This is a genomic window from Isoptericola variabilis (assembly GCF_050311655.1).
Lineage (GTDB): Bacteria > Actinomycetota > Actinomycetes > Actinomycetales > Cellulomonadaceae > Isoptericola > Isoptericola variabilis.
This window is the reverse complement of sequence record NZ_JBNOZM010000009.1, coordinates 71,247-126,441: the sequence shown is the minus strand read 5'-3', so window position 1 is coordinate 126,441 and position 55,195 is coordinate 71,247. Positions and strand designations below refer to the sequence as shown.

Annotated in this window: 55 protein-coding genes and 1 tRNA gene (2 of these 56 only partly in view); 28 read left to right on the top strand and 28 right to left on the bottom strand. The window is 74.8% G+C overall.

What is annotated here, in order from left to right; genetic code table 11:
* The 9 genes from recC to ACQP60_RS18400 form a co-directional block, all read left to right on the top strand.
* A protein-coding gene (recC, locus tag ACQP60_RS18440) for an exodeoxyribonuclease V subunit gamma (RefSeq protein WP_429735589.1) crosses the window boundary here: on the top strand, positions 1–2,252 show its 3' portion. 1,192 nt of this gene lie to the left of the window's left edge; only the last 2,252 of its 3,444 coding nucleotides appear in the window; its start codon lies off the left edge, out of view; its stop codon occupies positions 2,250–2,252.
* On the top strand, positions 2,249–5,782 hold the full coding sequence (locus ACQP60_RS18435; protein ID WP_429735587.1) for a UvrD-helicase domain-containing protein: 3,534 nt from the start codon (positions 2,249–2,251) through the stop codon (positions 5,780–5,782). Before recC ends, ACQP60_RS18435 begins: the two co-directional genes overlap by 4 nt.
* Positions 5,779–7,743, top strand: coding sequence for an exodeoxyribonuclease V subunit alpha (recD, locus tag ACQP60_RS18430; RefSeq protein WP_429735585.1), 1,965 nt, complete (start codon positions 5,779–5,781; stop codon positions 7,741–7,743). The genes ACQP60_RS18435 and recD overlap by 4 nt, the downstream gene beginning before the upstream one ends.
* A 132-nt stretch (positions 7,744–7,875) precedes the next feature.
* On the top strand, positions 7,876–8,949 hold the full coding sequence (locus ACQP60_RS18425; protein WP_429735583.1) for an LLM class flavin-dependent oxidoreductase: 1,074 nt from the start codon (positions 7,876–7,878) through the stop codon (positions 8,947–8,949).
* Positions 8,950–9,010: 61 nt separating this feature from the next.
* Complete coding sequence (locus ACQP60_RS18420; protein ID WP_429735581.1) at positions 9,011–9,280, top strand: type II toxin-antitoxin system Phd/YefM family antitoxin; 270 nt, start codon at positions 9,011–9,013, stop codon at positions 9,278–9,280.
* Positions 9,277–9,666, top strand: coding sequence for a type II toxin-antitoxin system VapC family toxin (locus ACQP60_RS18415; RefSeq protein ID WP_429735579.1), 390 nt, complete (start codon positions 9,277–9,279; stop codon positions 9,664–9,666). Before ACQP60_RS18420 ends, ACQP60_RS18415 begins: the two co-directional genes overlap by 4 nt.
* A complete protein-coding gene (locus ACQP60_RS18410) occupies positions 9,663–10,457 on the top strand; it encodes an MBL fold metallo-hydrolase (RefSeq protein WP_429735577.1) in 795 nt (264 codons plus the stop codon). Before ACQP60_RS18415 ends, ACQP60_RS18410 begins: the two co-directional genes overlap by 4 nt.
* Before the next feature lie 43 nt (positions 10,458–10,500).
* Complete coding sequence (locus ACQP60_RS18405) at positions 10,501–11,406, top strand: LLM class flavin-dependent oxidoreductase (protein ID WP_429735575.1); 906 nt, start codon at positions 10,501–10,503, stop codon at positions 11,404–11,406.
* Positions 11,407–11,441: 35 nt separating this feature from the next.
* Complete coding sequence (locus ACQP60_RS18400; RefSeq protein ID WP_429735573.1) at positions 11,442–11,825, top strand: VOC family protein; 384 nt, start codon at positions 11,442–11,444, stop codon at positions 11,823–11,825.
* Between the two features lies 1 nt (position 11,826).
* On the opposite strand, the gene ACQP60_RS18395 is transcribed toward ACQP60_RS18400, so the two are convergent.
* The 3 genes from ACQP60_RS18395 to purS are packed head-to-tail and all read right to left on the bottom strand — an operon-like array spanning position 11,827 to position 13,354.
* Complete coding sequence (locus ACQP60_RS18395) at positions 11,827–12,351, bottom strand: GNAT family N-acetyltransferase (RefSeq protein ID WP_429735571.1); 525 nt, start codon at positions 12,349–12,351, stop codon at positions 11,827–11,829.
* Positions 12,348–13,067, bottom strand: a complete 720-nt coding sequence (gene purQ / locus ACQP60_RS18390; protein ID WP_429735569.1) for a phosphoribosylformylglycinamidine synthase subunit PurQ — start codon at positions 13,065–13,067, stop codon at positions 12,348–12,350. Before purQ ends, ACQP60_RS18395 begins: the two co-directional genes overlap by 4 nt.
* Positions 13,067–13,354, bottom strand: a complete 288-nt coding sequence (gene purS, locus ACQP60_RS18385; RefSeq protein ID WP_079575850.1) for a phosphoribosylformylglycinamidine synthase subunit PurS — start codon at positions 13,352–13,354, stop codon at positions 13,067–13,069. Before purS ends, purQ begins: the two co-directional genes overlap by 1 nt.
* 248 nt (positions 13,355–13,602) lie before the next feature.
* On the opposite strand from purS, the gene ACQP60_RS18380 reads away from it, so the two are divergent.
* Entirely contained in the window at positions 13,603–14,421 is an 819-nt protein-coding gene (locus ACQP60_RS18380; RefSeq protein ID WP_429735566.1) for a DUF4190 domain-containing protein, read from the top strand.
* A 58-nt stretch (positions 14,422–14,479) separates the two neighbouring features.
* Here the strand turns inward: ACQP60_RS18380 and ACQP60_RS18375 are convergent, their stop codons facing one another.
* Entirely contained in the window at positions 14,480–15,442 is a 963-nt protein-coding gene (locus ACQP60_RS18375) for a phosphoribosylaminoimidazolesuccinocarboxamide synthase (RefSeq protein WP_429735842.1), read from the bottom strand.
* Between the two features lie 27 nt (positions 15,443–15,469).
* Between ACQP60_RS18375 and ACQP60_RS18370 the strand changes: the two genes are divergently transcribed.
* Positions 15,470–15,628, top strand: coding sequence for a hypothetical protein (locus ACQP60_RS18370; RefSeq protein WP_429735564.1), 159 nt, complete (start codon positions 15,470–15,472; stop codon positions 15,626–15,628).
* 7 nt (positions 15,629–15,635) lie between these two features.
* Here ACQP60_RS18370 and purD read toward each other — a convergent pair whose 3' ends face one another.
* A complete protein-coding gene (gene purD, locus ACQP60_RS18365; protein ID WP_429735562.1) occupies positions 15,636–16,931 on the bottom strand; it encodes a phosphoribosylamine--glycine ligase in 1,296 nt (431 codons plus the stop codon).
* 60 nt (positions 16,932–16,991) lie between these two features.
* On the opposite strand from purD, the gene ACQP60_RS18360 reads away from it, so the two are divergent.
* On the top strand, positions 16,992–17,396 hold the full coding sequence (locus tag ACQP60_RS18360; protein WP_429735560.1) for a nuclear transport factor 2 family protein: 405 nt from the start codon (positions 16,992–16,994) through the stop codon (positions 17,394–17,396).
* On the opposite strand, the gene ACQP60_RS18355 is transcribed toward ACQP60_RS18360, so the two are convergent.
* From ACQP60_RS18355 to ACQP60_RS18345, 3 genes are all read right to left on the bottom strand, one after another.
* Entirely contained in the window at positions 17,360–18,082 is a 723-nt protein-coding gene (locus ACQP60_RS18355; protein ID WP_429735558.1) for a transporter substrate-binding domain-containing protein, read from the bottom strand. The two genes, ACQP60_RS18360 and ACQP60_RS18355, sit on opposite strands and share 37 nt — an antisense overlap.
* Entirely contained in the window at positions 18,079–19,374 is a 1,296-nt protein-coding gene (locus tag ACQP60_RS18350) for an adenylosuccinate synthase (RefSeq protein ID WP_429735556.1), read from the bottom strand. The genes ACQP60_RS18355 and ACQP60_RS18350 overlap by 4 nt, the downstream gene beginning before the upstream one ends.
* A gap of 122 nt (positions 19,375–19,496) precedes the next feature.
* Positions 19,497–19,859 (bottom strand): STAS domain-containing protein, encoded by a 363-nt coding sequence (locus ACQP60_RS18345; protein ID WP_429735554.1) that lies wholly within the window; start codon positions 19,857–19,859, stop codon positions 19,497–19,499.
* A gap of 86 nt (positions 19,860–19,945) precedes the next feature.
* Here ACQP60_RS18345 and ACQP60_RS18340 point away from each other — a divergent pair, with 86 nt between their 5' ends.
* A complete protein-coding gene (locus tag ACQP60_RS18340; RefSeq protein ID WP_429735552.1) occupies positions 19,946–20,395 on the top strand; it encodes a DUF3151 domain-containing protein in 450 nt (149 codons plus the stop codon).
* Between the two features lie 34 nt (positions 20,396–20,429).
* Here the strand turns inward: ACQP60_RS18340 and ACQP60_RS18335 are convergent, their stop codons facing one another.
* Positions 20,430–22,628, bottom strand: a complete 2,199-nt coding sequence (locus ACQP60_RS18335) for an ATP-binding SpoIIE family protein phosphatase (protein WP_429735550.1) — start codon at positions 22,626–22,628, stop codon at positions 20,430–20,432.
* A 180-nt stretch (positions 22,629–22,808) separates the two neighbouring features.
* On the opposite strand from ACQP60_RS18335, the gene ACQP60_RS18330 reads away from it, so the two are divergent.
* Positions 22,809–23,162, top strand: coding sequence for an STAS domain-containing protein (locus ACQP60_RS18330; protein ID WP_245807192.1), 354 nt, complete (start codon positions 22,809–22,811; stop codon positions 23,160–23,162).
* Between the two features lie 82 nt (positions 23,163–23,244).
* On the opposite strand, the gene fbaA is transcribed toward ACQP60_RS18330, so the two are convergent.
* The 3 genes from fbaA to ACQP60_RS18315 form a co-directional block, all read right to left on the bottom strand.
* Positions 23,245–24,264 carry a class II fructose-bisphosphate aldolase gene (gene fbaA / locus ACQP60_RS18325; RefSeq protein ID WP_429735547.1) on the bottom strand — a complete coding sequence of 340 codons (1,020 nt, stop codon included), beginning with the start codon at positions 24,262–24,264 and terminating at the stop codon, positions 23,245–23,247.
* Positions 24,265–24,374: 110 nt separating this feature from the next.
* Positions 24,375–25,079, bottom strand: a complete 705-nt coding sequence (locus ACQP60_RS18320) for a TrmH family RNA methyltransferase (protein ID WP_429735545.1) — start codon at positions 25,077–25,079, stop codon at positions 24,375–24,377.
* Complete coding sequence (locus ACQP60_RS18315) at positions 25,076–25,912, bottom strand: SDR family oxidoreductase (protein WP_429735543.1); 837 nt, start codon at positions 25,910–25,912, stop codon at positions 25,076–25,078. Before ACQP60_RS18315 ends, ACQP60_RS18320 begins: the two co-directional genes overlap by 4 nt.
* An 88-nt stretch (positions 25,913–26,000) precedes the next feature.
* On the opposite strand from ACQP60_RS18315, the gene ACQP60_RS18310 reads away from it, so the two are divergent.
* Together ACQP60_RS18310 and ACQP60_RS18305 are read left to right on the top strand one after the other, a co-directional pair.
* Positions 26,001–26,741 carry an HAD-IIA family hydrolase gene (locus tag ACQP60_RS18310; protein WP_429735840.1) on the top strand — a complete coding sequence of 247 codons (741 nt, stop codon included), beginning with the start codon at positions 26,001–26,003 and terminating at the stop codon, positions 26,739–26,741.
* Positions 26,738–26,983 (top strand): hypothetical protein, encoded by a 246-nt coding sequence (locus tag ACQP60_RS18305; protein ID WP_429735541.1) that lies wholly within the window; start codon positions 26,738–26,740, stop codon positions 26,981–26,983. The genes ACQP60_RS18310 and ACQP60_RS18305 overlap by 4 nt, the downstream gene beginning before the upstream one ends.
* Positions 26,984–26,987: 4 nt before the next feature.
* Here ACQP60_RS18305 and pyrE read toward each other — a convergent pair whose 3' ends face one another.
* The 3 genes from pyrE to ACQP60_RS18290 are packed head-to-tail and all read right to left on the bottom strand — an operon-like array spanning position 26,988 to position 29,699.
* Positions 26,988–27,572: an orotate phosphoribosyltransferase gene (pyrE, locus tag ACQP60_RS18300; protein WP_429735539.1), complete on the bottom strand. Its 585-nt coding sequence runs from the start codon at positions 27,570–27,572 to the stop codon at positions 26,988–26,990.
* Entirely contained in the window at positions 27,569–28,870 is a 1,302-nt protein-coding gene (locus tag ACQP60_RS18295) for a SpoIIE family protein phosphatase (protein WP_429735537.1), read from the bottom strand. The genes pyrE and ACQP60_RS18295 overlap by 4 nt, the downstream gene beginning before the upstream one ends.
* Positions 28,871–28,925: 55 nt before the next feature.
* Positions 28,926–29,699: an SDR family NAD(P)-dependent oxidoreductase gene (locus ACQP60_RS18290; protein ID WP_429735535.1), complete on the bottom strand. Its 774-nt coding sequence runs from the start codon at positions 29,697–29,699 to the stop codon at positions 28,926–28,928.
* A gap of 68 nt (positions 29,700–29,767) precedes the next feature.
* Between ACQP60_RS18290 and ACQP60_RS18285 the strand changes: the two genes are divergently transcribed.
* The 5 genes from ACQP60_RS18285 (at position 29,768) to ACQP60_RS18265 (ending at position 34,035) form a co-directional block, all read left to right on the top strand.
* A complete protein-coding gene (locus tag ACQP60_RS18285; protein ID WP_429735533.1) occupies positions 29,768–30,274 on the top strand; it encodes a VOC family protein in 507 nt (168 codons plus the stop codon).
* A gap of 32 nt (positions 30,275–30,306) precedes the next feature.
* The gene (locus tag ACQP60_RS18280; RefSeq protein ID WP_429735531.1) at positions 30,307–31,098 is read left to right on the top strand and encodes a MerR family transcriptional regulator; all 792 of its coding nucleotides are present in this window, start codon (positions 30,307–30,309) and stop codon (positions 31,096–31,098) included.
* A gap of 40 nt (positions 31,099–31,138) precedes the next feature.
* On the top strand, positions 31,139–32,029 hold the full coding sequence (locus tag ACQP60_RS18275; RefSeq protein ID WP_429735529.1) for an exodeoxyribonuclease III: 891 nt from the start codon (positions 31,139–31,141) through the stop codon (positions 32,027–32,029).
* A 23-nt stretch (positions 32,030–32,052) separates the two neighbouring features.
* Positions 32,053–32,757: a septum formation family protein gene (locus ACQP60_RS18270; protein WP_429735526.1), complete on the top strand. Its 705-nt coding sequence runs from the start codon at positions 32,053–32,055 to the stop codon at positions 32,755–32,757.
* Between the two features lie 453 nt (positions 32,758–33,210).
* Complete coding sequence (locus ACQP60_RS18265; RefSeq protein WP_429735524.1) at positions 33,211–34,035, top strand: C40 family peptidase; 825 nt, start codon at positions 33,211–33,213, stop codon at positions 34,033–34,035.
* Positions 34,036–34,105: 70 nt separating this feature from the next.
* Here ACQP60_RS18265 and clpB read toward each other — a convergent pair whose 3' ends face one another.
* The gene (gene clpB, locus ACQP60_RS18260; protein WP_429735522.1) at positions 34,106–36,724 is read right to left on the bottom strand and encodes an ATP-dependent chaperone ClpB; all 2,619 of its coding nucleotides are present in this window, start codon (positions 36,722–36,724) and stop codon (positions 34,106–34,108) included.
* Between the two features lie 147 nt (positions 36,725–36,871).
* On the opposite strand from clpB, the gene ACQP60_RS18255 reads away from it, so the two are divergent.
* The 4 genes from ACQP60_RS18255 (at position 36,872) to ACQP60_RS18240 (ending at position 41,257) form a co-directional block, all read left to right on the top strand.
* Entirely contained in the window at positions 36,872–37,945 is a 1,074-nt protein-coding gene (locus tag ACQP60_RS18255) for an LppM family (lipo)protein (RefSeq protein ID WP_429735520.1), read from the top strand.
* Positions 37,938–38,933, top strand: coding sequence for an alpha/beta hydrolase (locus ACQP60_RS18250; protein WP_429735518.1), 996 nt, complete (start codon positions 37,938–37,940; stop codon positions 38,931–38,933). Before ACQP60_RS18255 ends, ACQP60_RS18250 begins: the two co-directional genes overlap by 8 nt.
* A gap of 63 nt (positions 38,934–38,996) precedes the next feature.
* Positions 38,997–40,640: an AlkA N-terminal domain-containing protein gene (locus ACQP60_RS18245; RefSeq protein ID WP_429735516.1), complete on the top strand. Its 1,644-nt coding sequence runs from the start codon at positions 38,997–38,999 to the stop codon at positions 40,638–40,640.
* A gap of 74 nt (positions 40,641–40,714) precedes the next feature.
* The gene (locus tag ACQP60_RS18240) at positions 40,715–41,257 is read left to right on the top strand and encodes a methylated-DNA--[protein]-cysteine S-methyltransferase (RefSeq protein WP_429735514.1); all 543 of its coding nucleotides are present in this window, start codon (positions 40,715–40,717) and stop codon (positions 41,255–41,257) included.
* A 21-nt stretch (positions 41,258–41,278) separates the two neighbouring features.
* Here ACQP60_RS18240 and ACQP60_RS18235 read toward each other — a convergent pair whose 3' ends face one another.
* The 12 genes from ACQP60_RS18235 to dcd all read right to left on the bottom strand — a co-directional run bounded on the left by ACQP60_RS18235 (position 41,279) and on the right by dcd (position 53,760).
* The gene (locus tag ACQP60_RS18235) at positions 41,279–42,379 is read right to left on the bottom strand and encodes a cation diffusion facilitator family transporter (RefSeq protein WP_429735512.1); all 1,101 of its coding nucleotides are present in this window, start codon (positions 42,377–42,379) and stop codon (positions 41,279–41,281) included.
* 23 nt (positions 42,380–42,402) lie between these two features.
* A complete protein-coding gene (gene mnhG / locus ACQP60_RS18230; RefSeq protein WP_429735510.1) occupies positions 42,403–42,759 on the bottom strand; it encodes a monovalent cation/H(+) antiporter subunit G in 357 nt (118 codons plus the stop codon).
* Positions 42,756–43,157, bottom strand: coding sequence for an MrpF/PhaF family protein (locus tag ACQP60_RS18225; protein WP_429735508.1), 402 nt, complete (start codon positions 43,155–43,157; stop codon positions 42,756–42,758). The genes mnhG and ACQP60_RS18225 overlap by 4 nt, the downstream gene beginning before the upstream one ends.
* Positions 43,154–43,780: a Na+/H+ antiporter subunit E gene (locus tag ACQP60_RS18220; protein ID WP_429735506.1), complete on the bottom strand. Its 627-nt coding sequence runs from the start codon at positions 43,778–43,780 to the stop codon at positions 43,154–43,156. The genes ACQP60_RS18225 and ACQP60_RS18220 overlap by 4 nt, the downstream gene beginning before the upstream one ends.
* Positions 43,777–45,387 (bottom strand): Na+/H+ antiporter subunit D, encoded by a 1,611-nt coding sequence (locus tag ACQP60_RS18215; RefSeq protein WP_429735504.1) that lies wholly within the window; start codon positions 45,385–45,387, stop codon positions 43,777–43,779. Before ACQP60_RS18215 ends, ACQP60_RS18220 begins: the two co-directional genes overlap by 4 nt.
* Positions 45,387–45,917: a Na(+)/H(+) antiporter subunit C gene (locus ACQP60_RS18210; protein ID WP_429735502.1), complete on the bottom strand. Its 531-nt coding sequence runs from the start codon at positions 45,915–45,917 to the stop codon at positions 45,387–45,389. The genes ACQP60_RS18215 and ACQP60_RS18210 overlap by 1 nt, the downstream gene beginning before the upstream one ends.
* Positions 45,914–48,835: a Na+/H+ antiporter subunit A gene (locus tag ACQP60_RS18205; RefSeq protein WP_429735500.1), complete on the bottom strand. Its 2,922-nt coding sequence runs from the start codon at positions 48,833–48,835 to the stop codon at positions 45,914–45,916. The genes ACQP60_RS18210 and ACQP60_RS18205 overlap by 4 nt, the downstream gene beginning before the upstream one ends.
* Before the next feature lie 140 nt (positions 48,836–48,975).
* On the bottom strand, positions 48,976–49,791 hold the full coding sequence (locus ACQP60_RS18200) for an ABC transporter ATP-binding protein (protein ID WP_429735497.1): 816 nt from the start codon (positions 49,789–49,791) through the stop codon (positions 48,976–48,978).
* An 11-nt stretch (positions 49,792–49,802) separates the two neighbouring features.
* Positions 49,803–50,852, bottom strand: coding sequence for an ABC transporter substrate-binding protein (locus ACQP60_RS18195; protein ID WP_429735495.1), 1,050 nt, complete (start codon positions 50,850–50,852; stop codon positions 49,803–49,805).
* 57 nt (positions 50,853–50,909) lie between these two features.
* Positions 50,910–51,794 carry an ABC transporter permease gene (locus tag ACQP60_RS18190; protein WP_429735493.1) on the bottom strand — a complete coding sequence of 295 codons (885 nt, stop codon included), beginning with the start codon at positions 51,792–51,794 and terminating at the stop codon, positions 50,910–50,912.
* Between the two features lie 140 nt (positions 51,795–51,934).
* Positions 51,935–53,053 carry a hypothetical protein gene (locus ACQP60_RS18185; protein WP_429735491.1) on the bottom strand — a complete coding sequence of 373 codons (1,119 nt, stop codon included), beginning with the start codon at positions 53,051–53,053 and terminating at the stop codon, positions 51,935–51,937.
* Between the two features lie 131 nt (positions 53,054–53,184).
* On the bottom strand, positions 53,185–53,760 hold the full coding sequence (gene dcd, locus ACQP60_RS18180; protein WP_429735489.1) for a dCTP deaminase: 576 nt from the start codon (positions 53,758–53,760) through the stop codon (positions 53,185–53,187).
* Between the two features lie 585 nt (positions 53,761–54,345).
* Between dcd and ACQP60_RS18175 the strand changes: the two genes are divergently transcribed.
* The 3 genes from ACQP60_RS18175 to ACQP60_RS18165 all read left to right on the top strand — a co-directional run.
* A complete protein-coding gene (locus tag ACQP60_RS18175; RefSeq protein ID WP_429735487.1) occupies positions 54,346–54,549 on the top strand; it encodes a cold-shock protein in 204 nt (67 codons plus the stop codon).
* Positions 54,550–54,651: 102 nt separating this feature from the next.
* Positions 54,652–54,725 (top strand) — tRNA-Gly (locus ACQP60_RS18170).
* 158 nt (positions 54,726–54,883) lie between these two features.
* Positions 54,884–55,195, top strand: partial view of a nitroreductase family deazaflavin-dependent oxidoreductase gene (locus tag ACQP60_RS18165; RefSeq protein WP_429735485.1) — the 5' portion only. It continues 180 nt past the right edge of the window; the window shows 312 of its 492 coding nt (coding positions 1–312); the start codon lies at positions 54,884–54,886; the stop codon falls past the right edge of the window.

The window sequence follows — 55,195 nt, the reverse complement described above, 5'->3', positions numbered from 1 at the left end:
TCGCCCCGCTCGTGACGGCCACGTTCGGCGCCGCGCCCGACGGCGTCACCCAGGTGCACCCCGGCCAGCGGCTGCGGGTCAGCCTCGCCGACCGGGGCCCGGGCGTGATCAACCCGGTGCTCGGCGTGCTCGCCACCCTGCTGCGCCTCGCCGACGGCCGTGTCACGGCGTCGGAGGTGCTCGACCTCGCCACGACCGAGCCCGTGCGCCGCCGCTTCCGCCTCTCCGACGACGACCTGGACCGCTGGCGCGACTGGGCCGTCGAGGTGGGCGTGCGCTGGGGCGAGGACGGGTCGCGACGGGAGCGCTTCGGCATCGACCCGCGGGTGCGGCAGGGCACGTGGGACGCGGCGCTCGACCGCGTGCTGCTGGGCGTGGCGATGGCCGAGGAGGACTCGCGCTTCGTCGGCCCCGCGCTACCGCTGGACGACGTCGGCTCCACGGACGTGGACGTCGCGGGCCGGTTCTCGGAGCTCGTCTCGCGGCTGACGACCCTGCTCGCCGACCTCGACGGCACGCACCCGCTGGAGCACTGGCTCGACACCCTCGACCGGGCCGTCACGCTGCTCACCGACCCGGCGCCCGACGACGCGTGGCAGTCGCTGCAGGCGCGCCGCGTGCTCGGCGACGTACGGGCGGCCGGTGCGGGCCGTGCCACCGCGGGAGACGGGCTGCGGCTGGAGGACGTGCGCGCGCTGCTCGCCGACCGGCTGGCCGGTCGCCCCACGCGCGCCGGCTTCCGCACCGGCGCGCTCACCGTGTGCTCGCTGGAGCCGATGCGCGCCGTCCCGCACCGCGTGGTGTGCCTGCTGGGGATGGAGGACGGCGCGTTCCCCCGGTCCGCGACGCCGGACGGCGACGACCTCCTCGCGCGCGACCCCCTGCTGGGCGAGCGCGACCGGCGCAGCGAGGACCGCCAGATCTTCCTCGACGCTCTCACCGCCGCGCGCGAGCACCTGGTGGTGCTGCACTCGGGCGCCGACGAGCGCACCGGCGCCGCCCGGCCGCCTGCCGTGCCCGTCGCCGAGCTGCTGGACTCCCTCGACCGGGTGGGCGAGGCGCCCGGCGGCGGACCGGTGCGGCGCCAGGTCGTCGTGCGGCACCCGCTGCAGGTGGTGGGTGAGCGCAACTTCGAGGTCGGCGCGCTCGGCGCCCCGGGCCCGTTCAGCTTCGACACCGCGGCGTTCCGCGGCGCGGAGGCGGGGCGCGGCGACCGCGTCGAGCCCGGGCTGCTCGTGCCCGAGCCGCTCGTGCTCGACACCCCCGCCCCGGCGGAGGTGGACCTCGACGACCTCGTCGCGATGCTCGAGCACCCGGTCCGGTGGTTCCTGCGGACCACGCTCGACGTGCGCGTCGCGCAGGACGAGGACGAGGTCGACGACCGCCTGCCGCTGACGATGGCGCCGCTCGCCGCGTGGGGTGCGGGCGACCGCATCCTCACCGCCGTGCTCGGGGGCACGGACCCCGGGCGCGCCTTCCAGGCGGAATGGCGGCGGGGCCAGGCGCCGCCGCGCGAGCTGGGCCGTACCGCGCTGCGTGACGTCGTCGAGCGGGTGCAGCCGGTGGAGACGATGGCGCGGCAGGTCCGCGCCGACCACGCGGCGCGCGCCGTGGACGTCTCGGCCGCGCTGCCCTCCGGCGTCCTCGTCACCGGCACCGTGCCCGGCGTGCACGGCGGGCGCGTCGTGCGGGCGGAGTACTCGAAGCTCGGCCCGAAGCACCGGCTCCGCGCCTGGGTGCAGACCCTCGCGCTCGCGGCCTCTGGCGCTTCGACAGGCTCAGGACGGCGCGGCGACGACGGGCTGCCCACCGGGCAGCAGTGGCACGCGGGGACGGTCGGGCGGGCACCGGGCCGCGGCGCGAAGGCGGCGTGGAGCCTGATCCAGGCGCCCGACCCGGACGACGCCGCCCGCCTCCTCGACGACCTGGTCGCCCTGCGCACCGAGGCGGCCCGCGCTCCGCTCCCCCTGCCGCCCGACGCCTCGCACGCCTACGCGGTCAGCCGCGCGGGCGGCGCGGGCGACCCGGGCCAGGCCATGAGCGAGGCCCGGTTCACCTGGAACGGCGGCTTCGAGAAGTCCGACGTCTACCACCTGATGGTGTGGGGCGAGGGGACGTCGTTCGACGCGGTCGCCGGTGTGCCGGACGCCGACGACCGGCGACGGTTCCCCGACGAGCCGTCCCGGCTGGGCGCGCTCGCCCGGCGCGTCTGGGACCCGTTGCTGGCGCACGAGCAGAAGGGCACGTCATGACGGCGGGGATCGGCACCGACGCGACGGACGGGCTGGCGGGCGCCCTGGAGCGCCCGGTCTTCGACGTCTGCGGGCCGCTGCCGGAGGGCACCACCGTCCTCGAGGCCAGCGCCGGGACCGGCAAGACGTTCACCATCGCCGCGCTCGCCACCCGGTTCGTCGCCGAGGGCCGCGCCGAGCTGCGCGAGCTCATGCTCGTGACGTTCGGGCGGGCGGCCACGTCCGAGCTGCGCGACCGGGTGCGCGAACGGCTGGTGAGCGCCGAGCGCGCGCTGCGCGGCCCGGACCCCGCCGCCAGCGAGGACCCCGTGGTGGCGCTGCTCGCCGACGTCGACGACGCGGAGCTGGACCGTCGCCGCGCCCGCCTCGCGGCCGCGCTGTCGCAGCTCGACGCGGCCACCATCACGACCACGCACGGCTTCTGCCAGCAGATGCTCACGTCGCTGGGCATCGCGGCCGACGTCGACCCCGCGGCGACGTTCGTCGCCGACGTCGCCGACCTGGTGCGCGAGGTGTCCGACGACCTGTACGTGCGCCGGTTCTCCGACGAGGCGCACCCCGCGCTCACCCCGTCGATGGCCGCCGACCTCGGCCGGGCCGCCGTGAGCGACCACCAGGCCGTCGTCGAGCCCGCCGAGCCGGGCGGGGGCGCGCCATCTACTCCAGGGGCGCTGCGGCAGGCGGTCGCCCAGGAGACCCGCGACGAGACGCTGCGCCGCAAGCGCGCGCAGCACCTCCTGGACTACGACGACCTGCTGGTCATGCTGCGCGACGCGCTCGTCGACCCGGTGCACGGCCCCGTCGCCGCCGAGCGCGTGCGGTCCCGGTTCCGCGTCGTCATGGTCGACGAGTTCCAGGACACCGACCCCGTGCAGTGGGAGATCCTGCGCACCGCGTTCCACGGGCACCGCACCCTGGTGCTCATCGGCGATCCGAAGCAGGCGATCTACGCCTTCCGCGGCGCCGACGTCGTCGCCTACCTCGACGCGCAGCAGGACGCGACCGCCGTCGCCACGCTCGGCACCAGCTGGCGCAGCGACGAGCCGCTCCTGCGCGCCCTCGACACCCTGCTCGGCGGGGCGGCCCTGGGCGACGAGCGGATCGTCGTGCGACCGGTGGACGCCGCACACCGCGGCTCGCGGTTCGACGGCGGCACCCCCCTGCGGCTGCGGCAGGTCACGCGCGCGTCGCTCGGGATGTCGCCCGGCGAGACGCCGCCGGTCGGCCCGCCCCGCCAGCTCGTCGCCGCCGACGTCGCGGCCGACATCGCCGGCCGCCTCGGCCGCGACCGGTTGCTCGACGACAGGATCGAAGGCGGGGACGACGGCGGGGGGTGGCGGCCGCTCGAGCCGCGCGATGTCGCGGTGCTCACCCGCACGAACGCCCAGGCCGAGGCGGTGCGCTCCGAGCTGACGAAGCGCGGCGTGCCCGCCGTCGTCTCGGGGCTGTCGAGCGTGTTCGCGACGCCGTCGGCCCGCGACTGGCTCACCCTGCTCGCCGCGCTGGAGCAGCCGGGCGCCCACGGGCGTGCCGCCGCGCTGGCGCTCACGCCGTTCGTCGGCTGGGACGCGGAGCGGCTCGCGACCGCGGACGACGCCGCGCACGACGCCCTCGCCGACACGGTGCGGCGCTGGTCGCGGCTGCTGTGGTCGCGCGGCGTGGCCGCGCTGCAGGAGGCGGTGACCCGCGACGGCCTGGCGGAGCGGCTGATGCGCACCAGCACCGGCGAGCGCCACCTCACCGACCTGCGGCACGTGGGCGAGGTGCTGCACGCGGCGGCGGTGACCGAGGGTCTGGGCGCGTCGGCGCTCACGGCATGGCTGCGGCGGCGCATCCGCGAGGCCGCGCAGGACTACGACGAGGAGCGCAGCCGCCGCCTGGAGACTGACGCCGCGGCGGTGCAGGTCGTCACGGTGCACGCCAGCAAGGGCCTGGAGTTCGGCGTCGTGTACGTGCCGTTCGCGTGGGACCGGTTCGAGCCCCGCCAGCCCGACGTGCTGCGGTTCCACGCCGGCGACGGGCGCCGCATCCTGCACGTGGGCGGCCCCGGCTCGTTCGGGTACGACGCCGCGCTGGAACGGCACCGCCGCGAGGAGGGCGGCGAGGACCTGCGGCTGCTGTACGTGGCGCTGACCCGCGCCCGGCACCAGGTGGTGGCGCACTGGGCGCCGTCGAAGGCGAACACCGCGAAGGCGGGACTGACCCGCGTCGTGCTGGGCGACCGTACGCTCGGCGGCGAGCCCGCGCCGCACGCGCCCCAGGCGGCGATGCGCGACGACTCCGTCCGGGCGGCGCTCGGCACGCTCGCCCAGGATGGGGCCGGCACGATCTCCGTCGAGGAGGTGCCGCAGACGCCCTCCGCCGAGCGATGGCGGCCGCCCGCCGAGACGGAGCCCGCGCTGGACGTCGCTCACCTCGACCGGGTGCCCGACGCGACGTGGCGGCGCGCGTCGTACTCCGCGCTCACCGCCGCGGCCCCCCACGGCCGACCGGGCGCGGCGGCCGCGGCGGAGCCGGGCCGCACCGAGCCGGGTGGCGTCAGCTCCGAGCCGGAGGACGGCGGGATCCAGGACGAGCCCGCCGAGTCCGCGCCGACCGCGGTGCGGCCGGGCGGCGCCGTCGACCCCGGAGACGCGCCGGGGGCCGACCTGCCCTCGCCGATGTCGGGCCTGCCGGCCGGCACCGGCTTCGGCACCCTCGTCCACGAGGTGCTGGAGTACGCGGACACCGCCGCCCCCGACCTCGACGCCGAGCTGCTGGCGCGGTGCGCCGCCGCCGCGACCACGCGGGTGCCGGGCACCGACCCGGCCGAGCTGGCCACCGCGCTGGGCGTCGTCGCGCGCACCCCGCTCGGGCCGCTCGCGGGCGGGCGGGCGCTCGCGGACGTCGTCCCGCGCGACCGCCTCGCCGAGCTGGAGTTCGAGCTGCCGCTCGCCGGCGGCGACGGCGACCTCCCCGCGAGCGACGGTGCCACGGCCGACGGCTCCGCACGCGAGGGAGCCACCCTGGCCGGCATCGCCGCGTTGCTGACCCGCTACCTGGACGACGACGACGCGTTCGCCGCTTACCCAGCGGTGCTGGCCGAGCTGGCGGTCGCCGACCCCACGGCCCGCCCCCTGCGCGGCTACCTCACGGGCTCGATCGACGCGGTGCTGCGGGTGCCCGGGGACGACGGGACGCCGCGGTTCCTCGTCGTCGACTACAAGACGAACCGCCTCGGCGCGTTCGACGCCCCGCTCACGGCGCACGACTACCGGCCCGAGGCCACCGTCGACGCGATGCTGCACGCCCACTACCCGCTGCAGCTCGTGCTCTACCTCGTGGCGCTGCACCGCTACCTGGCGTGGCGCCTGCCGGGCTACGACCCGGAGGTGCATCTCGGCGGCGGGCTGTACCTGTTCGTGCGCGGCATGTGCGGCCCGGCCACGCCCACCGGGCCCGACGGCGCCCCGTACGGCGTGGTGTCGTGGGTGCCGCCGCGGGGCCTGGTGCCGGCGCTGTCCGCGCTGCTCGACGGAGGCGACGCATGACCGACACCACCACGCTGCCGGGCGGCCCGGCCGAGACCTCCGGCGACGTCCGCCTCGCCGCCGCGGCGCCCGGGCTGCTGCGGGAGTTCAACGCCGCCGGCCTCGTCGCCGCGACGGACGTGCACGTCGCGACCCGGCTCGGGCGACTCACGGGCGAGGACGACACGACGGTGATGCTCGCCGCCGCGCTCGCCGTCCGGGCGCTGCGCGGCGGGTCCGTCTGCGTGCGGCTCGACGACCCGGACGAGCTCGCAGCGCTCGCGCTGCCCGAGGACGCCGACCGGGGCGACGCCGTCGACGACCCCGGCGCGGCCGCTCCCCCGCCGTGGCCGGAGCACACGGCGTGGATCCGGGCGATCGAGGCCAGTCCCCTGGTGACCGTCGGCCCGGGCGGCCCAGAGGACCGGCCGGCCCGCTGGGTGGGCGGCCGCCTGTACCTCGACCGGTACTGGCGCGACGAGCTCACGGTGCGGCGGCTGGTCGACGCCCGGCTGCAGGCCCCTCCGCTCGTGCCGGCCGGCGCGGACCGGCTGGGGGCGACACTCGCGCGCCTGTTCCCCGAGGCCGGCGACGTGCGGCAGCGGCTCGCGGCAGCGCACGCCGCCGGCCGCCGGCTCACGGTGCTCACCGGCGGGCCCGGCACCGGCAAGACGACGACGGTCGCGCGGCTGCTGGCGGTGCTGCAGGACGTCGACGGACCTGCCCTGCGGGTCGCGCTCGCCGCGCCCACCGGCAAGGCGGCCGCCCGACTGCAGGAGGCGGTCCGCGACGTCGTCGGCGCCCTGCCGCCCGAGGACCGCGAGCGCACCGGCAGTCCCGAGGCCACGACCGTCCACCGCCTGCTCGGCTATCGCAGCGCCACCCGGTTCCGGCACCACGCCGGGCACCACCTGCCGCACGACGTCGTCGTGGTGGACGAGACGTCGATGGTGCCGCTGTCCCTCATGGCGCGGCTGCTGGAGGCGCTGCGCCCGGACGCCCGGCTGGTGCTCGTCGGCGACCCCGACCAGCTTGCGTCGGTCGAGGCCGGTGCCGTGCTGGGCGACCTCGTCGCGCGGCCACCGGTGGTCGAGCACCTCACCGAGCACGTCACCACCGTCTCGCCGGGGGGCGAGCCGGGCGGCGACACGACCCTGGCCAACGGCGTCGTGCGGCTCGTCACGGTGCACCGCCAGGGCGAGGACTCCGCGATCCTGCCGCTCGCGGCCGCCATCCGCGACGGCGACGCCGACGCCGTGCTCGACGTCCTGCGCGCCGGCGCGGGCGGCGTCGAGCTGGTCGAGGCGGACACCGAGCGCCTCGACGAGCACGCCGTGCAGGGGCTGCACGACGACGCGGTCGACGCCGGCCGGCGGCTCGTGGCGGCGGCGAGGGCGGGCGACGCGGCGGGCGCCCTCGAGGCGCTCAACGCTCACCGCGTCATGGTCGCCCACCGGCGCGGCCCGGTCGGCGTGGCCCGCTGGGCGGCGCAGGTCGAGGCCTGGGTGGAGGAGGCGACGGCCGACGGCAGCCGCCCCCCGACGGTACCGGGCACACCGTGGGTCGTGGGCCGCCCCCTGCTCGTCACGACCAACGACGCCGACGTGGGCCTCTACAACGGCGACACCGGCGTGCTCGTCGCCGCGGGCAGTCCTGGAGGCGGAGCCGAGGGCGACGTCGACGGCGCGGTGGTCGCGGCGTTCGGCGACCCGCGCGCCCCGCTGCGCGTGCGCACCCACCGGCTGCCGCCCGTCGAGACCGTGCACGCCATGACGGTGCACCGCGCGCAGGGCAGCCAGTTCCGTCGCGTCTCCCTGGTGCTGCCGCCGCCCACGTCGCCGCTGCTCACCCGCGAGCTGCTGTACACCGCGGTCACGCGCGCGCAGGAGTTCGTGCGCGTCGTCGGCACCGCCGACGCCGTCCGCGCGGCGGTCGCGCACCCCGTCCGCCGCGCGAGCGGGCTGCGCGACCCCCTCCCCTGACCCCGCCCGCCGTTGTGGGTGCGCTCGTGGGCCCTTGTCGTGCTGAGACAGGGCCACGATCACACCCACAACGCCGTCAGCGAACGGGTGCGTGCGGAATAGGCACGGCGTCGCCGAGGGTTGTCCCAGGCGATGAACGCCGACGCCCCCGCCCCCGCGCCCACCTCTCCCCGACTGTCCGTGCTGGACCTGGTCCCGGTCCGCACCGGCCAGTCCAGCCCGCAGGCGCTGGCCGCGTCGCTCGCGCTGGTGCGCCGCGCGGACGAGCTGGGCTTCGAGAGGTACTGGTTCGCCGAGCACCACAACATGCCCGCCGTGGCGGCGTCGACGCCGCCGGTCATGATCGCCGCGGCCGCAGCCGCCACGGAGCGCATCCGCGTCGGCTCGGGCGGCGTCATGCTGCCGAACCACGCGCCGCTCGTCGTGGCCGAGCAGTTCGCGGCCCTGGAGGCGCTGGCCCCGGGCCGCGTGGACCTCGGCATCGGCCGCGCGCCCGGCTCCGACCCGGTCGTCACGGCGCTGCTGCGGCAGTCGGGCCCGACGTCGGACGTCGAGCGCTTCCCGCAGCACGTGCGCGACATCCTCGCCCTCATGAGCCCGGACGGCGCCACGCTGCGCCTCGGCGACGGCAACCTCTACGACGTCCACGCCACCCCCGCCGCCGTCGGCGCCCCCACGGTGTGGCTCCTCGGCTCCAGCGACTACTCCGCCCGCCTCGCCGCGGAGCTGGGGCTGCCGTACGTGTTCGCGAACCACTTCTCGGGCGCGGGGATCGAGCAGGTGCTCGCGCTCTACCGCGACGGCTACCGGCCCAGCCCCGCCCACCCCGAGCCGCAGACGTTCCTCACCGCGAACGTCGTCGTCGCGCCCACCGCCGTCGAGGCGCACGAGCGCGCCCTGCCGCAGCTGCGGTCGATGGCCCGCCTCCGCACCGGCAAGCCGATGGGCCGCGCCGAGACGGTCGAGCAGGCCGCTGCCGAGCCGCTCGACCCCATGGCGGAGCAGATCATCGCCGACATGCGCGCCCGCTGGGTGGTCGGCGAGCCCCACCAGGCCGCCGCCCAGCTCCGCGACCTCGCCACCCGGCACGGCGTGGACGAGGTCATGGTCGTGCCCGTGGCCGGCTCCTACGAGTCCGAGCCGCTGGACGCCACGCCCGGCCGCGTCCAGACCTTGGAGCTTCTTGCGGGCAGCGTCGCTCGGTGACCGTTGCTGCCCCGGCAGCAGTGGACTAACCTGACTTAGTCCCATTGGTCCAGGAGGCGCGATGAAGACGGTCAACGTCCACGAGGCGAAGACCCACCTGTCCAAGATCCTCGCCGAGGTCGAGGCGGGCGAGGAGTTCACGATCGCCCGCGCGGGAAAGCCGGTCGCTCGAGTCGTGGGCGTCGAAGCGACGCCCAAGCCGCGGCGCGAGCTCGGAGCACTTCGCGGCCAGTTCACGATGCCCGACGACTTCGACCACTGGGCGCAGGACGAGATCATCGCGATGTTCGAGGGTTCGGAAGACGATCAGACGGGCTCGTCGCAGCGATGAGGTACCTCCTGGACACCAACATCCTCGTGTGGACGCTCGGATATCCGGAGCGGCTCCCGGACGCGGCAGCCGAGATTCTCGCCGACCCGGACGCCGAAATCTGGTTCAGCGCGGTCAACATCTGGGAGATCGGCATCAAGTCGGCACGTGGCCGGCCGGACTTCGATCTCAACGCGCATCTGGCACGGACGACGACGCTCCGACTGGGATTCCTCGAGCTGGCGGTGACGGGGGACCAGGCCGCAGCGGCGAGCGATCTACCACCCCTCCACAAGGACCCCTTCGATCGGCTCCTCGTCGCGCAGGCGATCACGACGGGCTCGACGTTGCTCACCAGCGATGCCCTGGTCGCCGCGTACCGGGGCCCCATCCGGCACGTCCGATGACCGCACCCCGTCCGTCCGTCGCCGTGGTGCGCGCGGACAACCCCGGCCCGATGACGCTGGACGGCACGCGCTCGTACGTGCTCCGCGCGTCGGGCTCGTCGTCGTGCGTGGTCGTGGACCCCGGCCCGGACGACGAGCGGCACCTCGCCACCCTGGCCGACGCTGGGCCGGTGGAGCTGGTGCTGGTCACGCACCGGCACGCGGACCACACGGCCGGGTCGGCCCGTCTGCACGCGCTCACCGGCGCCCCGGTGCGCGCCGCCGACCCGGTGCACTGCCACGGCGGCGAGCCGCTGCGCGGCGGCGAGACGATCGACGCGGCCGGCCTGCGGGTCGACGTCCTCGCGACGCCGGGGCACACCGCCGACTCGGTGTCGTTCGTCGTGACGGTGCCGGACGGCGCGGGGTCGGGCGAGACGGTCGTGCTCACGGGCGACACGGTGCTCGGGCAGGGCACCACGGTCATCGCCGAGCCGGACGGGTCGCTGCGCGACTACCTCGCCAGCCTCGATCTGCTGGAGCGCCTGGGAGACCGACACGTCGGCCTGCCCGGGCACGGCCCGGCGATCGACGACCTGGGCGTCGCCGTGCGCGCCTATCGGGCCCACCGCCTGGAGCGCCTGTCACAGGTCCGAGAGGCCCTGGCCGGGCTCGGCCGCTCCGCCGGCGACGCCTCGGCGGCCGACGCCGTCGTGGCGCACGTGTACGCCGACGTCGACCCGTCGGTGCGCCGCGCGGCGCGGCAGTCCGTCGTCGCGCAGCTCGCGTACCTGGCCGACGAGCCGGCCTGACCCGATGCGGGCGGGTGTCGGTGTCCCGCGGCACGATGGCGTGATGACGGTCACTCCTGCCCCTGAAGCCCGCCCCGCCGTCCGCCTCGGCGTCGCGTTCGTCCCGACGATGCCGCCCGAGTCGCTGCGGTCCCTCGCCACCGCGGTCGAAGCCGCCGGCCTCGACGACCTGTGGGTGTGGGAGGACTGCTTCAAGCAGAGCGGCGTCGCGTCGGCCGCGGCGGCGCTGGCGTGGACCGAGCGGGTCCGCGTCGGGATCGGCCTCATGCCCGCGCCGCTGCGCAGCACGGCGGTCACGGCCATGGAGGTCGCCACCGTCGCGCGCATGTTCCCAGGTCGGTTCGTACCCGCGGTCGGCCACGGCGTGCAGGCGTGGATGGACCAGGCCGGGGTGCGCGCCAAGTCGCCCCTCACGCTGCTGCGGGAGCACACCGAGGCGCTGCGCGCCCTGCTCGCCGGCGACGAGGTGACGACGTCGGGCCGCTACGTGACCCTCGACCGCGTCCGCCTCGACTGGCCCGCGCCGCGGGTTCCGCTGCTGCTCGGCGGCGTCGGGCCGCGCTCGCTCGCGCTGGCGGGCGAGCTGGGCGACGGGGTCATCCTCGCCAACGCGCTCACGCCCGACGACGTGCGCGCGGCCGCGGAGACGGCCGGCGCCGCCGCCCGGGACGCGGGCCGCCCGGTGCCGGGGGTGTACGCCACGCTCATCGCCGCGACGGGCGACGGCGCGCAGGCACGGCTCGACGCCGAGCTCCCGCTGTGGGGCGCGGAGGCCGGGCGCGGCATCGGCGCGGCCGGCGACGCCCGCGCCATCGCCGACGCCGTGCTCCGCCTCGCGGCCGCGGGGGCCTCGGCCGTCGCGGTGCAGCCCACGGCGGACGAGCCCGACCTCGCCGGCTTCGTCGAGCTGCTCGGCCGCGAGGTGCGGCCGCTGCTCGACCAGGCATGACCCACGCAGGGCAGGACCCACCCGAGGAGCACAGCATGGACTGGAAGATCGAGCTGATCCACGTGCCCGTGAGCGACGTGGACCGGGCGAAGGAGTTCTACGAACGCGTCGGCTTCCACCCCGACCACGACCAGCAGGTGAACGACGACCTGCGGTTCGTCCAGATGACGCCGCCGGGCTCGGCGTGCTCCATCGCGTTCGGCACGGGCCTGGGCGGCACGCTGCAGCCGGGGCAGCTGGACGCGATCCAGGTGGTGGTGCCCGACGCGGACGAGGCGCTGGCGCACCTGCGGAACGTGGGCGTCGAGGCCGACGGCGTGGACGACCGGCCCTGGGGGCGGTTCGTCACGTTCGCCGACCCGGACGGCAACTCCTGGACGCTGCAGCAGCTGCCCGCGTGGTCGGCGAACGCCGGCTGAGTCAGAGCCGCTTGCCGTAGCAGCGCTGCTGCTCGAACCCGGCGTGGTCGCCGAACGACTCGATCGGCTCGTAGCCGATGGCCTCGTACAGCGCGATCGCCTCGGGCTGCGCGGTGCCGGTCTCGAGCACGAACCGGCGGAAGCCGACCTGGCGTGCGGCGCGCTCCAGCTCGCCCATGAGCCGGCGGGCGACGCCGCGCCCGCGGACGTCGCCGTCCACGTACAGGCGCTTGACCTCGCCGGTCGCCGCCGGGTGCGCGGTGCCCCGCCCGCGCCGGTCGTCCGTCCCTGACACGTCGCGCACGGCGGCGGTGCCGACGGGCCGGCCGTCCAGCCGGGCGACGAGGGTGACGACGATCGACCGCGGGTCGATGGCCGGAGCCTCGTCGTCCCCGCCGTACCGCACCGCCATCTCGGCCTCCTGCGCGGCACGCAGGGCGGCGGCGTCGGGGTCGTCCCACGCCACGGCGTCGACCGTCAGACCCTCCGGCCCGACGGTCGACGGGAGGGTGGTGGTCGCGGTCATGCCGAGACGAGCGAGGCCAGCACCGACGTGAAGAAGCCGAGCCCGTCCGTGCCGGAGCGCGGGCCAGCCGCGCCGTCCGGGCCGAACCCGGCCTCGACGGCGTGCTCCGGGTGCGGCATGAGGCCGACCACGTTGCCGCGCGCGTTCGTGATCCCCGCGATGTCCCGGCGCGAGCCGTTCGGGTTCCAGCCCTGGTAGCGGAACACGACGCGCCCCTCGCCCTCGAGCTCGTCGAGGGTGCGGTCGTCGGCCACGAACTGGCCGTCCTGGTTCTTCAGCGGGATGGTGATGTGCTGACCGGGCCGGTACTGGTTGGTCCACGCCGTCGACGTGTTCTCGACCGACAGCACCTGCTCGCGGCACACGAAGTGCAGGTGGTCGTTCTTCACCATGGAGCCGGGCAACAGGTGGGCCTCGGTGAGCACCTGGAAGCCGTTGCAGATGCCGAGCACGGGCATGCCGCCCTTCGCGGCGTCCACCAGGGCGTCCATGGCGGGCGCGAAGCGCGAGATGGCGCCGGCGCGCAGGTAGTCGCCGTACGAGAAGCCGCCCGGCAGGACGACGGCGTCGACGCCCTGGAGGTCGCCGTCGGCGTGCCACAGCGACACCGGCTCCCCGCCCGCGAGCCGCACCGCGCGGGAGGCGTCCCGGTCGTCGAGGGTGCCGGGGAAGGTGACGACGCCGATCCGCGCCGAGGCGAGGGTGCCCGCGGTCATCAGGCCACGCCCTCGGCGGTGATCGTCCCGGCGGCGTCGGTCGCGGCGTCCGCGACGCGCACGACGTCCTCGATGACCGGGTTCGACAGCAGCGTCTCGGCGGCCTGCTGCGCGGCGGCGAGCACCTCGGGCGTGACGTCGCCGTCCACCTCGAGCTCGAACCGCTTGCCCTGGCGCACCCCGCTGAACTGGGTGAAGCCGAGGCGGGGCAGCGCCCCGACGACGGCCTTGCCCTGGGGGTCCAGGATCTCGGGCTTGGGCATGACCTCGACGACGACGCGTCCCACGGGTGCTCCTTGGATCGTGACCGGTAGCTGGCCGGGTGGTCCAGCGGCCGCGGCTCCGGGGTCCCGGCACGGACGGCGCCGCGGAGGCGCGCGCGTGGGGGCGGGAGCACGACGGCGGGATTCCGCGACGAGTCTACCGCCCGGCGCGCTAGCCTTCGGACGCCGCGGAGCGCGGCCGGACGACGGCGCCGACGGCGACGCCGCGTCATCCCCATCGCAACCGACCCATCGCACCGACCAGAGGAAGCATGTCCGCACCCACCTCCCCGCCCTCCGGCGGCAGCGTCCCCGACCCCTACTCGACCCCCGACGCCGGTGGCGCGACGGAACCGTACGCCCCGCACGCGCCGTACGGGCAGCCGGCACCGCAGGGCGCCACCCCGTACGCCGAGGCGGCGACGTCGCGGTACGGCGCCCAGCCGCCGTACGCGTACACCCCGCCCCGCAAGACCGACGGCGTGTCGATCGCGGCGCTCGTCACCGGGATCCTCGGCCTGGCGCTGGTCCCGCTGGGGCTCGGCATCGCCGGTGTCGTGCGGACGAAGGACCCGGCCCGAACCGGCCGCGGCCTCGCGATCGCGGGCATCGTCCTGGGCGCCCTGAGCACGATCGCCTGGGCGGTGGTCGTCGGGCTCGTGGTCATGGTGGCCACCAACGACGATGCCAGGTCCGCCTTCACCGAGAGCTTCCAGGAGGGGCTCGCGGAGGGCACGAGCTTCGGGTACGGCGAGGGCGACTGCTTCGACCTCCCCGCCGACGCCGTCGACCTGAGCGAGACCACCCCCGCGGACTGCGAGGGGTCGCACACCTCGGAGGTGATCGGCACCCACGACCTGGAGGGCGACACCTTCCCGGGTGACGAGGCGATCGAGGAGACCTTCGGCGAGCTGTGCCCCCGCACCTTCACGGTGTACGTCGGGTCCGACATCGAGTCCTCGAGCCTGACGATGTGGTACGTCGCGCCGAACGAGGCCACCTGGGCGCTCGGCGACCGCGAGCTGGTGTGCGTCGTCGAGAACGGCGACGGCACACCGCTCACCGGCAGCGTCGCGTTCTCCGGCATGTGACGCCGGTGCCGCTGCGCGTGGCGGGCGCCGCTCCTGTCGCCCCCGACCTGGCGCCCGCTCAGCGCAGCGGCGCCCCCGTCAGCCGCTCGTACGCCTCGAGGTACCGGTCGCGGGTGCGCTCGACGACGTCGGCGGGCAGCGCGGGCGGCGGCACGTCCGACGACCGGTCCCAGCCCGACGCCGGAGACGTCAGCCAGTCGCGCACGACCTGCTTGTCGAAGCTCGGCTGGGCGTGGCCCGGCTCCCACTCGTCGGCGGGCCAGAACCGCGACGAGTCGGGGGTGAGCACCTCGTCGCCCAGCAGCACGGAGCCGGTCGCCGGGTCGACGCCGAACTCCAGCTTGGTGTCGGCGAGGATCACGCCGCGCTCGCGCGCGATCTCCTCGGCACGGGCGTAGACCGCGAGCGTGAGGTCCCGCAGCCGCGCGGCGGCGTCGTCGCCGATCCGGCGCGCCACCTCCTCGAACGGCACGTTCTCGTCGTGCTCCCCCACCTCGGCCTTGGTGGCGGGGGTGAAGATCGGCTCCGGCAGGCGCGACCCGTCGACCAGGCCGGCCGGCAGCGGGATGCCGGTGACCTCGCCGGACGCGCGGTACTCGGCCAGGCCGGAGCCGGTGAGGTAGCCGCGGGCCACGCACTCGACGGGGAACATCTCGAGCCGGCGGCAGATCATCGCGCGGCCGGCGACGACGTCGGGCACGAGGCCGTCGCCGGGCTCGGCGCTCGCCTCCGTGGACACGACGTGGTTGTCCACCACGTCCGCGAGCTGCTCGAACCACCACAGGCTGAGCTGGGTGAGCACGACGCCCTTGTCGGGGATGCCGGGGGTGAGCACGTGGTCGTGCGCCGAGAGGCGGTCCGACGCGACCACGAGGACGACGTCGCCCAGCGGGTGCACGCCGCCCAGGGCCGGCAGGTCCGGCTCGTACAGGTCGCGCACCTTGCCGGAGTAGACGTGGCGCCACCCCGGCAGGTCGAGCGGTCCCCCGGCGAAGGCGTCGGGCTGGTCAGCGTCGCGCATGTCGGTCACGCCCCCTAGTGTTCCAGCATGTCGCCCGACGACGGCACCGCCGTCCCGCCCGTGGACCTCGCCCCCTTCCTCGCGGCCTTCCAGCGCGACATGGGCATCGACGACGTCGAGGGCGACGACGACGGCCTCGCCGGCGGCGGCACGTTCGGCTGGTTCCCGGGGGCGCCCGGGCGCTGACCGGCCGTCAGGGAACGGTGACCTCGCCGCGCTCGGCCTTCAGCGCGATGTCGCTGCGGTGGTGCGAGCCGTCGAGCGCGATCTTCTCGACCCCGGCGTACGACGCCGCCCGCGCGGCGGCGAGGTCCGCGCCCCGGCCGACGACGGACAGCACGCGCCCGCCGGCGGACACCAGCGCGCCGTCGACGACGGCGGTGCCGGCGTGCAGCACGTGCACGCCGTCCAGCGCCTCGGCGTCGTCGATCCCGGTGATCGGGTCGCCCTTGCGCGGGGACTCGGGGTAGCCCTGGGAGGCGACGACGACGTTCACCACCGCGTCCTTAGACCAGCGCAGCGGCTCGATGCCGTCGAGGCGGCCGGTGGCGGCGGCGAGCAGCACGCCGGACAGCGGGGTGCGCAGCCGGGCGAGCACGGCCTGGATCTCCGGGTCGCCGAAGCGGGCGTTGAACTCGACCACGCGGGTGCCGCGCGACGTCAGCGCCAGCCCCACGTAGAGGACGCCGGAGAACGGGGTGCCGCGGCGGGCCATCTCGTCCACGGTGGGCTGGGCGATGCGGTCCACCACCTCGGCCACCAGGCCGGAGGGCGCCCAGTCGAGCGGCGTGTAGGCGCCCATGCCGCCGGTGTTGGGGCCGGCGTCGTCGTCGCCCACGCGCTTGAAGTCCTGCGCCGGCACCATCGGTACGACCGTGGCGCCGTCGCACAGGCAGAACAGCGAGACCTCCGGGCCGTCGAGGTACTCCTCGACCACCACGGTGCCGTCGTCGCCGCGCGCGTCGAGCGCCTCACGGGCGTGCGCGAGGGCGGCGTCCCGGTCCGACGTCACGACGACACCCTTGCCGGCGGCGAGCCCGTCGTCCTTGACGACGTAGGGGGCGCCGAAGGCGTCGAGCGCGTCGGCGACCTGCTCCACGGTGGTGCACACGTGGGCCATCGCCGTGGGGACGGCCGCGGCGGCCATGACGTCCTTCGCGAACGCCTTCGACCCCTCGAGCCGCGCGGCCTCGGCCGACGGGCCGAAGACGGGGATGCCGGCCTCGCGGACCGCGTCGGCGACGCCCGCCACCAGGGGTGCCTCGGGCCCGACGACGACCAGGTCGACGCCGAGCGTCCGGGCGAGGGCGGCGACGGCCCGCCCGTCGTTCGCGTCCACCGGGTGCAGCGCGGCCTGCGCGGCCATGCCCGGGTTGCCGGGCGCGGCGTGCAGCTCGTGCGCGGGCGCCGCGCCGTCGGCGGACTCACCGGCGAGGGCGTGGACGATGGCGTGCTCGCGGGCACCGGTCCCGACGACGAGGATCTTCACGGGCGACCAGTGTAGGAGGCGCGCGCGACCGGCGTCGGTGGCGACCGCCATGCTGACGCCATGACCACCGCCGCTCAGCTCTTGCTCGCCCTGTCCGACCGGATCGACACGCAGGACTGGGACGGCCTGTCCGCCCTGCTCGCGCCGGACTTCCGGGCCCGCTACGTGCACACGGGCGAGGAGTTCGACAGGGAGTCGTTCGTCCGCCTCAACCGCGACTACCCGGGCTCGTGGCGGTTCGAGCACGAGGACGTCGTGGACGGCGGCGACCGCGGCGTCCTGCGCGCCCGCGTGAGCGACGCGACGGACGAGAGCGACGAGGTCTACCACGTGGCGTCGTTCGGCACCACGGGCGCCGACGGCCTGCTGCACGAGCTCGTCGAGGTGTGGGCCGACCAGGTGCCCGAGGTGCCTGAGCGCGGCCGGGGTCAGGCGTCCCCGGGCGACGGGACGGTCGCGTCCTGACCGGAGCGGGCGAGGGCCTCCGCGACGAAGCCGTCCGCGGTCAGCTCCGCGACGGCGTCGCGCAGCCAGGCCACGGCGACGGGGTCACGGTCGCGGCCGGTGGCGACGGCCTGCCGGATCTCGGTGAACCGCGGCTCGACGACGCGCAGCCCGGGGTGCTCGGCGACGTACCGGGTGAGCGGCTGGCGGATGCCGGCGGCCACGTCCAGCCCTTGGTCCTCGAAGACCGCGGTGCCCTCCACGCCGCGCACCACCTCCGCGTGCTGCAGGGTGCGCGTGAGGTACAGGTCGTACGCCGAGCCCCGCTTCACCCCGACCCGCACGCCCGGCCGGTCGACGTCGTCCGCGGTCCGCACCGGCGAGCCCTCCGGCACGGCGTACACGCCCTCGATGAGCACGTACGGGGCGGTGAACGCCACCTGCTCGGCGCGCTCCGGCTCGACGGCGAGGAAGCCGATGTCGGCCCGGCCGTCGGCGACCGCCGCGAACGAGTGCCGGGCGGCGTCGACGCACTCCAGCACGCCCTCGACGCCGAGCCGTCGGGCCAGCTCGCGGGCCAGGTCGACGGTCACCCCGGACGGGTCCTCGCGGGTGCCCTGCGCCAGCACCGGGTTGCCGAGGTTGATCACCGCGCGCAGCACGCCCGTGGGGGCGAGCGCGTCGACGACCTGGCCGGTCGCGGTCATGCCCGGGCGTGGATCAGGTCGTGCACCGGGATGATCTCGTCGCGGCGCGGGCCGACGCCCACCGCGGAGATGCGGCAGCCGGACAGCTCCTCCAGGCGCGCGAGGTACGCCTGCGCGTTCGCGGGCAGGTCCTCGATGGTGCGGGCGTGCGAGATGTCCTCCCACCAGCCCGGCATCTCCTCGTAGATGGGCTTCGCGTGGTGGAACGCCGACTGGTCGTCGGGCATCTCGTCGTAGCGGGTGCCGTCCACGTCGTAGGCCACGCAGACCGGCACCTTCTCCAGGCCGGTGAGCACGTCCAGCTTGGTCACCACGAGGTCCGTGAGGCCGTTGATGCGCGACGCGTAGCGCGCGATGACCGAGTCGTACCAGCCGCAGCGGCGCGCGCGGCCGGTCGTGACGCCGTACTCGCCGCCGGTCTTGAGCAGGTACTCGCCCATGTCGTCGAACAGCTCGGTGGGGAACGGGCCCTCGCCGACGCGCGTCGTGTACGCCTTGATGACGCCGATGACGGAGTCCACGCGGGTGGGCCCGATGCCCGAGCCTGTCACCGCGCCGCCGGCGGTCGCGCTCGACGACGTGACGAACGGGTACGTGCCGTGGTCGATGTCGAGCATGGTGGCCTGGCCGGCCTCGAACAGCACGTTCTTGCCCGCGTCGAGCGCCTGGTTGAGCACCAGCGGCGTGTTCGCGACCATCGGCTGCAGCCGCTCGGCGTGCGCGAGCAGCTCGTCGACCGTCTCGTCGATGTCGACGGCGCGGCGGTTGTAGACCTTCACCAGCAGGTGGTTCTTCTGGTCGAGGGAGCCCTCGACCTTCTCCCGCAGGATCTTGGGGTCGAACAGGTCGGCGATGCGGATGCCGACGCGGTTGATCTTGTCCGCGTACGCCGGGCCGATGCCCCGGCCCGTGGTGCCGATGCGGCGCTTGCCGAGGAAGCGCTCGGTGACCTTGTCGAGCGTGCGGTGGTAGCCGGCGATCACGTGCGCCTGGCTCGAGACCAGCAGGCGGGAGACGTCCACGCCCCGCGCGATGAGGTCGTCGAGCTCCTCGAACAGCACGTCGATGTCGACGACGACGCCGTTGCCGATGACGGGGACGACGCCGGGCGACAGGATGCCGGAGGGCAGCAGGTGCAGCGCGTACTTCTCGTCGCCGATGACGACGGTGTGACCCGCGTTGTTGCCGCCGTTGAACTTCACGACGTAGTCGACCCGGGACCCGAGCAGGTCCGTGGCCTTCCCCTTGCCCTCATCGCCCCACTGGGCACCGACGAGCACCACGGCTGGCATGAAATCTCCTCGCGTCGACGAGACCCGGCGTGTGCACCCGCGTCACCTGCGGAGGCGGGCCGTCCTGGGCCGGGCCGCGCCCGAGTTTACCCGCCCGTGACCTGCACGCCGGTCCGGCGCGCTCAGCCCGCGGGGTGGTGCGTCGCGGGGGTCGACGGCGCGGGCGCGGACTCGCAGCGGTGGTCGCGGTCGATGCGGAACAGGTCGAGGGCCCCGCACACCTCCAGCACGAACAGGTCGCGCTCGTCCGCGCCGCGCAGCACCGTGGCGCCGCCGCGCTTGCGCCCGGCGTCGGCGAGGGAGATGAGGAAGGCGGCCCCGGTCGAGTCCATGAACGTGACGCGGCACATGTCGATCACCAGCAGCTGCCGCCGCAGCCCGACCACCCGGGTGGCGATCTCCGGGAACTGGTCGCGCTCCGCGAGGTCGAGGTCACCGGCGATCACGAGCGTCGTCGTCGTCGAGGACGTCGCGATCTCGATCATGGAGCGAGCGTACCCGCGACCGGCCGCGCGCGACGCCCGAGGCGCCGATCTGTGGACCCGCCCGAGGAGCGCGCCAGAATGGGCCCATGACCTCCTCCGCGCGCGACCTGCTCGCCGGCCCGCCCCCGACCCGTCTGCCCGACGACCACCCCCAGGTGCGCGAGGGCCTCGACACCGGGGAGGACCCGGCCCGGCTGGCCGCCGACCACCCCGCGTCGTCCCTCGCCTGGGCGGTGCTGGCCGAGAGCACGCTCGACGCCGCGGGCGCCGAGCCGACCGCCGCCCGGTCCGTGACGGCGTACGCGTACGCGCGCACGGGCTACCACCGCGGCCTCGACGCGCTGCGGCGCGCGGGCTGGCGCGGGCAGGGCCCGATCCCCGCCGACCACGTGCCCAACCAGGGCTTCCTGCGCGCGCTGGCCGCGCTGGCCGAGGCGGCCGCGCAGATCGGCGAGACCGACGAGGCGGAGCGCTGCGCCCAGTTCCTGCGCGACTCCGGCACCTCCCCGGAGGAGGTCCGCGCGCTGCGCGACTGAGCCGAGACCGCCCTCCGGCACGCTGGAAGGGAGGTCAGCGGGGCGCGACGGCGTCCGCGTGCAGCTTGGCCCACACGAGCTTGCCGGAGCCGGCGGGCCGCCAGCCCCAGTCGGCGAGCCGCTCGACGATCTGCATGCCGAACCCGCCGACGCGGTTCGGGTGGCCGTCGGTCGTGACGGGCGGGGCGGGGTTGGAGTCCTCCACCTCGATCCGCAGCCCGTCGCCGGTGTCGAAGAGGCGCAGCGCGATGTTGCCCCAGCCGTGCAGCACGCCGTTCGCGACGAGCTCGGACACCACCAGCTCGGCCGACGCGGACTCCGGGAGCCCCCAGGCCTGGCAGGTGCGCAGCACGGCGTGCCGGGCCCGGCCGATGGACGCCGGCTCGCTGGGCAGCAGCCACCGCCGCGACCGCGGGCTGAGCGGTTGCACCTGCGCGTCGGCGACCGGGTCGGGCACGCGCACCACGACGAGCGCGACGTCGTCCTCGGGGGCGTCGGCGAGCCGGGAGAGCAGCTCCTCCCCCACCCCAGCGGCGTCGCGGGCGGTGATGCGGCCCGACGTCTCGACGAGGGCGTCGAGCCCGACCTTGAGCGACCGGTCGCGGCGCTCGATGAGACCGTCCGTGTAGAAGAGGAGCACGTCGCCGCGCCGCAGCTCGGCCTGCCCGGTGGTGCGCGGCTTCGACCCGAAGCCCACCAGGGAGCCGGCCCCGCCCGCGAGCTGGGTGACCTTGCCGTCGCGCAGCAGCAGCGGCGGCAGGTGGCCGGCGCGCGTGTACTGCACCGTCCAGGCGTCGCCGTCCTGCTGGTGTCTGAGGGTGGCGTAGACCATCGACGCCGACCGCGGGATCCGCATCCCCGTGACGAGCTGGTCCACCCGGTCCACGACGATCCCCGGCGTCGCGAGCTCGAACGCGTAGGACCGCACGACGGACCGCAGCTGGCCCATCGCGGCCGCGGCCTCGACGTCGTGCCCGACGACGTCGCCGACCACGAGCCCGACGGTGCCGTCGTTGATCTGCAGCACGTCGTACCAGTCGCCGCCCACCTGGGCGTGCTCGGCGTTCGGCGCGTAGTAGGTCCACACGTCCAGGCCGGAGACGTCGGCCTGCTCGGGCAGCATCGCGCGCTGCAACGCCTCGGCGAGGCGGTGCTCGCGCGCGTACAGGCGCGCGTTGTCGATGGCGGTGCCGGCCCGTCGCGCCACCACCTCGATCACGGTGTGCACGTGCTGCGGCTCGCCCGGCCCGGGCAAGGCCTCCTCGGTGACGGTCCCGTCGGCGGCCACGCCCACGCCGTGCCAGGTCGCGAGCAGCCCCAGCACGCGGCGACGGCCCGCGACGGCGTGCACGACGACGGCGCGGGGCAGCGCCCCCGTCTCCTCCACGACGCGGCGTAGCAGGTCGCGGCGCAGCCAGCCGGACGCGGAGTGCGCCGGGAAGCCCGCGCCGAGCCGGAGCATCACGGGCCCCTCGACGACGCCCTCGAGCAGGTCCTGCACCTCGTCCCGGACGGGCTCGCGGGCGTCGCCGTCCGCGGGCGGGTCCGGCCGTTCCCCGGGGGCGTCGCCGGCTAGCTCGGGGACGTAGCGCGCGTGCCGACGTCCCCGGCCGCTCGGCGGGGATGCGACGTCGACGCCGTCGGCGAAGACGAGCCCGTCGTCGTTGACGTAGAAGCCCGCCCAGGGCACGAGGGCCCGCAGCAGGTCGGCGATGTCGCGCAGCGCGTACGGGTACTCCAGGTCGCCCAGCAGCTCCGTGGTCTGCGCGATGAGGTCGAGGTCCGCGCGCTCGCGCCGCTCCACCTCGAGGGAGGCGAGCTGGTTGGCCTGCCGCTCGACGTGCGTCGACACGTCCGTGGCGGTGCCGAACCAGCGCTCCGCCGGGCCGCGCTCCCCCGGCACGGGCGACATCGTGATCTGCCACCAGGTGGCCCGGCCGTCCATGAGCCGGCCGCTCACCATGCGCGTGGTGGGCCGCCCGGCGCGCAGGTCGGCCTGGCTCCGCTCGCGCTCCGCATCGTCGTCGACGAGCTCCAGGAGCGGGTGCGTGCCCAGGACGGCGAGGTCGTTGACCCCGATCCCGGACTCGCGAGCGAACGCCTCGTTGATCCACAGGACGGGCATCCCGTCCTCCCAGGCCCCGGTGACGAACGCGGGGATGATGGCGGCCGCGATCGCCCCGTCGAGAAATCCGTCCGGAAGGGGCGGCACAGGACCGGATGATTCGGTCATAATGCCTCCACTGCCGAGATTCCCCGCCCTGGTTGGTGTTCTTGCTGGTCATTCAACCGTAGATTGGTGTCCGCCGAGACTCGAGGTGAACGCCCCGCGCGTGGAAGGAGCACCGTGCACGACGGATCGAACACGACCCCACGTGACCTGCGGCGTGCGGACGTGAAGGAGGCAGACGCGGTGCCTGAGCTGGGAGACCCCGCGAGCGTGCACGTCATCGTGGGCGCGTCCCGCGCCCGTGTCGTGCTGTCCGGCGAGATCGACGCCGACATCGGAGCCGAGCTGGGCGAGGCCATCTCCGACGCCGAGGGCTCCGGCCTCCCCGTCGAGATCGACGCCCATCACGTCACCTTCATGGACTCCTCGGGTGTGGCGTTCCTCGCACGCCTCGCGTCGCGCAGCCCGCACCGCGTCCGGGTGCTCCGTGCCCCGCCCACCGTCCGGTTTCTCCTCGAGGTCACGCGGATCGGCGAGCTGCTGGAGATCGTCGACGTCGACCCCGGCTTCGACCTCGAGACCCCCGCACCCCGCTAGCCCGGGCACCAGAACGTGCGACGAGGGGCGGCCCGCGATGATGCGGGCCGCCCCTCGTGCTATCTCGGCGAGAGCCGGGAGATCACATCTTGTGGCCGGCGGAGCGCAGCTGCTGCGCGGCCTCGACGATGCGGGCGGCCATGCCGGCCTCGGCCTGCTTGCCCCAGGCGCGCGGGTCGTACGCCTTCTTGTTGCCGACCTCGCCGTCCACCTTGAGGACGCCGTCGTAGTTGCGGAAGAAGTGGTCCGCGACGGGGCGCGAGAACGCGTACTGCGTGTCGGTGTCGATGTTCATCTTGATGACACCGTTGTCGACCGCCTCGGAGATCTCCTCGGCCGTGGAGCCCGAACCGCCGTGGAAGACGAGGTCGAACGGGTTCTCCTTGCCGATCTCCGCGCCGACGGCCTTCTGGATGTCCGCGAGGATCGACGGGCGCAGCTTCACGGCACCCGGCTTGTACACGCCGTGCACGTTGCCGAAGGTGAGGGCCGTCAGGTAGCGACCCTTCTCGCCGGCGCCGAGCGCGCGCACGGTGGCGAGGCCGTCCTCGGCCGTCGTGTAGAGCTTCTCGTTGATCTCGGCCTCGTGGCCGTCCTCCTCGCCGCCCACGACGCCGACCTCGATCTCGAGGATGGTGCGCGCGGCCTGCGAGAGCTCGAGCAGCTCGGCGGCGATGACGAGGTTCTCGTCCAGGGGGATGTCCGAGCCGTCGAACATGTGCGACTGGAAGGTCGGGTTCTTGCCCGCCTTCACCTGCTCCGCCTCGAGGGCGAGCAGCGGGCGCACCCAGGAGTCGAGGTTCTTCTTGACGCAGTGGTCGGTGTGGATCGCGATGTTCACCGAGTAGTTCTTCGCGACCTCGGTGGCGTAGGCCGCGAGGGCCAGCGAGCCGACGACGCGGTCCTTCACGGTGGAGCCCGACGCGTACTCCGCGCCGCCCACGGAGACCTGGATGATGCCGTCCGACTCGGCCTCGGCGAAGCCCTGGAGAGCGGCGGTCACGGTCTGCGACGAGGTGATGTTGACGGCGGGGTAGGCGAACTTGCCGGCCTTCGCCCGGTCGATCATCTCGGCGTAGACCTCGGGGGTTGCGATAGGCATCTGCGGTACTCCAATGACGGGGCGTACGAGGATGCAGCGGGATGCTTCGTCGCGACGGGCGCCGTGCGACCCGCATGCACCCGGATTTTCTCACGTCCGGGTCAGGAGAGTCACATGCCGTCGGCTCCGTGAGACGGGTGCCCCGACGGCGCGAGCCAGCGCGACGCCCAGGCGTGCACCGCGATCGCACCCGCGGCGCCCGCGTTCAGCGAGCGGGTGGAGCCGTGCTGGGTGATGTGCAGGACGTCGGAGCACACCGCCTGCGCGTCCGGCGTCAGGCCCGTGGACTCCTGGCCGAACAGCAGCACGCAGCGGGCGGGCAGGTCGGAGGCCTCCAGCGGCACCGACCCGGGCACGTTGTCGATGCCGATCACGGGCAGGCCCCCGCCGTCCGCCGACGCCGCCCACGCCGCGAGCGCCGCCGCGTCCGGGTGGTGGTGGGTGTGCAGGTAACGGTCGGTGACCATCGCGCCGCGCCGGTTCCACCGCCGTCGGCCGACGACGTGCACCCCGGCCGCGTTGAACGCGTTGGCCGTGCGCACCACCGAGCCGATGTTGAGGTCGTGCGCCCAGTTCTCGATGGCGACGTGCAGCTCCCGGCCGGCCGGGCGACGGGCGTCGAGGTCGGCGACGACGGCCTCCACGGCCCAGTACCGGTAGCGGTCGACGACGTTGCGCCGGTCGCCGTGCGCCAGCAGCTCGGGGTCGTAGCGGGGGTCCGGCGCGCCGTCGGGCAGCCGGGGCCACGCGTCCGGCCCGCCGGGCCACGGGCCGACGCCGACCTCCCGCTCCGGCTCTCGCTCGGACCCGCTCACCGCCCGGCCAGCCACTGGTCGTAGGTGATCGTGCCCGCCGCGGCGTCGGGCACGAGGTTGCGGCCGGCGCGGAAGAACTCCCCGAGCGGGCCGGGCAGCGGCACCCCCACCGGCAGCCGGCGGGAGCCGCGAGCCCGCCGCCAGGCGCCCGCCATCGCGCGCGCGTCGAGCACCTGCGGCCCGCCGACGGTGGCGGTCGGCGCGCCCGAGGGGCCGGCCGTCGGCGCGACCCCGAGCGGGTCGGCACCCTCGGCCCCGTCCACGAGGGCGCGGGCGACGTCGCGCAGGTCGATCGTCTGGAAGCGGCAGCCGCGCGGGTAGGGCAGCAGCCCGAGCCGCGACCAGGCCCCGAGGCGGCTGTCGCGGCCGAAGAAGAGGTCGAGGAACTCGTGGAACTGCGTGGCCCGCACGACCGTCGCCGGCGCCGGCCCGGCGGCGTAGACGCGCTCCTGCTCGGCGTGCGCCCGGTAGTACCCGTACCCGCTGCGGTCGACCGCGGCGATCGACAGGACGACGGCGCGCCCCACGCCCGCGCGGCCCGCGGCGTCCGCGACCCGGCGTGCCCCCGCGGTGAACACGGCCTGGGCGGCGGGCGTCATCCCGTTGCTGGTGTCGACCACGGCCTCCACGCCGTCGAGGGCCGCGGCGAGCGCGCCCGCGACCCGCGCGTCGTCGTCGTCGAGCAGGTCCGCCGCGTGGTGCGTCGCGCCGGGCTCGAGGCCCGTGGGACGCCGGCGCGAGACCACCCGCACCTCGTGGCCCCGCCGCGTCGCCTCCCGCACCACGGCGCGCCCCGCCTGACCGGTGCCGCCCACCACCGCGATCGTCGTCATGCGCCCATCCTGGCGCACGCGAGACGCCGCCCCGCCCACTAGGGTGAGCCGCGTGAGCGAACGACGGATCGAGTGCTGGCTGACCGACATGGACGGCGTCCTCGTGCACGAGGGCCAGGCCATCCCCGGGGCGCCGGAGTTCATCCGCGCCCTGCGCGACGCGGAGCGGCCGTTCCTCGTCCTGACGAACAACTCGATCTTCACGCCGCGCGACCTGCGCGCCCGCCTCGCGACGTCGGGCATCGACGTGCCGGAGGAGGCGATCTGGACGTCCGCGCTGGCGACGGGGCAGTTCCTCACCGACCAGATCCCCAACGGCTCCGCGTACGTGATCGGCGAGGCCGGCCTCACCACCGCCCTGTACGAGGCGGGCTACACCCTCACCGAGTCGAACCCGGACTACGTGGTGCTCGGCGAGACGCGCACCTACTCGTTCACCGCCATCACCAAGGCGATCCGCCTGGTGCGCGACGGCGCCCGCTTCATCGCCACCAACCCGGACACGACCGGGCCGTCCGCCGAGGGCCCGCTGCCGGCCACCGGTGCCGTCGCGGCGATGATCCAGGCCGCCACCGGCCGCTCGCCGTACTACGTGGGCAAGCCGAACCCGATGATGTTCCGCTCCGCGCTCAACCGCATCGACGCCCACTCCGAGGTGACGGCGATGATCGGCGACCGCATGGACACCGACGTCGTCGCCGGCATCGAGGCGGGGCTCGAGACCTTCCTCGTCATGACCGGCTCCACCAGCGCCGCCGAGGTGGACACCTACCCGTTCCGGCCGTCGCACGTCGTGGACTCCATCGCGGACCTGATCGGCCGGGTATGACGCGCCGGGAGCGGGTCCTCGTGTGGGCCGCGCTCGTCGTCGGCGCCGTGCTGGTGGTGCTCGGGGTCTACCAGGCCTCGACCTGGACCTGGTCCCTCGGCTGGTTCGCGTACGCCCCACTGTCGGACACGACGTTCCACCCGCAGATCCCGAACTGGTGGATGCCGCCCGCCATGATCGGCGTCGGGGCGCTGCTCGCCGGCCTCGGCGGCGGCTTCCTGCTGGGCCGCCGCCGCGACTGACCGCTCAGGCCAGGCCCAGGTCCGCCAGGTCGTAGAGGTAGTGGTAAGGCACGCCGAGGGCCTCGATCTTCTCGCCGGCGCCGGTGGCACGGTCGACGATCGTGGCGCAGCCGAGCACCTCGGCGCCCGCGGCGCGCAGCGCCTCGATGGCCGTGATGGGCGACCCCCCGGTCGTCGTCGTGTCCTCGAGGACGACGACCTTGCGGCCCGCGACCTCGGGGCCCTCGATCTGCCGCTGCATGCCGTGCGCCTTCGCGGCCTTGCGGACGACGAACGCGTCGAGGTCCTGCCCGCGCGACGCCGCGGCGTGCAGCAGGGCGTCCGCGATCGGGTCCGCCCCGAGGGTCAGGCCGCCGACGGCGTCCACCTCCGCCGTGCCGAGGCCGACCTCCTCCAGGTGGTCGAGCAGCACGTGGCCGACCAGCGGGGCCGCGCGGTGGTGCAGCGTGATGCGGCGCAGGTCGACGTAGTAGTCGGCCTCCTTGCCGGAGGAGAGCGTCACCTTGCCGTGCACGACGGCGAGCTCGGTGATGAGGTCCCGCAGCTGCTCGCGGGGCGTGGGGCCGAAGGCGGAGTCCGAGGAGGTCACGCGGTCATCGTACCGACGCCGTCCGCCCCGCCCACGGGCGCCGGGGTGACCTGGAGCGCGACCAGCGCCACGTCGTCGACGCCCCGGATCGGCGCGCTGCGCGCCAGCACGCAGTCGGCCAGCCGCTCGAGCCGCAGGTCCACGACCTGCTCCACGTCCTCGCGCAGGTGCTCCAGGGAGTCGGTCAGCAGCTCTCCCCGCCGCTCGACCAGGCCGTCCGTGAAGACGAGCAGAGCCGCGCCCGGCTCGAGCACGGTGGCCTGCTCCGGGCGCTCCCGCGGCAGGAGCAGGCCGAAGAGCCGGCCGGGGCGCTCGTCGAGGAGCTCGGCGCCGAGGTCGGCCCGCCGTACCACCGGCGGCAGGGACCCGGCGCGCGCCCAGGTGACGCGCCGCGACCCGTCGGGCTCGGGCAGGTCCACGACGGCCACCGTGACCGCGGCGAACGCCTCGAGCCGCAGCGCCGCGGCGGCACGCTCGGCCCGGTCGAGGACCGCGGCCGGTCCCGCGTCGTCCTCGACCGCCACGGTGCGCAGCACGCCCTTGAGGTGCGTCATGGCGGCCGCGGCGTCGACGTCGTGCCCCGCCACGTCGCCCACGACCAGCACGGCCCGGCCCGACTCCCGGAGCACGACGTCGTACCAGTCGCCGCCCACCCGGGTGATCCGGTTGGCCGGTTGGTAGCGGACGTCCAGGGTCAGGCCGGGCACGTCCGGCGGCGGGGTGAGCACCGACGTCTGGAGGGCCACCGCGGCCTCGCGCTCCGCCGCGGCGGCCGCCCGCATCCGCGCCACCGTGCTGTGCCACGACATGCGCTCCGGCGTGGCACCACCGTCGGCGCCCTCGACGTCGGCCGCGTCGACCTCCTCCACCCGGACCACGACGGCCCGGACCGCGGCGTCGCCCGCCCGCACGACCGGCAGCACGAGGAGCATCCAGTACCGCGGCCCCGTCTCGCCCGTGCGCGGGTCTGGCAGGTCCCACCGGGTCGGCTCGACGGCCTCGGGCATGCCCGTGCGCAGGCACCGGGCGATCGCGTCCATGGCGCGGGGCACGGGTGGCGGGCCGCCCGGCACCCGCGCGAGCGCGTCGGCCAGCGTGCGCCCGACGAGCGCATCCAGCGGCATGCCGAGGAGCTCGGTGTACGAACGGTTGGCGTCGAGCACGACGAGGTCGGGGTCCAGCACGATCTTCGGCACGGCCAGCGCGTCGAAGAGGTCGCGGTAGTCCAGCGCGGCGTCGCCGGGGACGGCGCTCCGACCGCCCCTGGTGTCCGTCGCCGGCGTCGTCCCCCGGATCACGTCTCCATCGTGGGACGGGCGGCGGGATCTCGCCCGGTCTCGGCGACGGCCGAGGTCAGCGGTACTTGCCGACGGCACGCACCGCCGCGCGCGGGGCCAGGCGCAGCAGCGCGGAGGCCGCCTTGTAGCGGACGGACGGCGTCGAGATGACGACCCCGCGGCGCACGTCCGCGAGCGCCTCGGCGACGACGGTCGGGGCGTCGAGCCAGCCGACGTCGGGCACGGAGCCCATGTCGATCCCCGCCCGGTCGTGGAACTCGGTGCGCACGAACCCGGGGCAGAGCACCGTGGCGGTGACGCCGGTGCCCTTGAGCTCGACGGACAGGCCCTCCGTGAACGACCGCACGTACGCCTTCGCCGCCGCGTAGGTGCCGCCGGCGGTGAGCGCCGCGACCGAGCCGACGTTGAGGATCGCCCCGCGCCCGCGGGCCGTCATCTGCCCGGCGGCCGCGTGCGAGAGGACGAGCACCGCCCGGACCATGACGTCCAGCGCCGACAGCTCGACGGCGAGCTCGCCGCGCACGAACGACTGCGCCGTCGCGAACCCGGCGTTGTTGACCAGCAGCCCCACCGGGCGCCGGTCGTCGCCCTCCTCGTCCCCGGTGACGGCGAGCCGGGCGGCGACCCGCTCCAGGTCCTCCGGCACGGACAGGTCCGCCGGCAGCACCTCCACCCGCACGCCGGCGGCCGCGCGCACCTGCGCGGCGACCTGCTCCAGGCGGTCGGCGTCGCGCGCGACGACGACCACGTCGTGTCGCGCGGTGGCGAGCTGCCAGACGAACTCCAGGCCGAGGCCGGCGGTGGCGCCGGTGACGAGCGCGGTACCCATGGGGGCAGCCTAGAGGGCGGACGGCGGCAGGTTGACCCTCACGCGACGTCAGGCCCCACGCTGGCCGCATGAGCGACATCTACCCCGCCTTCGAGATGAGCCCCGTGCCGCAGCCCGGCCCCGACGCGCGACCTCCGGAGCCGTTCCGCGGCATCTACGGGATGCCCATGTTCGTCACCGCCCCGACGGACGACCTCGGCGCCTCCACGGACTTCTGGGTGCGCGGCCTCGGCTTCTTCGACTTCTTCACCGCCCCCGGCACGATCACCCATCTGCGCCGGTGGGCGTTCCAGGACGTGCTCCTCGTGCCGGCCGCACCGGCCGTCGCACCCGGTCCGCTGAGCGTGAGCTTCTCCTGCGTGCTGAGCGAGATCGACGCCATCGCCGCCGCCTGCGAGGAGGTCTCCCCCGGTTCGACGACCGGTCCACGCCTGCAGCCGTGGGGCACCGTCGACCTGGAGGTCGTCACCCCCGAGCGCACGCGCGTCGTCATGACCGCCGCCCGGCCGTGGGACCCGGCCAGCGCGGAGGCGCAGACCGTGCGCGAGGAGCTGGGCTTCGGCGCCGAGGCGTGAGGGGGCCCGCGACGTCGCGCAGACTGGACGCCGTGACCTCCCGACCCGACCTCACCGTCGGCGCCGCCGCGCGGGCCGCGGGCGTCACGGTCCGCACGCTGCACCACTGGGACGCCGTCGGGCTGGTCCGCCCGTCGGCGCGCACGGCCGCGGGCTACCGGCTGTACACGGCGTCGGACCTCGCCCGTGCCCACCGCGTGGTGCTGTACCGCGAGCTCGGCGTGCCGCTCGACGAGATCGGCGCGCTGCTCGACTCCCCCGAGGGCGCGGACGCGTCCCTGCGCCGCCAGCGCGACCTCGTGCGCGAGCGGCTCCGCCGGCTCGAGCGCGCGGCCGAGGCCCTGGACCGGCTGGTCGAGGCGCGCGAGCGCGGCGTCCTGCTCACGCCCGAGGAGCAGGTCGCGCTGTTCGGCGACGGCTGGCAGCCGTCGTGGGCCGCCGGCGCCCGCGAGCGCTGGGGCGACACCGACCAGTGGGCGCAGTTCGCCGAGCGGGCGGCCGAGCGCACCCCCGAGGAGTGGCGGGACGTCGCCGCGGAGGCGGAGGCCGTGCTCGACGCGCTCGCCGACGCGCTGGGTCGCGGCGTCCGGCCCGGCAGCGCCGAGGCCGACGCCCTCGCGGAGCGGCACCGCGCCTCGCTCGGCGCGTACTTCGACGTCACGCACGCCATGCACGTCGTCATCGGGCGCATGTACGCCGCCGACCCCGAGTTCACCGCCAACCACGACGCGCGCCGCCCCGGCCTGACGACGTGGCTGCGGGACGTGATCGACGCGAACGCCCGCGCTCACGGCGTCGACCCCGACTCCGCGACGTGGGGATGACCCGCCCGATCCGTCGGCGACCGCCGGTAGCCTGGCGCCCGTGCGCCTCGCGACCTGGAACGTCAACTCCGTCCGTGCCCGCGTCGACCGGGTGATCGCCTTCCTGGAGCGCTCGGGCACCGACGTGCTCGCCATCCAGGAGACCAAGTGCCGCGACGAGCAGTTCCCGCACGCGGCGTTCGAGGCGGCCGGGTACCAGGTGGCGCACACCGGGCACTCGGCGTGGAACGGCGTCGCCATCGCGTCGCGGGTCGGGATCGACGACGTCGAGACGTCGTTCCCGGGCCAGCCGGGCTTCGCCAAGCCCGCGGCCCCCACGGCCGGCACACCCGACGACGCGCCCGCCGAGGCGCCCGACGCGACGCCCGACGAGGCACCGGCGACCCTGCTCGACGTGCCGCCGCCGGTCGAGGCGCGCGCGCTCGGCGCCACCTGCGGCGGCGTGCGCGTGTGGTCCTTGTACGTGCCGCACGGCCGCGCGGTCGGCGACCCGCACTACGCGTACAAGCTGGCGTGGCTGGGCACGCTGCGCGACGCCGCGGCCGGCTGGCTCGCCGACGACCCCCGGGCCCCCGTCGCACTCGTGGGCGACTGGAACGTCATCCCGCTCGACACCGACGTGTACGACCCGGCCGCGTTCGAGGGCCACACCCACGTGACCCCCGCCGAGCGGGAGGCGTTCACGGCGTTCGCGACCGCCGGGTACACCGAGGTGACGCGCGAGCACCTGCCCGCCGAGCACACCTACACGTACTGGGACTACCAGCAGCTCGCGTTCCCCCGGAACAGGGGCCTGCGCATCGACTTCGCCTACGCCTCCCCCGCCGTGCGCGAGCGCGTCACCAGCGTGGTCATCGACCGCGACGAGCGCAAGGGCAAGGGCGCCAGCGACCACGTCCCGGTGATCCTCGACCTCGCCGACCCGGCCTGACCCGGCCGGACACGGAGAGCGTCGTGACCCAGGACCCGGCCCAGAACCCCTCCGACGAGAGGGCCAGCGGAACAGCCCGCGCAGCGGACTCGCCGGCGGAGCCGGTCTTCGCCGCGCCGACGCCGGCGGGCGCACTGCCCGCGGACGGGCTCGCCGGCCTGGGCCTGCCGGGCACGGGCGACGACGACGCGACCCCGCCGCACGGCGCCGCGCAGGGCCCGCCGCAGGGAGGAGCCCCCGGCACCGTCCGGGCGCGCCGCGGCGCGGTCCGCGCGGCCGTGGCGGTGGCGGCGGTCGCGGTGGTCGGCGGCGCCGTCGCGATCGGGGTCGCGACGGCGCGCGACCGGGCGACCGCCCCCGTGCCCGCCGCGGTGACCGGGGCGCGCGAGGTGAACGCGGCGCAGCTCGTGCTCGGGTCGTGCCTGCGCGACCTGCCGCCCGGCGACGTCGGCCGGGTGACGGTCACGCCCTGCGGGGACGAGCACGGGGCCCAGGTCGTGGGGCGCACCGACTCTGCCGCCGGGGCCGTGTGGCCCGGTCACGACGCGCTGGTGCGCAAGGCGTCCGCCGACTGCGGTCCCGACCTGCTCGGTGCGGCGGGCCGCGAGGTGGAAGGCCTGACCTTCGTGGTTCTCACCCCGTCCGAGGACGGCTGGGCCGCGGGCGACCGCACGGGGCTGTGCGTCGCCGTCTCCGCGACGGCGGGGGCCGTCGACCTGCTGCGCTGAGCCTGCGACCGTGGTCGGACGGACGGGTCCGCCCCACGTCTCCGATATCCACCCACGGGTGGATTCTTACAGTGATCTTCGTCACATCCGGAATCACCGGCAGGCGTCCGGTTCGGTCCGGGTTTGACCGGACTCGTCCAGCACGGATGCCCGCCTGTCCTCCAGCCAGCGACACGCCGCGCCTGTTACCGGAACGTGACCTCGCGGGGTCCGCGGGGTTAGCGTCCCTCGACCGCACCTAGCAACGGGTGTCGGCCGACCGGGACGCAGCCGAGTGCTGCCGGCGTCACGGTGACCACGAATCTCACGGCAGCAGCGGGAGACCCACTTCCGGCCGGCCGCCCGGGCACACCGCCCGGACGCTCCCGGCCTTGGGGTTCAGCCACCTTGGTGGCGGGCCAACGATCTCGGCCTCACCCGACAGCTCATCTCGCAGGCTGGAGGTCACGCCCCATGTCCACGTCCCCTGCCTCCGCGCGCCCCGGCACCGCCGCCGCGGCCGCCCGCCGGCCCCGCCGGGCGATCATCGCCCTCGCCGTCGCCGGCGCCCTCACCGGCGGCGGCCTCATCGCCGCCGCACCCCACGCCTCCGCGGCCCCGGTCAGCGCCGCGGCCGTCAAGACCGCCACCTCCAAGCCGACGCCCTACGCCAAGATGACGGTGTCCAAGCGGACCGTGGTGACGAACGACCGGTCCACGCGGCCGAAGTTCACCATCGTGGCCAAGCACGCCGGCAAGCCGATCTCGGCCCGCGCGAAGCTCATCATCAACGGCAAGACCATCACGACGCGCACGATGCACGGCGGCAAGATCTCCTTCCAGCCGTACAAGAAGCGCTACAAGGTCGGCACCAACAAGGTCCGCCTGGTCGTCCTCCCGAAGTCGAGCGCGCTGGCCGCCAAGTCGTCGCGCACGGTCGCCGTGAAGGGCGTGAACAAGGAGACCCGCAGCCAGAAGATCGTGCGCGTCGCCAAGGCCCAGGTCGGCGACCGGTACGTCTACGGCGCGAGCGGCCCGAACTCCTTCGACTGCTCCGGCCTCACCAAGTACGTGTACAAGAAGGCCACCGGCAAGACGCTGCCGCGCTCGTCGTCCGCCCAGAAGAGCCACGGCAAGGCCGTCTCCCGCAAGAACGCCCGCCCCGGCGACCTCATCTGGACGCCCGGCCACGTCGCGATCTACATCGGCAACGGCAAGCAGGTCGAGGCCGCGCGCCCCGGCGTCGGCGTCGTGAAGCGCCACATCTGGCAGGACAACCCGCGCTTCATCCGCATCTGAGTCCCTCAGACACCACGAAGGGGCGGCCCGCACTCGGTGCGGGCCGCCCCTTCGCGCGTCTGCCGGCGCCCTACTGCGGCGTCACGACCAGCCCGGCGGCGTCGGGCTCGCGGTCCACGACGACCGTGTCGCCGTCGCTCACCGCACCGGACAGCAGCTCCTTGGCGAGCCGGTCGCCGATCTCGCGCTGCACCAGGCGGCGCAGCGGGCGGGCGCCGTACGCGGGGTCGAACCCCTCGAGCGCCAGCCACTCGCGCGCGGCGGGCGTGACGTCCACCGTGATCCGGCGGTCGGCCAGCCGCTTCGCGAACGCCGCGACCTGGAGGTCGACGATCTCCCCCAGCTCCTCGACGCTCAGCGCGTCGAAGATCACCACGTCGTCGAGCCGGTTGAGGAACTCCGGCTTGAACGACGCGCGCACGGCCGCCATGACGGCCTCGCGCCGGGCGTCGTCGTCGAGGGCCGGGTCCACGAGGAACTGCGACCCGAGGTTCGACGTCAGCACGAGGATGACGTTGCGGAAGTCCACCGTGCGGCCCTGGCCGTCGGTGAGGCGACCGTCGTCGAGCACCTGCAGCAGGATGTCGAAGACCTCGGGGTGCGCCTTCTCCACCTCGTCCAGCAGCACGACGGAGTAGGGGCGCCGCCGCACGGCCTCGGTGAGCTGGCCGCCCTCCTCGTAGCCGACGTACCCAGGAGGGGCGCCGACCAGCCGCGACACGGCGTGCTTCTCCGAGTACTCGGACATGTCGATGCGCACCATGGCGCGCTCGTCGTCGAACAGGAAGTCCGCGAGCGTCTTGGCGAGCTCCGTCTTGCCGACGCCGGTCGGGCCGAGGAACAGGAACGACCCGGTCGGCCGGTCGGGGTCGGCCACGCCGGCCCGCGAGCGCCGCACCGCGTCGGACACGGCGCGCACCGCGGCGGTCTGGCCGATGAGCCGCTCGCCGATGACGTCCTCCATGTGCAGGAGCTTCTCGGACTCGCCCTGCAGCAGGCGCCCGGCGGGGATGCCCGTCCACGCGGAGACCACCTCGGCGATCTCGTCGGAGCCCACCTTGTCGGCGATCATCGGCGCCTCGTGCGCCGCGGCAGTTCCGTCCGGGCTGCCCGCCTCCTGGGTGGCCTCGGCCCGCTCGGCCTCGGCGAGCTCGCGCTCCACCTGGGGGATCTCCCCGTACAGGAGGCGCGCGGCGGACTCGAGGTCGCCCTCGCGCTGCAGCCGGTCGGACTCGGTGCGCAGCTCGTCGATGCGGGCGCGCAGGTCGCCGACGCGGTTGTGGCCGGCCTTCTCCGACTCCCACCGCGCGGTGAGCGCGGCGAGCCGCTCGCGCGTGTCCGCGAGGTCCGCCCGCAGCCGCTCCAGGCGCTCCTTCGACGCGGCGTCGTCGGACTCCTTGAGCACGACCTCCTCCATCTCGAGGCGTGTGACGGCGCGCTGCAGCTCGTCGATCTCGACGGGCGAGGAGTCCATCTCCATGCGCAGGCGCGACGCCGCCTCGTCGACGAGGTCGATCGCCTTGTCGGGCAGCTGGCGGCCGGTGATGTACCGGTCGGACAGGGCGGCGGCTGCCACGAGCGCGGAGTCCGCGATCGTCACCTTGTGGTGCGCCTCGTACCGCTCCTTGAGCCCGCGCAGGATCGCGACCGTGTCCTCCACGGACGGCTCGCCGACGAACACCTGCTGGAACCGGCGCTCGAGGGCCGGGTCCTTCTCGATGTGCTCGCGGTACTCGTCGAGGGTCGTGGCACCGACCAGGCGCAGCTCGCCGCGCGCCAGCATCGGCTTGAGCATGTTGCCGGCGTCCATCGCGCCCTCGCCGCCGGCGCCCGCGCCGACGACGGTGTGCAGCTCGTCGATGAAGGTGATGACCTCGCCGTCGGAGGCGGTGATCTCCTCGAGCACGGCCTTGAGCCGCTCCTCGAACTCGCCGCGGTACTTGGCGCCCGCGACCATGCCGGCCAGGTCGAGCGCGACGAGGCGCTTGCCCTGCAGGGACGTCGGGACGTCACCCGCGACGATGCGCTGCGCCAGGCCCTCGACGACGGCGGTCTTGCCGACGCCGGGCTCGCCGATGAGCACGGGGTTGTTCTTGGTGCGGCGGCTCAGCACCTGCACGACGCGGCGGATCTCGGAGTCACGACCGATGACCGGGTCGAGCTTGCCGTCACGGGCGCGCTGCGTGAGGTCGCTGCCGTACTGCTCGAGCGCCTTGTACGTGCCCTCGGGGTTGGGGCTGGTCACGCGGGACGAGCCGCGGACGGCGGGCAGCGCGGCGCGCAGCGCGTCGGCGGTGGCGCCCGCCTCGACGAGCGCCTGGGCGGCGGCGGACTGCCCGGCGGCGAGCGCGATGAGCAGGTGCTCGGTCGAGACGTACTCGTCGCCGAGCGCCTCGGCCTCCTTGCCGGCGTTCTCCAGCACGGCGCTCATCGCGCGCGACGGCGCCGGCTGGGCGACGGCGGAGCCGCTCGCCTGCGGCAGGGCGACGAGGGCCGCGCGGGCGCGCTGGCCGATCTGCTGGGCGTTCGCGCCGACGGCGTCGAGCAGGCCGACGGCGACGCCGCCCGTCTGCTGGAGCAGCGCCTGCAGCAGGTGCACCGGCTCGAGCTGGGGGTTGCCCGCGGCCGACGCCGACTGGACGGCGTCGCCGAGCGCCTGCTGCGACATGGTCGTGAGCTTGATGTCCATGGGACCTCCGGGATGACGTGCGATGACACGGGAAGAACGTCTGTCGGGAGAACGTCGCCAAAGTTGAGTCTATTCCGCTCAACTTTGATCGCAAGCCGCCCGGGGTGCCGGGTGGCTCCCCGGCGGCCGCTGCGGGATGCTGGGCCGGTGACCACTTCAGCCCGCGGCCCCGTGCGCCGCCTCCGCACCGCGATCGCGGCGGCCCTGGCCGCCGTCGGCCTCCTCGCCCTCGCCGGGTGCATGAAGGTCGACATGGACATGACGCTCTCGGAGGACGACACCGTCTCCGGCTCGATCGTCATGGCCGTCTCCAACAGCCTCGCCGAGACCATGGGGATGGAGCCGGGCGAGCTGTGGAAGCAGGCCGGCGGCCAGATGTCCCAGGGCCTGCCCGAGGGCGCCACCCAGGAGCCGTACTCCGACGACGAGTACACCGGCACGAAGTACACCTTCAGCGACGCCCCGATCAGCGAGATCTCCGGCGGGGACGCCGAGTCGCTCAGCATCACCCGCGACGGCGAGAACTACGTCGTCGACGGCACCATGAACCTCTCCGAGGGCTCGGAGGAGCTCGAGCAGCTGCCCCAGAACGTGCGCGACGCCTTCGACGTGCGGCTCGCCATCACGTTCCCCGGCCCGGTCAGCGACGCCACCGGCGCCGTCGACGGCAACACCGTGACCTGGACGCCGAAGGTCGGCGAGAACACCGAGATCCACGCCGTCGGCTCGGCCACCGCCGGCAGCAGCTTCCCGTGGTGGATCGTCGGGCTCGTCGTCGGGCTGGTCGTCATCGGACTCGTCGTGTGGTTCGTCGTGCGGAACAACCGCCGCCCCGCGACGTCGACGGGCACGGTCACGGGCACCGCGACGGGCGACGCCGCCCTCGCCGCGCAGGCCGCCCCCGGGGCGGTGCCCGCCGCCGGCCCGACGCCGGAGGAGCAGGTCTTCGGAGCCCCCGCGGCCCCGCCCGCCGAGCCGACCACCGGTCCCGTGGCCGAGCCGCTCGAGCCGGAGCCCGCACCGCAGGACGCGCCACCCGCCGGCCCGACGACCGGCCCCGTCGCCGAGCCGCTGGAGCCCGGTCGTCCGGGCGAGGAGGACACCGTGCGGCAGGAGCCCGTCGCGGACGCCGCGCCCGAGCCCGACGCCGGGCCCGCAGCCGGCGGCGAGCCCGGGTCCGGCGACGAGGACCGCCCATCCGGTCCGGCGCAGGGTGCCTGACGCACCGGCCGCGCCGCTCCCGGGGCCCGGGTCGTGGCGCGAGGACGTGCTCGGCCCGGACTTCGCGGCCCGCACCCTGCCCCTGCCCGGCGGCGCGGAGGCCGTGCTGGTGCGGCACGTGCCGTCCACCCCGGGCGACGGCGGCGACCCGTCGGGAGGGTGGGGCGCCGTCGCGCGCACGGCGGTGCTGTACGTGCACGGGTTCGCGGACTACTTCTTCCACCCGCACCTCGCGGCGGCCGTCGCCGGGCGGGGGCTCGCGTTCTACGCCGTCGACTTGCGCGGGCACGGGCGCGCCTGGGACGCGCAGGTGGCCGCGGGCGGCGACCCGAACCAGGTGCGCAACATCGCCGTGTACGCCCAGGACCTCGACGCCGCTGCGGCGGTCGTCCGCGCGGCCGGGCACGAGCGGCTCGTGGTGCTCGGCCATTCCACGGGCGGGCTGATCGCCCCGCTGTGGGCCGCGGCCCGCCCGGGCCGGGCGGACGCGCTGGTGCTCAACAGCCCGTGGGTACAGCTGAACAAGCCCCGGCCGGTCCAGGTCGCCGCGACCGCGCTCGTCGAGACGCTCGGCGTCGTCGCGCCGCGCGCCGTCGTCAACCACCTCGACGACGGCTACGCGCGCGCCCTGCACCGCGACTTCGGCGGCGAGTGGGATTTCGACGCGGCGTGGAAGCCGCACGAGCCGTTCGCCGTCCGGGCCGCCTGGCTGCGGTCCGTGCTGCGCGCGCAGCGCCGCCTCGCGCGCGGCCTGGGGCTGCGGATACCGGTGCTGGTGCTGACCTCCGACCGGTCCACCGCCGACCAGCACCTCACCACCGACACGGTGCTCGACGTCGCGCACATGCGGGAGCGCGCGCGACGCCTCGGCGGCGACGTCACCGTCCGCACCGTCGCCGGCGGGACCCACGACCTCGCCCTCTCGCCGAGCCCCGCCCGCGAGGCCTACCTCGCCGCCGTCCTGGACTGGATCGAGACCCTCCCCTAGGACGCCACGGAGGTGTCCGATTCCCGCTAGCACCCGGTCGGGGGCGCGCGTGAGGATGGGGACATGACCACGACAGCCCCGACGACGGCCCCGACCACGGCCCGGCCGGAGACGCGCGAGTTCGACGAGCGGTACCGCGCCATCGCCGCGCGGGACACCCGGTTCGACGGCCAGTTCTTCACCGCCGTCCGCTCGACCGGCATCTACTGCCGGCCGTCCTGCCCGGCGCGCACGCCCAAGCCGGAGAACGTCACCTTCTACCTCACCTCGGCGGCCGCGCACGAGGCCGGCTACCGCGCGTGCAAGCGGTGCCTGCCGGAGGCCGCGCCCGGCACGCCCGCCTGGGACCTGCGCCACGACCTCGCCGGCCGGGCGATGCGCCTCATCGCCGACGGCGTCGTGGACCGGGAGGGCACGGACGGCCTCGCGGCCCGCCTCGGGTACAGCGCGCGGCACGTGCACCGGCTGCTCACCGCCGAGCTCGGCGCCGGCCCGCTCGCCCTGGCCCGCGCGCAGCGGGCGCAGACCGCGCGCAGCCTCGTCGTCGGCACCGACCTACCGCTCGCGGACGTGGCGTTCGCCGCCGGGTTCGGCTCGATCCGGCAGTTCAACGACACCGTCGCGGAGGTCTTCGACACGACGCCGAGCGACCTGCGCTCCCGCGCGCGCCGCCGCCCTCGTGCCTTCCAGCCCGGGATCTCCCGTGTCATGGGCGCCGGTGCCGCGACGGATCGCTTGCTGGAAGGCGGGGGCGGTGGGGACGTCGCCGCGGTGCGGCTCGAGCTCGAGCTCCCGGTGCGCGAGCCGTTCGACGCCCGCGGCGTGGTCGCGTTCCTCGCGGCGCGCGCCGTCGAGGGCGTGGAGGTCGCGGACCTGTCCGCGGACGGCGACGACGTCCGGTACGCCCGCACGCTGCTGCTCCCCCACGGGCCCGGCGCCGCGGAGGTCATGGCGGGGCCCGGCGTGGGGCCCGGCCGGGTCGCCGTGCGGCTGGAGCTCGCGTCCGCCGCCGACGTCTCGGTGGCCGTCGCCCGCCTGCGCCGCCTGCTCGACCTGGACGCCGACCCGGCCGCCGTCGACACCGCCCTGGCGGACGACCCCGCCCTGGCACCGCTGGTCGGCCGCACGCCCGGGCTGCGCCTGCCCGGCACGGTGGACCCGCACGAGATCGTGGTGCGCGCCATCGTCGGGCAGCAGATCAGCGTCGCGGCGGCCCGCACCCACCTGGGCCGGCTCGCGGCGGGCGCGGGCACCCCGTACGCCTCCGCGATCCCCGGGCTCACGCGCCTGTTCCCGACGGCCGCCCAGGTCGCGGCCGGCGCCGCCGACCACCTGCGCCTGCCCGCGCGGTCGGTGGCGACGGTCGTCGACACCGCCCGCGCGCTCGCCGACGGCACGCTCGCCGTCGGCGTGGGGGACGACGGCGACGCCCTGCGCGCCGCGCTCGTCGCGCGCCGCGGCATCGGCCCCTGGACCGCCGCCTACGTGGCGATGCGCGTGCTGCGCGACCCGGACGCCTGGCTCGACGGCGACGTCGCGCTCCTCGCCGGCGCCGCCGCGGCCGGCGTCGACCTGGGCCTGCCCGACGACGCCCCGCGCGCCGCGCGCTCGCGCGCCCTCGCCGGCCACGCCGAGCGCTGGGCGCCGTGGCGCTCGTACGCCGCCCTGCACCTGTGGCGCGCCGCCCTCCCGCCGACCAGGCGGTAGCCACCGTATTCACCCGCTTTCCGGCCGCTTTCCGGCATCGACCGCCTGTTCGGCACCTGCACCTCGGAGGAACCATGTCCACGAGCACGCCCACCGCCGCGTCTGCCCGCACCACCACCCTGACCACCCCCGACGGCCCGTTCACCGTCGTCGCCGACCCTGACGGCACGGTGCTCGCGTCCGGCTGGACGACGGACGCCGACGCCCTCGTCGGGCTCGTCCACCCCGACCTCCGGCCCACGGCCGCGACGCCCGTGCCCGACGACGACCCCGCGGTCGCCGCCGCCGTCGCGGCGGTGCGGGCCTACTACGCCGGGGACGTGCGCGCCATCGACGCCGTCCCGGTCCGCCAGGTCTCCGGCCCGTACCGCGCGCACGCCTGGGACGTGCTGCGCACGGTCGACGCCGGGGACCCGGTCACCTACACCCGGTACGCGGAGCTGTCCGGGCGCCCGGCCGCGGTCCGCGCGGCGGCGGGCGCGTGCGCGATGAACGCCGCCGCGCTGTTCGTCCCGTGCCACCGGGTGCTGCGCACCGACGGCAGCCTCGGCGGCTTCCGGTACGGCCTGGACGTCAAGCGCAGCCTGCTCGCCCACGAGGCGCGGCACGCCGGCTGAGCCCGTCGGCCCGCGACGCCGTCAGAGCGACGGCTCCTCCGGCGTCGACACGGTGAACACGGCCCCGGCGATGACGGGCACCCGCGTCGCCGCGCGCTCGAGGTCGTCCAGGCGCCGGGCGACCGTCTCCTCCGGCTCGTTGCCGCTGAGGTCGACGCTGGCCACCAGGTACAGCGACCGCGGCCCCACGTACTCGAGCCGCAGGTAGGTGACCCGCTCCACCTGCGGCATCGTCACCAGGTGCGCCAGCACGGCGGCCCGCGTCTCGGGCCGGGCGGCCTCGCCGACGAGGAAGCGCCGGTTGCGGTCCACGAGCACGAGGGAGACGACGGCGAGCACGACGCCGACGACGATCGACCCGACGGCGTCGGGCACGGGCGACCCGGTGAGCTGGTGCGCGAGCACGCCGCCGAACGCGACGACGAGGCCGATCAGCGCGGCGGCGTCCTCGGCGTACACGGCGCGCAGCGTGGGGTCGGAGGTGACGAGCACGTGGTGCAGCACGTCGTGCTCGGCCTTCTTCGCCTCGGCACGCGCCTGCCGGCTGGCCTGCAGGAACGAGAAGCCCTCGAGCACGAACGCGAGCCCGAGCACGGCGTACGCGACGCCGAAGTCGCTCGCCGGCTCGGGGTGCACCAGCTCCTGGATGCCGTGCGTGATGGACACGCCCGCGCCGACGGCGAACAGCCCGATGGCGGCGAACATCGACCACACGTACGCCTCGCGGCCGAAGCCGAGCGGGTGCGCACGGTCGGCAGGACGGCGGGAGCGGCGGTCGGCGACGAGCAGGAAGATCTCGTTCCCGGTGTCGGCCCACGAGTGCACGGCCTCCGCGAGCATCGACGCCGACCCGGTGACGGCGGCCGCCACGGACTTCGCGACGGCGACGAACGCGTTGGCGGCGAACGCGATGATCACCGTGAGCGTGCTCTCCCCGCCGGCGTGCGCGTCCTGCACGACGCGCGGGCTCGCGAGCGGCTCCGGCGGCGCGGCGCCCGGCTCGACGTCGACGGCGTGGGTGAGGGCCGCGAACGGGTCCGGCGCCTCGAACGGGTCCGGCGCGGCGCGGCCGGGGTCGGCGGGTTCGGGCTCGCGGTCGGGTCCGGGGTCGGCTGGGGCCATGCGCCCGGTCTACCAGCCGTGGGTCAGTCGGGCTCGCCGAACTCGTTGGGGCGCAGGTCCTCGGGGTCGACCTTGCCGGTGCGGAACCCGGCCCGGCCCACCATGTGCGCGGCGACGGGCGACGTGACGAGCTGGAACGCGACGACCAGCACGAGCATCGCGACGGCCGACCAGCTGCGCACCCGCAGCGCGAGCGCCGTCAGCAGCAGGATGAGGCCGAGCACCTGCGGCTTGGTGACGGTGTGCATGCGGGCCAGCAGCGACGGGAAGCGCACGAGGCCCAGCCCCGCGCCGAGGGTGAGGAACGCGCCGGCGAGCAGGCACACCGCGGCGACGACGTCGGCGACCGTCGTCCACAGTCCCGGGTCCACGTGGGTCATCGCGGCGCACCCCCCGCGCTCTCGGCGTCGTCCTCGGCATCGATGGCACGCACCCCGTTCCGCTGCTCGCCCCGCGGCACGTCGGCGGCGCGCGCCTGCGCCGCGACCTCCTCGGGCGTGCGCACGCGTCCCTCGTCCTCCGGCTCCTTCGCGGCGAAGCGGGCCATCGTCACCGAGCCGACGAAGCCCACCATCGACAGGGCGACGAGGATCGGGATGGTCTCCGTGCGCCGCGACCAGATCGCCTCGATCGCGATGGCGCACACGAGCGTGACGGTCAGGGTGTCCAGCGCGACGGCCCGGTCGAGCATCGACGGCCCGCGCTCCACCCGCACGAGCGCGAGCAGCGCGGCGACGGCCACGAGCACGGCGGCCGCGATCACGGCGGCGAGCATCATGCGCCCCCCTTCCCCCGCCCGGACGGCGGCGTCGACGCGGCGTCGAGGGCCGCAGCGGCGTCGCCGGGTGCCAGCCCGCAGCGGGCCAGCACGGCGTCGCTCGCGAACGCGCGCAGCACCCGCTCCTCGAGCGCCAGCGTGTCGCGACGCACGGCCTCCGGGCCGCCCGAGGCGTCGATGTCGAGCACGTGCAGGTAGACGACGCCGGTGCTGCGCCGCGCCTCGACGACCAGCGACCCGGGCACCAGCGACGACATCACGGCGGTGATGGTGAGGTACGCGTCCTCGGGGTTGCGCAGCCGGACGGCGACGATGGCCCCGTGCGGCGTCGGGCCCGGCCGGACGGCCTTCCACGCCACCTCGAAGGACGCGACGAACAGGTCGGAGACGAACCGCGCCACGAGCACGACGGCCCGCCACGGCCGCACGGTGCCGTGCATGTCGACGTTCGGCAGCGGGAACATCGTGACCACCGCGACGGCGATCACCGCGCCCGCGATGACGTTGGCCCACGACAGGTCGCCCCACAGCAGCACCCACACGGCGGTGAGCAGCACGAGCGCGTGCCACTGCGAGCCCAGCCGGCGGAGCAGGTAGGCCGGTCGGCGCGACTGCGGGCTCATCCGTGCCCACCCCCCTGGTCCGCGTCGGCATTGGCGTCGTCGCCCACCACGACCGACTCGCCGCGCCCGCGGTCCGCCCCGTCCGGGAAGACGGCGTCCACGTAGGTGTGGCCGTCCATCGACGCGGTGGCGGCGCGCTCGGCGTACCCGTACAGCGGGCCGGCGGCGACGGTGAGCAGCAGGCCGAACGCGACGAGCGCGCCGGTGGGCCACACCATGCCGCGCGGCAGCGGCACGTCGGACTCGATCTCCTCCGACGGCGCCTGCCAGAAGGCCTTGTTCCACGCCTTGACCACCGCGTACAGGGTGAGCAGGGACGTCACGACCGACCCGACGACGAGCACCCACGCCAGCCCGGTCCCGACGGTGGCCCCCTCGGTGAGCAGCCCGACCTTGCCGAGGAACCCGGAGAGCGGCGGGATGCCCGCCAGGTTGAGCGCCGGCACGAAGAACAGCACCGCGAGCCCGGGGGCGAGCTTGGCGAGGCCACCCAGCCGGTCGAGCGACGTCGACCCGCCGCGCCACTCGACCAGGCCCACCACGAGGAACAGCGCCGTCTGGACGGAGATGTGGTGCACCACGTAGTAGATCGCCGCGGCCGTGCCCGCCTCGGTGGCGAGCGCGATGCCGAAGATCATGTAGCCGATGTGGCTGACCAGGGTGAACGACAGCAGACGTTTGACGTCGTTCTGCGCCACGGCGCCCAGGATCCCGATGACCATGGTGAGCAGCGCCAGCACCATGAGCACCTGGTCCACGGTGGGGTTGTCCGGGAACAGCAGGGTCTGCGTGCGCAGGATGGAGTACACGCCCACCTTGGTGAGCAGGCCCGCGAACACCGCGGTGACGGGGGCGGGCGCCGTCGGGTAGGAGTCGGGCAGCCACGCGGACAGCGGGAAGATGGCGGCCTTGATGCCGAACGCGAGCAGCAGCAGGAGCTGCAGCGCCGTGCGCACGGTCGGGTCGATCTCCGGCAGCCGCTCCGCGAGCTGCGCCATGTTCACGGTGCCGGTCGCGCCGTAGATGAGCGCGATGGCGCTGAGGAACAGCGTCGACGAGATCAGCGTGACGATGATGTACACCGACCCGGCGCGGATGCGCTCGGCCGTGCCACCCAGGGTGAGCAGCACCGCGGACGACGCGAGCAGGATCTCGAACCCGACATAGAGGTTGAACAGGTCGCCCGTGAGGAACGCGTTCGCCACGCCGGCGGCCAGGATGAGGAACGTCGGGTGGAAGATCGCGACCGGGATCATGTCGCCGCGCGTGGTGCCCGGGTCGTCCTCCCCCTCGGGCACGCCCTGCCCCAGGGAGTACAGGAGCACGCACAGCAGCATCACGAACGAGACCGTGAGCATCACCGCGGAGATGCGGTCGGCCACGAGGTCGATGCCGACGGGCACGGCCCAGCTGCCGACCTCGACGACGATCGGCCCGCCGTCCGCCGCGACCAGCAGCCCCACCGACGCCGCGAGCGCGGCGGCGAGCGCGGTGACGCTGATGATGCGCTGCACGCGGGCGTACCGGTGCAGGGCGAGCGTCAGCCCGGCCGCGAACAGCGGCAGCATGACGGGCAGCGGCACCAGCGTGGCGGAGTCCCAGGGCATCAGGGGAGCTCCTTGTGTCCGTCGGCACGGTGTCCGTCGGCACGGTGTCCGTCGGCGTCGCTGTCGTCGACGTCGTCGTACACGTCGGCGGCCTCCTCGTCGAGCGTCTGGTCGGGCTCGGTGTCGTCCGCGTCCTCGAAGGCGGGGGCGTTGAGCGCCGCGTGCCGGGCGACGCGGCGGTCCTCGACGTCGTCCGCGACCTCGTCGTGGCCGTGCAGCTGCCACGACCGGTAGGCCATGGCCAGCACGAACGCGGTGAGCGCGAGCGTGATGACGATCGAGGTGAGCACCATCGCCTGCGCGAGCGGGTCGCTCATCCGCACGCCGTCGGGGGCGTTGCCGATGATCGGCGAGGCGCCGGACCGGCCGCCCATGACCAGCAGCATGAGGTTGACGCCGTTGCCGATGAGGACGAAGCCGAGCAGCACGCGGGTCAGCGGGCGCTCCAGCAGCAGGTACACGCCGGTGCCGAACAGCACGCCGATGGCCAGCACGAGGATGGCGGGCGGGGTGTTCTCGAGGACGATCACGCGGACACCTCCTCGCGCTCGCGCGCGGGCCGCGGGTCCTGGCGGTCGATCTCGGCGCCGAGGGTGCGCAGCAGGTCGAGCACGAGGCCGACGACGACGAGCATCACGCCGATGTCGAAGAACAGCGAGGTCACGAGGTGCACCTCGCCGAGCACCGGGAAGTGCAGGTCCACGATCGTGCTCTGCAGCACCTCCTGCCCGGCGACGAGGGTCGCGAGACCCACGCCGGCGGAGAGGAACAGGCCGGTGCCGAGCAGCACGCCGGGGTTGATCGGCGCGGCCTCGCCGAGCTCGTATCGCCCGCCCGCGAGGTACCGCACGGCGAACGCGATGCCCACCACGAGGCCGGCCGCGAAGCCGCCGCCGGGCGCGTTGTGCCCGCTGAACAGCAGGAACAGGGCGAACACGATCATGGCGTGGAAGATCACGCGGGTGACGACCTCGAACAGCACCGACCGGCGCTCCGGCTCCAGCGTGCTGCCCGCGGCGAGCCACACGCGGCGCGTGTGCGGGTCGGACCGGCTGACCTCGTCCACGCGGGACAGGCGCAGCACCTCGCCGCTGCGCTGCCGCAGGAAGATGAGCGACGCGACGCCCGTCGCCGCGACGAGGAGCACGGAGATCTCGCCGACGGTGTCCCAGGCGCGGATGTCGACCAGCGTCACGTTGACGATGTTCTTGCCGCCGCCCCACGTGTAGGCCTCGTCGGGGAAGAGGGTGCTGATCGGGTCGGCGACGCGCACCAGCGGCGCGGCGACGGTGAACGCCATCATGACGACGCCGGTCACCACGCCCACGGCGAGCCGGAGCCAGCGGCTTGCGGCGAGCGGGCGGTCGGTGAAGTACGGCGGCATGCGCCGCAGCACCAGCACCATGACGACCAGTGTGATCGTCTCGCACAGCACCTGGGTGAGGGCGAGGTCGGGGGCGCCGTGCAGCATGAACAGCGTCGCGTTCGCGTACCCGGCCACGCCCACGAGCAGGACGGCCTTGAGGCGCCGGCGGGCGCGTGCGGCGAGGACGCAGGCGACGACGACGACGGCGACGACCGCGGCGTCGGCGGGGCGGTCCCACAGCACCAGCTCCACCTGCGGGTGGCCGCTGACCAGGCCGGACGCGAGGACCATGCCGGGCGCGACGGCGAGGACGACGAGGATCACGCCGAGGTAGACCGGTAGGGAGCCGCGCTGGGTGAGGGCGGTGACGTCGGCGGCGAGGTCGTCCAGGCGGCGCATGGTGCGGCGGTACGTGACCTCCGCGGAGCGCGGGGACCACAGGAGGTCCTGCGCCTTCTCCACGCGGGCACGCTGCCAGAAGAGGACGAAGCCGGCGAGCAGCACCAGCACGGTGATGGCGAGGACCGGCGTGAAGCCGCCCCACAGGGTCAGGTGGCCCGGCTCGCCCGTCGGGTAGCGGTCCGCGTACGGGGCGAGGAGCCGCTCGCCCGTCGCGGGGACGAGCGCCACGGCCAGGCCGAGCACGGCGAGCACGAGCGGCGGGGTGACGAGCAGCCACGGCTGGCGGCGCACCGGCGTCGCGGGGGCGACGTCCGCCGCGGCGTCGCGCGCCGGGGTGTCGCCCGCGGCAGCCGCCGCGGCCATGCCCGGGCGCCGCTTGGTGCCGAACGCGCCCCAGGCGAACCGCAGGCCGTACGCCACCGTGAGCGCCGAGCCGACGACGACGGCGAGGAGCGCGATCCACTCGACCGCCCCGGCGCCGTGGGTGACGTCGTGCCACAGGCCCTCGAGCGCGGCCTCCTTGGCGACGTACCCGGCGAACGGCGGGAAGCCGATCATCGAGGCGGTCGCGAGCACGCCCGCGACGGCGGTGAACGGCATCGTGCGCCACAGCCCGGACAGCTTGCGCAGGTCGCGGGTGCCCGTGGCGACGTCGATCGCGCCGACGACGAGGAACAGCGCGGCCTTGAACATGGCGTGCGCGCCGAGCATCGCGAGGCCGGCGAGCGCCAGCTCCTGGCTGCCGAGCCCCAGGAGCAGCACGATCAGGCCGAGCTGGGAGACCGTGCCGAACGCGAGGACGAGCTTGAGGTCGTGCTGGCGCAGCGCCTGGTAGCCGCCCAGCAGCAGGGTGCCGCCGCCCAGGACCAGCACCAGCCAGCGCCAGACGGGCAGGTCGGCGAACGCCGGGGCGAAGCGCGCCACGAGGTACACGCCCGCTTTGACCATGGCCGCCGCGTGCAGGTACGCGGACACCGGCGTCGGGGCCGCCATCGCCGCGGGGAGCCAGAAGTGGAACGGGATGAGCGCGGACTTGGTCGCCGCGCCCGCGAGCAGGCACACGGCCGCCCAGGTGACCGCGGTGCCCGACGGCGGGTTCGCGACGAGCTCCGAGACGCGCCAGGAGTCGCCCACGACGCCGAGGATGATGAGCCCGACCAGCATGGCCAGGCCGCCCGCCGTCGTCACGACGATCGCCTGCATGGCGGCGCGCCGGGACGCCTTGCGGTCGGCGTAGTGGCCGATCAGCAGGTAGGAGAAGACGGTGGTGAGCTCCCAGAACACGAACAGGAGCAGCAGGTCGTCGGCGACGACGAGGCCGACCATGGCGGCGGCGAAGGCCGTGAGCACGGCGGCGAACCGGCCGAGGCCGACGGCGTCGCGGGCGAAGTAGGCGGAGCAGTAGAGCAGCACCAGGGCGCCGACGCCGCCGACCACGAGCAACATGAACCACGCGAGCGTGTCGAGCTGCAGGGTGATCGACAGGTGCAGGCCGGACACCCAGGGGACCTCGGTCGTGGGGAAGTCGCCCGCCGTCACCCGGGGCGTCATCGCCAGCGCGTACGCGGCGGCGGATGCGGGCCCGAGGGCCAGCACCCAGAAGGCTCTCCTGCCCACCCACGCCACCAGAGCCGGCGCCGCGAGGGCCAGCAGGAAGGTGAAGAGCAGCACTGAGAGCACAGCACTCCGTCCGGTCGAGGGCGGGGCGTCGGCTTTACTTTACCGGCATCGAGCGATGGTCCGACGCTGACGAGATGACACGTCGGTGTGACCTGGGTCGCTCACCCGCCCCGCACGGCCCGTGCGGGGCGGGGGTGCGATCAGTCCCCGCCGGGCGAGCCCAAGAGCACGCGGACGCGTCCCGATACCCGGCCGAACTCGGCCTGGCGCACCGTCTCGCCGTAGTCGCGTTCGTCCGGCAGGTCGACCTGGAGCTCCTCGATGATCGTGCCCGGCCGCGGCCCCATGACGACCACTCGGTTGGCGAGGTACACCGCCTCCGCCACGGAGTGCGTCACGAGGAGCACGGAGACGCCCGTCTCGCGCCAGATCCGGTGCAGCTCGACGTTCATCCGCTCCCGTGTGAGGGCGTCGAGCGCTCCGAACGGCTCGTCCATCAGCAGCACGTCCGGCTCGTGGAGCAGCGCACGGCACAGCGACACCCGCTGCTGCATGCCGCCCGAGAGCTCGTGCGGCATCGCCTTCTCGAAGCCGGACAGTCCGGTCATCTCGACCAGCTCGTCGCATCGGCGGCGCGCAGTGGCGGCGTCCATGCCGCGCATCTCCGCCTGCAGCAGGATGTTGGCGCGGACGTTGCGCCACTCCAGCAGCGCCGCCCGCTGGAACACGAACCCGATGTCCTGGCGAGGTCCGCGCACCGGCTCGCCGCGCAGCCGCACCTGACCGGTGGTGGGGGCCGTGAGGCCGGCCACCACCTTGAGCAGCGTGGACTTGCCGCACCCCGACGGCCCCGCGATGGTGACGAACTCTCCGCGCCCCAGACGCAGATCGACCTCGCCGAGCGCCGGCGTCGACACCCGGCGGTTGCGGAACGTCACCGACACGCCCTCGACGTCGACGACGGTGTCGCCCGTCTCGGCCCTCGCGATGCGCCCGTCGGCGGTGGTGCTGGTCATGTCGCCCCCGTTCAGTTCGCCGGCGCGAACGAGTCGTCGAAGTAGTCCTCGGCCGTGGTGCCCTTCTCGACGAGGCCCGATCCGGACAGCACGTCCAGGGTCGCGGCCCAGTCGTCCGGGGAGTTCACACCGGGGGCCTGGCCCTCGGTCGCGTCGGTGTGGAGCAGTTCGATGGTCTGCTTCCACTGCTCGGCGAGGACGTCGGCCTCCGGCATCTGCGGGTCCTTGCCCTCCATCGAGGCGACCGCCGCTTCCGGGTCCTCGGCGGCCGCGGCGAACGCCTCGGAGGTCGCAGCCACCATCTCCTTCACCAGGTCGGGGTCGTCCGCGATCGTCCCCTCGGACGCGATGAGCCCGTTGCTGTAGAAGTTGAGCCCGAGGTCGGAGTACCGCAGGTAGGTGATGTCGCGCCCGCTCTTGGCCGCGATCGTCGGGCCCTGGTCATGCGCGAACCCGATGAGGCCGTCCACCTTGTCCGTGAGCATCGCGGAGATCTTCCCGGCGGGATCGAGGTTCTGCTGCGTCACGGCGTCCTCGGGCACGCCCGCGGCCTCGAGGTACAGGGGGAACGTGGTCGTCGGGGCGTCACCCGCCGACACGGCGATCGTCTTCCCCTCAAGGTCGGCGGGTTCCTTGATGCCGGAGTCGGAGAAGACCTGCACCGACGACGGCGTCGTCTGCAGGAACACCCCGACGCTGCGGATCGTGACGCCCTTGTCGATGTTGGCGAGCACGGCAGGAGTGTCGGCCCAGCCGAACTGGACCTGGTCCGCGCCGACCGCCTGCGCGGTCTTCGTGGACCCCTGGCCGGCCTCGATCTTCAGGTTGATCCCATGATCCGCGAAGATCCCCTCCTCGAGCCCGTAGTAGAAGGGGGCGTGCTCGCCGTACGGGTACCAGTTGAGCATCAGGGTGACGTCCGTGGCGCCGGCCGCGGCCGGCGACTCGGCCTCGGTGCCGCCGCTCGTGGACGGGGCGCAGGCGGCGAGGGTCAGCGCCGCCGCGGAGAGGGCCGCCGCGGCGGCGAAGGTCGTCGGTCGGACGGTCAGTCGAAGAGACATCGGGTGCTCCTTTGCACAGGGTCCAGCGGGGTCGCGCCGACGGCGCGGGTGGCTTGGTCAGGCGGCGACGGTGGTCGCTGCCGAGTCGATGCGACGCGAGGCGTGCCAGCCGATGAGGAAGCGTTCGGCGACCTGGATGATCGCGAACAGGACGATGCCCAGGGCGGACATGATGAACAGGGCAGCGAAGAGCATCGCGGTGTCGATGTTGCCGTTCGCCTGCAGGATGACGTAGCCGAGGCCGTCGTTGCCGCCGACGAACTCGCCCACGACGGCCCCGGTGACGGCGAGGGTCGCCGCGACCTTCAGCCCGGAGAGCAGCTGGGGCAACGACGCCGGGAACATCACCTTGGCGAAGGTCTTGAGGCGGCTGGCTCCCATGGTCGAGGTGAGCTGGAGGATCTCGGGGTCCACGGAGCGCAGCCCCGCGAGGCCGGAGATCACCACGGGGAAGAAAGCCATCAGCACCGCGACGGTGATCTTGGGCGCCAGGCCGAAGCCGAGCCAGACCACGAAGAGCGGGGCCACGGCGATCTTCGGGATCACCTGCGCCACGAGGATGATCGGGTAGAGCGTCTTCTCCGTGCCGCGCGAGTACGCCATCAGCACGGCCACGAGCTCGCCCACCACGACGGCGATCACGAAACCGACGACCGTCTCGTACGTCGTGACGTACGTGTGGTGCAGCAGGTAGTCGACGTTCTCGGTGGCGGCGGCCCAGGTGTCCGCCGGCGACGGCAGGACGTAGGGCGCCACGAGCCCCTGCGCGGTGACGAACCACCACACCGCGAGGACCACCACGACGAACACGATCGGCCGCCACGAGTCCGCCACCCACCGCACGGGCGCCGGCAGCGGCCGGGGGCGCCGCGCGTCGGTCGGTACGTCGCCGGCGGACCTGTCCGTGTGCCCGACCGCCGAATCCGGTGTCGTCGTCGCCATGGTGCTCCTCACGCCAGTGTGATGAACGGAACGGAATACGCTTTCCGCCGTCCGAACGCTAGGCGGCGCCCGCGAGAGGTGTCAAACGTCCAGGCCAGCCGCCGGCCGGAGCCCGTGCTCGGGCACTTCCGGAGAGGCGGTCAGAGGTCCTCGGGGGCCAGCAGGAAGTCCGCCTCGTCGGCGATCTCCCCGCCCACGGCGGCGTGGATCGCCACCGCCATCTTCCCGACGAGGTCGGCGGCGCGGCGCCGGGCGACGACGTGCGCCGCCTGCGGAAACTCCTGGTTCGCCTCGTACAGGTCCGGCGGGTCCCAGCGCACGTGGTAGCAGACGGCGCCCGCGGCCGCCCACGGCAGCTCGCGCACCAGCAGGGGCAGCGTCTCGTCGCCGATCACCTCGACGGTGACGGAGCCGTCCAGGCCGAGGTCGGTCGACAGGCCGTACGCGTCCAGCACCATCGGCGCCTGGAGCGCCTCGATGTCGACGTCGTCGGCGCGCTCGTGGATCGCCTTGCGCACCTCGGGGTCGAGCGGCTCGCCCGGGTACAGGGGCCGGTCGGCGATCCCGGCCGGCGGGCCCTGGTACGGCTTGCCCTCGGTCGCGAGCCGCACCCGTGGGTGCGTGGCCTGCAGCACGCGGTGCGCGGCCTGCGGGTCCAGCCAGATGTCGGAGTACACGGTGAGGTCCACGGCCCGGTCCGGGTCGGGCGTCAGGACGACGCCGGGCCCGGCCGCGCGACGGCCGCCGTCGGCGTCGTCCCACGTCCCTGCGACGTCGAGCCGCACCGAGCCTCCCAGGCGGCGCGCCGCCTGGACCAGCCACGCGACGACGCGCTCCTCCTCGCGGTTCGGCAGCGCCGCGGGGAAGGCCCGTCCGATGCCGTCCCGGTCGCCGCCGAACCGGGTGGCGTCGTCCCAGCGCTCGCGCGGGCACACGACGTCGAACACCATCGTGGTGCCGGCGGGCAGGCCGGCCTCGACGCCCTTGCCCGACGGCGCGTACGGGCCGGAGACGACGCTGTGCCGCGACAGCCGCAGCACCCCCGGCTCCCCCGGGTTCGCCATGCGGCCCACGGGGACGTCCGCGCCGGGCAGGTCCGCGGGGACCACGTCCCAGCGCGTGCCGACGAACCGCGACATCGCGAGGACCTCGATCTCGTCGACCACGACGTCCGACGGCACCCCGAGCAGGTGCCGCGCCTGGTGACCCTGCGCCGACACCGCCGGCAGCGGGGGCAGGGCAGGCTGGTTCTGGGCCATCTGGCGGAGCTCCTTCCGAGACCGGGGCGCGCCGGAGCCGGCGCGGCGGGACCGAGCGTAGCGACGTCCCGCCCCCTCGCGGAACGGCCCGTCCGGTGCCCCGGCGCCCGGCCCCGGTCGGCGCGCGGCGCTCAGACCTCGCTCCGGTGGAACGACTGCCACGACCGGCTGGCCGTCGGGCCGCGCTGGCCCTGGTAGCGCGAGCCGTACGCGTCCGAGCCGTAGGGGTGCTCCGCCGGGGACGACAGGCGGAAGAAGCACATCTGGCCGATCTTCATGCCCGGCCACAGCGTGATCGGCAGCGTCGCGACGTTGCTCAGCTCCAGCGTCACGTGCCCCGAGAAGCCGGGGTCGATGAACCCGGCCGTGCTGTGCGTGAGCAGGCCGAGCCGGCCGAGCGACGACTTGCCCTCCAGCCGCGCGGCGACGTCGTCGGGCAGCGTCACCGCCTCGAACGTGGAGCCCAGCACGAACTCGCCCGGGTGCAGCACGAACGGCTCGTCCGGCGCCACCTCCACGAGGCGCGTGAGCTCGGGCTGCTCCTGCGACGGGTCGATGAACGGGTACTTGTGGTTGTCGAACAGCCGGAAGTACCGGTCGAGGCGGACGTCGATGCTGGAGGGCTGGAGCATCGACGGGTCGTACGGGTCGAGGACGACCCGCCCGGCGTCGAGCTCGGCCCGGATGTCGCGGTCGGAGAGCAGCACGGGGACACGGTAGTCGCGTCGGCCGGCGGGCGCCCCGTCGTCCCGGTTCCGGAGCACGGCGGCCCCTCGTGTACCCTGGAGGCTGCGCACGCCGCGGGATCCGACCCCGGCACTCTTCGGTACCTCGCATCGAAGCCAGGTCCGCGCGCCGACGGCGACAAGCCGTCCATGACGATCTCCGCCCGACGAGCACCGTGTCGCGCGGAACGAGAGCAAAGCAGAGAGCATCACTTCTTCCACCATCGAACGGCCCACGCCCGCGTCCGCGACCGGGGACACGGCGACGGGCAGCACCCGACCGACCCCTGTGTGGCGCCGGGCCGACGACGACCTGTGGGTCGCGACGGTCGACGGCGAGTACGGGGGCATGATCACCCGGCTCCCGGACGGCTTCCACGTGCACGACCGCTTCTCGCGACCCGTCGCCGTCGTCCCCACCCTGGCCGAGGCGACGGCGCAGCACGCGCCCGCCCGCCACGTCACCGCGCGCGCTCGTCGAGCCCGCGCCCACACCGTCCGCACCCGCCCGGGTGCGACGACCGGACCCCGGTTCGCGGGTCCGTCGCATCAACGAGAGAAGACATCATGACCGCCGGAACTGTGAAGTGGTTCAACGAGGAGAAGGGCTTCGGCTTCATCGCCCCCTCCGACGGCACCGCCGACGTGTTCGCGCACTACAGCGCCATCGTCGCGGACGGCTTCCGCTCCCTCAACGAGGGCCAGCAGGTCGAGTTCGACGTCACGCAGGGCCCCAAGGGCATGCAGGCGTCGAACATCCGCCCGCTCTGACACCGCCGCCGGCACGCCGTCCGCGGCGTGCCGGCGACCGGTTCGGAGCATCAGCCCCGGTTGGGTATGATCGGGGCGCGCACACCGTCATGGTGCTGCTGCGCGGGTGTAGTTCAATGGTAGAACTTCAGCTTCCCAAGCTGACAGCGCGGGTTCGATTCCCGTCACCCGCTCCACCGCGAGGCCCGGACCGTTCGGTCCGGGCCTTCGTCGTTCCCGGACCGGTCTCTCGGCGCGGCAGTCCGCGCTCACCGCGGCAGCTCGAACTGCCGCCGTGAACGCGAAGTGCCGCCCCGACGGGACGACGCCGACCGGTGCCGATACGTTCGCAGGCATGAGCCTCGCCTCCCGCGCCCTGCACACCCGCTGGTTCGTCCGCGCCCCGATCGGCCTGTTCCGCGCCGGTCTCGGGTTCCTGGCCGGCGGGCGGCTGCTCATGATGCAGCACCGCGGGCGCAGCAGCGGGCAGCGGCGGTACGTCGTCCTGGAGGTGGTCGCGCGGCCGGCGCCGGACCGCGCCGTCGTCGTCGCCGGGCTCGGGCCACGGTCGCAGTGGTACCGCAACGTGCAGGCCGACCCGCGCGTGCTGGTGTCGATCGGGACGCGGCGCGACGTCCGGTCCCGGGCGGTCGCGCTGGACCCGGAC

Excerpts from the sequence above, each read along its gene's own strand:
- ACQP60_RS18435 (WP_429735587.1), top strand. The coding sequence starts at position 2,249 with ATGACGGCGGGGATCGGCACCGACGCGACGGACGGGCTGGCGGGCGCC.
- ACQP60_RS18355 (WP_429735558.1), bottom strand. The coding sequence starts at position 18,082 with ATGACCGCGACCGGCCAGGTCGTCGACGCGCTCGCCCCCACGGGCGTG.
- clpB (WP_429735522.1), bottom strand. The coding sequence starts at position 36,724 with ATGGACATCAAGCTCACGACCATGTCGCAGCAGGCGCTCGGCGACGCC.
- ACQP60_RS18425 (WP_429735583.1), top strand. The coding sequence starts at position 7,876 with ATGAACGCCGACGCCCCCGCCCCCGCGCCCACCTCTCCCCGACTGTCC.
- mnhG (WP_429735510.1), bottom strand. The coding sequence starts at position 42,759 with ATGACCCACGTGGACCCGGGACTGTGGACGACGGTCGCCGACGTCGTC.
- ACQP60_RS18345 (WP_429735554.1), bottom strand. The coding sequence starts at position 19,859 with ATGATCGAGATCGCGACGTCCTCGACGACGACGACGCTCGTGATCGCC.
- ACQP60_RS18335 (WP_429735550.1), bottom strand. The coding sequence starts at position 22,628 with ATGACCGAATCATCCGGTCCTGTGCCGCCCCTTCCGGACGGATTTCTC.
- ACQP60_RS18410 (WP_429735577.1), top strand. The coding sequence starts at position 9,663 with ATGACCGCACCCCGTCCGTCCGTCGCCGTGGTGCGCGCGGACAACCCC.
- ACQP60_RS18225 (WP_429735508.1), bottom strand. The coding sequence starts at position 43,157 with ATGATGCTCGCCGCCGTGATCGCGGCCGCCGTGCTCGTGGCCGTCGCC.
- ACQP60_RS18200 (WP_429735497.1), bottom strand. The coding sequence starts at position 49,791 with ATGACCAGCACCACCGCCGACGGGCGCATCGCGAGGGCCGAGACGGGC.
- ACQP60_RS18215 (WP_429735504.1), bottom strand. The coding sequence starts at position 45,387 with ATGCCCTGGGACTCCGCCACGCTGGTGCCGCTGCCCGTCATGCTGCCG.
- ACQP60_RS18195 (WP_429735495.1), bottom strand. The coding sequence starts at position 50,852 with ATGTCTCTTCGACTGACCGTCCGACCGACGACCTTCGCCGCCGCGGCG.
- ACQP60_RS18185 (WP_429735491.1), bottom strand. The coding sequence starts at position 53,053 with ATGGCCCAGAACCAGCCTGCCCTGCCCCCGCTGCCGGCGGTGTCGGCG.
- recD (WP_429735585.1), top strand. The coding sequence starts at position 5,779 with ATGACCGACACCACCACGCTGCCGGGCGGCCCGGCCGAGACCTCCGGC.
- ACQP60_RS18405 (WP_429735575.1), top strand. The coding sequence starts at position 10,501 with ATGACGGTCACTCCTGCCCCTGAAGCCCGCCCCGCCGTCCGCCTCGGC.
- fbaA (WP_429735547.1), bottom strand. The coding sequence starts at position 24,264 with ATGCCTATCGCAACCCCCGAGGTCTACGCCGAGATGATCGACCGGGCG.
- ACQP60_RS18360 (WP_429735560.1), top strand. The coding sequence starts at position 16,992 with ATGACCACCGCCGCTCAGCTCTTGCTCGCCCTGTCCGACCGGATCGAC.
- ACQP60_RS18220 (WP_429735506.1), bottom strand. The coding sequence starts at position 43,780 with ATGAGCCCGCAGTCGCGCCGACCGGCCTACCTGCTCCGCCGGCTGGGC.
- ACQP60_RS18310 (WP_429735840.1), top strand. The coding sequence starts at position 26,001 with ATGGACGGCGTCCTCGTGCACGAGGGCCAGGCCATCCCCGGGGCGCCG.
- ACQP60_RS18400 (WP_429735573.1), top strand. The coding sequence starts at position 11,442 with ATGGACTGGAAGATCGAGCTGATCCACGTGCCCGTGAGCGACGTGGAC.
- ACQP60_RS18395 (WP_429735571.1), bottom strand. The coding sequence starts at position 12,351 with ATGACCGCGACCACCACCCTCCCGTCGACCGTCGGGCCGGAGGGTCTG.
- ACQP60_RS18190 (WP_429735493.1), bottom strand. The coding sequence starts at position 51,794 with ATGGCGACGACGACACCGGATTCGGCGGTCGGGCACACGGACAGGTCC.
- ACQP60_RS18420 (WP_429735581.1), top strand. The coding sequence starts at position 9,011 with ATGAAGACGGTCAACGTCCACGAGGCGAAGACCCACCTGTCCAAGATC.
- ACQP60_RS18315 (WP_429735543.1), bottom strand. The coding sequence starts at position 25,912 with ATGACGACGATCGCGGTGGTGGGCGGCACCGGTCAGGCGGGGCGCGCC.
- ACQP60_RS18305 (WP_429735541.1), top strand. The coding sequence starts at position 26,738 with ATGACGCGCCGGGAGCGGGTCCTCGTGTGGGCCGCGCTCGTCGTCGGC.
- ACQP60_RS18375 (WP_429735842.1), bottom strand. The coding sequence starts at position 15,442 with ATGCGCGACGCTGACCAGCCCGACGCCTTCGCCGGGGGACCGCTCGAC.
- ACQP60_RS18380 (WP_429735566.1), top strand. The coding sequence starts at position 13,603 with ATGTCCGCACCCACCTCCCCGCCCTCCGGCGGCAGCGTCCCCGACCCC.
- ACQP60_RS18285 (WP_429735533.1), top strand. The coding sequence starts at position 29,768 with ATGAGCGACATCTACCCCGCCTTCGAGATGAGCCCCGTGCCGCAGCCC.
- ACQP60_RS18175 (WP_429735487.1), top strand. The coding sequence starts at position 54,346 with ATGACCGCCGGAACTGTGAAGTGGTTCAACGAGGAGAAGGGCTTCGGC.
- ACQP60_RS18350 (WP_429735556.1), bottom strand. The coding sequence starts at position 19,374 with ATGCCAGCCGTGGTGCTCGTCGGTGCCCAGTGGGGCGATGAGGGCAAG.
- ACQP60_RS18340 (WP_429735552.1), top strand. The coding sequence starts at position 19,946 with ATGACCTCCTCCGCGCGCGACCTGCTCGCCGGCCCGCCCCCGACCCGT.
- ACQP60_RS18235 (WP_429735512.1), bottom strand. The coding sequence starts at position 42,379 with ATGGCCCCAGCCGACCCCGGACCCGACCGCGAGCCCGAACCCGCCGAC.
- ACQP60_RS18290 (WP_429735535.1), bottom strand. The coding sequence starts at position 29,699 with ATGGGTACCGCGCTCGTCACCGGCGCCACCGCCGGCCTCGGCCTGGAG.
- ACQP60_RS18415 (WP_429735579.1), top strand. The coding sequence starts at position 9,277 with ATGAGGTACCTCCTGGACACCAACATCCTCGTGTGGACGCTCGGATAT.
- ACQP60_RS18265 (WP_429735524.1), top strand. The coding sequence starts at position 33,211 with ATGTCCACGTCCCCTGCCTCCGCGCGCCCCGGCACCGCCGCCGCGGCC.
- ACQP60_RS18240 (WP_429735514.1), top strand. The coding sequence starts at position 40,715 with ATGTCCACGAGCACGCCCACCGCCGCGTCTGCCCGCACCACCACCCTG.
- ACQP60_RS18370 (WP_429735564.1), top strand. The coding sequence starts at position 15,470 with ATGTCGCCCGACGACGGCACCGCCGTCCCGCCCGTGGACCTCGCCCCC.
- ACQP60_RS18245 (WP_429735516.1), top strand. The coding sequence starts at position 38,997 with ATGACCACGACAGCCCCGACGACGGCCCCGACCACGGCCCGGCCGGAG.
- purQ (WP_429735569.1), bottom strand. The coding sequence starts at position 13,067 with ATGACCGCGGGCACCCTCGCCTCGGCGCGGATCGGCGTCGTCACCTTC.